Annotated in this window: 54 protein-coding genes and 3 pseudogenes (2 of these 57 only partly in view); 25 read left to right on the forward strand and 32 right to left on the reverse strand. The window is 46.0% G+C overall.

The window, feature by feature from the left end; all coding sequences use genetic code 11:
- The 3 genes in view from ACOGW3_RS15400 to rfaD are tightly spaced (each overlapping or abutting the next) and all read right to left on the reverse strand, a layout consistent with a single transcriptional unit that may run on beyond the window.
- Positions 1-416, reverse strand: partial view of a class I SAM-dependent methyltransferase gene (locus ACOGW3_RS15400; protein WP_419903793.1) — the 5' portion only. The gene continues 685 nt to the left of window position 1, outside the view; 416 of the gene's 1,101 nt are visible here — the first part of the coding sequence; it begins with the start codon at positions 414-416; the stop codon falls past the left edge of the window.
- A complete protein-coding gene (lgt, locus tag ACOGW3_RS15405) occupies positions 413-1,327 on the reverse strand; it encodes a prolipoprotein diacylglyceryl transferase (protein ID WP_419903794.1) in 915 nt (304 codons plus the stop codon). The genes ACOGW3_RS15400 and lgt overlap by 4 nt, the downstream gene beginning before the upstream one ends.
- Positions 1,324-2,307: an ADP-glyceromanno-heptose 6-epimerase gene (rfaD, locus tag ACOGW3_RS15410; protein WP_419903795.1), complete on the reverse strand. Its 984-nt coding sequence runs from the start codon at positions 2,305-2,307 to the stop codon at positions 1,324-1,326. The genes lgt and rfaD overlap by 4 nt, the downstream gene beginning before the upstream one ends.
- Positions 2,308-2,517: 210 nt before the next feature.
- On the opposite strand from rfaD, the gene ACOGW3_RS15415 reads away from it, so the two are divergent.
- From ACOGW3_RS15415 to ACOGW3_RS15435, 5 genes are all read left to right on the forward strand, one after another.
- Entirely contained in the window at positions 2,518-2,829 is a 312-nt protein-coding gene (locus ACOGW3_RS15415) for an accessory factor UbiK family protein (RefSeq protein WP_419903796.1), read from the forward strand.
- 226 nt (positions 2,830-3,055) lie between these two features.
- Positions 3,056-3,556 carry a YbjN domain-containing protein gene (locus ACOGW3_RS15420; RefSeq protein WP_419903797.1) on the forward strand — a complete coding sequence of 167 codons (501 nt, stop codon included), beginning with the start codon at positions 3,056-3,058 and terminating at the stop codon, positions 3,554-3,556.
- 39 nt (positions 3,557-3,595) lie between these two features.
- Positions 3,596-4,417, forward strand: a complete 822-nt coding sequence (gene proC / locus ACOGW3_RS15425; protein WP_419903798.1) for a pyrroline-5-carboxylate reductase — start codon at positions 3,596-3,598, stop codon at positions 4,415-4,417.
- A gap of 137 nt (positions 4,418-4,554) precedes the next feature.
- The gene (locus ACOGW3_RS15430; RefSeq protein ID WP_419903799.1) at positions 4,555-5,157 is read left to right on the forward strand and encodes a hypothetical protein; all 603 of its coding nucleotides are present in this window, start codon (positions 4,555-4,557) and stop codon (positions 5,155-5,157) included.
- Positions 5,158-5,223: 66 nt separating this feature from the next.
- Positions 5,224-5,574 (forward strand): tRNA-binding protein, encoded by a 351-nt coding sequence (locus ACOGW3_RS15435; RefSeq protein ID WP_419903800.1) that lies wholly within the window; start codon positions 5,224-5,226, stop codon positions 5,572-5,574.
- 86 nt (positions 5,575-5,660) lie between these two features.
- Here the strand turns inward: ACOGW3_RS15435 and ACOGW3_RS15440 are convergent, their stop codons facing one another.
- The 3 genes from ACOGW3_RS15440 to ACOGW3_RS15450 form a co-directional block, all read right to left on the reverse strand.
- Complete coding sequence (locus tag ACOGW3_RS15440) at positions 5,661-7,073, reverse strand: ATP-binding protein (RefSeq protein WP_419903801.1); 1,413 nt, start codon at positions 7,071-7,073, stop codon at positions 5,661-5,663.
- 2 nt (positions 7,074-7,075) lie between these two features.
- Positions 7,076-7,771 carry a response regulator gene (locus ACOGW3_RS15445; protein ID WP_419903802.1) on the reverse strand — a complete coding sequence of 232 codons (696 nt, stop codon included), beginning with the start codon at positions 7,769-7,771 and terminating at the stop codon, positions 7,076-7,078.
- Positions 7,772-7,839: 68 nt separating this feature from the next.
- Entirely contained in the window at positions 7,840-8,352 is a 513-nt protein-coding gene (locus ACOGW3_RS15450; protein ID WP_419903803.1) for a MarR family winged helix-turn-helix transcriptional regulator, read from the reverse strand.
- A 182-nt stretch (positions 8,353-8,534) separates the two neighbouring features.
- Here ACOGW3_RS15450 and ACOGW3_RS15455 point away from each other — a divergent pair, with 182 nt between their 5' ends.
- Positions 8,535-9,413, forward strand: coding sequence for a branched-chain amino acid aminotransferase (locus ACOGW3_RS15455; RefSeq protein ID WP_419903804.1), 879 nt, complete (start codon positions 8,535-8,537; stop codon positions 9,411-9,413).
- Positions 9,414-9,485: 72 nt separating this feature from the next.
- Here the strand turns inward: ACOGW3_RS15455 and ACOGW3_RS15460 are convergent, their stop codons facing one another.
- From ACOGW3_RS15460 to msrB, 8 genes are all read right to left on the reverse strand, one after another.
- A complete protein-coding gene (locus ACOGW3_RS15460; protein WP_419903805.1) occupies positions 9,486-9,938 on the reverse strand; it encodes a molybdenum cofactor biosynthesis protein MoaE in 453 nt (150 codons plus the stop codon).
- A gap of 1 nt (position 9,939) precedes the next feature.
- Positions 9,940-10,191, reverse strand: coding sequence for a molybdopterin converting factor subunit 1 (moaD, locus tag ACOGW3_RS15465; RefSeq protein WP_419903806.1), 252 nt, complete (start codon positions 10,189-10,191; stop codon positions 9,940-9,942).
- Positions 10,188-11,447 carry a gephyrin-like molybdotransferase Glp gene (glp, locus tag ACOGW3_RS15470; RefSeq protein ID WP_419903807.1) on the reverse strand — a complete coding sequence of 420 codons (1,260 nt, stop codon included), beginning with the start codon at positions 11,445-11,447 and terminating at the stop codon, positions 10,188-10,190. Before glp ends, moaD begins: the two co-directional genes overlap by 4 nt.
- Positions 11,447-11,968, reverse strand: coding sequence for a molybdopterin-guanine dinucleotide biosynthesis protein B (gene mobB / locus ACOGW3_RS15475; RefSeq protein ID WP_419903808.1), 522 nt, complete (start codon positions 11,966-11,968; stop codon positions 11,447-11,449). The genes glp and mobB overlap by 1 nt, the downstream gene beginning before the upstream one ends.
- Positions 11,969-12,082: 114 nt before the next feature.
- On the reverse strand, positions 12,083-14,119 hold the full coding sequence (gene uvrC, locus ACOGW3_RS15480) for an excinuclease ABC subunit UvrC (RefSeq protein WP_419903809.1): 2,037 nt from the start codon (positions 14,117-14,119) through the stop codon (positions 12,083-12,085).
- A gap of 704 nt (positions 14,120-14,823) precedes the next feature.
- The gene (locus ACOGW3_RS15485) at positions 14,824-15,216 is read right to left on the reverse strand and encodes a dihydroneopterin aldolase (RefSeq protein WP_419903810.1); all 393 of its coding nucleotides are present in this window, start codon (positions 15,214-15,216) and stop codon (positions 14,824-14,826) included.
- Between the two features lie 142 nt (positions 15,217-15,358).
- On the reverse strand, positions 15,359-16,330 hold the full coding sequence (locus ACOGW3_RS15490) for a calcium/sodium antiporter (protein WP_419903811.1): 972 nt from the start codon (positions 16,328-16,330) through the stop codon (positions 15,359-15,361).
- Positions 16,331-16,461: 131 nt separating this feature from the next.
- A complete protein-coding gene (msrB, locus tag ACOGW3_RS15495) occupies positions 16,462-16,869 on the reverse strand; it encodes a peptide-methionine (R)-S-oxide reductase MsrB (protein WP_419903812.1) in 408 nt (135 codons plus the stop codon).
- A gap of 300 nt (positions 16,870-17,169) precedes the next feature.
- Here msrB and tnpA (ACOGW3_RS15500) point away from each other — a divergent pair, with 300 nt between their 5' ends.
- The gene (gene tnpA, locus ACOGW3_RS15500; protein ID WP_419901154.1) at positions 17,170-17,604 is read left to right on the forward strand and encodes an IS200/IS605 family transposase; all 435 of its coding nucleotides are present in this window, start codon (positions 17,170-17,172) and stop codon (positions 17,602-17,604) included.
- Positions 17,605-17,609: 5 nt separating this feature from the next.
- Here tnpA (ACOGW3_RS15500) and ACOGW3_RS15505 read toward each other — a convergent pair whose 3' ends face one another.
- The 4 genes from ACOGW3_RS15505 to ACOGW3_RS15520 all read right to left on the reverse strand — a co-directional run bounded on the left by ACOGW3_RS15505 (position 17,610) and on the right by ACOGW3_RS15520 (position 22,814).
- On the reverse strand, positions 17,610-18,068 hold the full coding sequence (locus ACOGW3_RS15505) for a sensor histidine kinase (RefSeq protein ID WP_419903813.1): 459 nt from the start codon (positions 18,066-18,068) through the stop codon (positions 17,610-17,612).
- Between the two features lie 74 nt (positions 18,069-18,142).
- A complete protein-coding gene (locus tag ACOGW3_RS15510; RefSeq protein ID WP_419903814.1) occupies positions 18,143-19,273 on the reverse strand; it encodes a histidine kinase dimerization/phospho-acceptor domain-containing protein in 1,131 nt (376 codons plus the stop codon).
- A 111-nt stretch (positions 19,274-19,384) separates the two neighbouring features.
- Positions 19,385-21,520, reverse strand: coding sequence for an excinuclease ABC subunit UvrB (gene uvrB, locus ACOGW3_RS15515; protein WP_419903815.1), 2,136 nt, complete (start codon positions 21,518-21,520; stop codon positions 19,385-19,387).
- 40 nt (positions 21,521-21,560) lie between these two features.
- On the reverse strand, positions 21,561-22,814 hold the full coding sequence (locus ACOGW3_RS15520; protein ID WP_419903816.1) for a diaminopropionate ammonia-lyase: 1,254 nt from the start codon (positions 22,812-22,814) through the stop codon (positions 21,561-21,563).
- 267 nt (positions 22,815-23,081) lie between these two features.
- On the opposite strand from ACOGW3_RS15520, the gene ACOGW3_RS15525 reads away from it, so the two are divergent.
- Both ACOGW3_RS15525 and ACOGW3_RS15530 read left to right on the forward strand, forming a co-directional pair.
- Positions 23,082-23,621 carry a peroxiredoxin gene (locus ACOGW3_RS15525; RefSeq protein ID WP_419903817.1) on the forward strand — a complete coding sequence of 180 codons (540 nt, stop codon included), beginning with the start codon at positions 23,082-23,084 and terminating at the stop codon, positions 23,619-23,621.
- A 107-nt stretch (positions 23,622-23,728) separates the two neighbouring features.
- The gene (locus ACOGW3_RS15530; RefSeq protein ID WP_419903818.1) at positions 23,729-24,262 is read left to right on the forward strand and encodes a carboxymuconolactone decarboxylase family protein; all 534 of its coding nucleotides are present in this window, start codon (positions 23,729-23,731) and stop codon (positions 24,260-24,262) included.
- A gap of 67 nt (positions 24,263-24,329) precedes the next feature.
- Here the strand turns inward: ACOGW3_RS15530 and ACOGW3_RS15535 are convergent, their stop codons facing one another.
- Positions 24,330-24,530, reverse strand: a complete 201-nt coding sequence (locus ACOGW3_RS15535) for a hypothetical protein (RefSeq protein WP_419903819.1) — start codon at positions 24,528-24,530, stop codon at positions 24,330-24,332.
- 397 nt (positions 24,531-24,927) lie between these two features.
- Between ACOGW3_RS15535 and ACOGW3_RS15540 the strand changes: the two genes are divergently transcribed.
- Both ACOGW3_RS15540 and msrP read left to right on the forward strand, forming a co-directional pair.
- Positions 24,928-26,133 carry a pyridoxal phosphate-dependent aminotransferase gene (locus ACOGW3_RS15540; RefSeq protein ID WP_419903820.1) on the forward strand — a complete coding sequence of 402 codons (1,206 nt, stop codon included), beginning with the start codon at positions 24,928-24,930 and terminating at the stop codon, positions 26,131-26,133.
- Between the two features lie 223 nt (positions 26,134-26,356).
- Positions 26,357-27,364, forward strand: coding sequence for a protein-methionine-sulfoxide reductase catalytic subunit MsrP (gene msrP / locus ACOGW3_RS15545; protein ID WP_419903821.1), 1,008 nt, complete (start codon positions 26,357-26,359; stop codon positions 27,362-27,364).
- A 175-nt stretch (positions 27,365-27,539) separates the two neighbouring features.
- Here the strand turns inward: msrP and ACOGW3_RS15550 are convergent, their stop codons facing one another.
- Together ACOGW3_RS15550 and ACOGW3_RS15555 are read right to left on the reverse strand one after the other, a co-directional pair.
- On the reverse strand, positions 27,540-28,445 hold the full coding sequence (locus ACOGW3_RS15550; RefSeq protein WP_419903822.1) for a PhzF family isomerase: 906 nt from the start codon (positions 28,443-28,445) through the stop codon (positions 27,540-27,542).
- A gap of 4 nt (positions 28,446-28,449) precedes the next feature.
- A complete protein-coding gene (locus tag ACOGW3_RS15555; RefSeq protein ID WP_419903823.1) occupies positions 28,450-28,851 on the reverse strand; it encodes a Rid family hydrolase in 402 nt (133 codons plus the stop codon).
- A gap of 165 nt (positions 28,852-29,016) precedes the next feature.
- Here ACOGW3_RS15555 and tnpA (ACOGW3_RS15560) point away from each other — a divergent pair, with 165 nt between their 5' ends.
- Together tnpA (ACOGW3_RS15560) and ACOGW3_RS15565 are read left to right on the forward strand one after the other, a co-directional pair.
- Positions 29,017-29,451, forward strand: a complete 435-nt coding sequence (gene tnpA, locus ACOGW3_RS15560) for an IS200/IS605 family transposase (protein WP_419901154.1) — start codon at positions 29,017-29,019, stop codon at positions 29,449-29,451.
- A 174-nt stretch (positions 29,452-29,625) separates the two neighbouring features.
- Positions 29,626-30,540: a LysR family transcriptional regulator gene (locus ACOGW3_RS15565; RefSeq protein WP_419903824.1), complete on the forward strand. Its 915-nt coding sequence runs from the start codon at positions 29,626-29,628 to the stop codon at positions 30,538-30,540.
- Positions 30,541-30,678: 138 nt separating this feature from the next.
- On the opposite strand, the pseudogene ACOGW3_RS15570 reads toward ACOGW3_RS15565, so the two are convergent.
- Positions 30,679-31,119: pseudogene (locus tag ACOGW3_RS15570) on the reverse strand (recombinase family protein); the annotation flags it as partial.
- A 99-nt stretch (positions 31,120-31,218) separates the two neighbouring features.
- On the opposite strand from ACOGW3_RS15570, the gene tnpA (ACOGW3_RS15575) reads away from it, so the two are divergent.
- Positions 31,219-31,653: an IS200/IS605 family transposase gene (gene tnpA, locus ACOGW3_RS15575; RefSeq protein WP_419901154.1), complete on the forward strand. Its 435-nt coding sequence runs from the start codon at positions 31,219-31,221 to the stop codon at positions 31,651-31,653.
- A gap of 74 nt (positions 31,654-31,727) precedes the next feature.
- Here the strand turns inward: tnpA (ACOGW3_RS15575) and ACOGW3_RS15580 are convergent.
- The 4 genes and pseudogenes from ACOGW3_RS15580 to ACOGW3_RS15595 form a co-directional block, all read right to left on the reverse strand.
- A pseudogene (locus ACOGW3_RS15580) lies at positions 31,728-31,862 on the reverse strand (recombinase family protein); the annotation flags it as partial.
- A gap of 151 nt (positions 31,863-32,013) precedes the next feature.
- A complete protein-coding gene (locus ACOGW3_RS15585) occupies positions 32,014-34,290 on the reverse strand; it encodes a YecA family protein (RefSeq protein WP_419903825.1) in 2,277 nt (758 codons plus the stop codon).
- Between the two features lie 72 nt (positions 34,291-34,362).
- The gene (locus tag ACOGW3_RS15590) at positions 34,363-37,287 is read right to left on the reverse strand and encodes a Tn3 family transposase (protein WP_419903826.1); all 2,925 of its coding nucleotides are present in this window, start codon (positions 37,285-37,287) and stop codon (positions 34,363-34,365) included.
- A gap of 340 nt (positions 37,288-37,627) precedes the next feature.
- Positions 37,628-38,524: a LysR substrate-binding domain-containing protein gene (locus ACOGW3_RS15595; RefSeq protein WP_419903827.1), complete on the reverse strand. Its 897-nt coding sequence runs from the start codon at positions 38,522-38,524 to the stop codon at positions 37,628-37,630.
- A gap of 112 nt (positions 38,525-38,636) precedes the next feature.
- On the opposite strand from ACOGW3_RS15595, the gene ACOGW3_RS15600 reads away from it, so the two are divergent.
- Positions 38,637-39,047, forward strand: a complete 411-nt coding sequence (locus ACOGW3_RS15600) for a VOC family protein (RefSeq protein ID WP_419903828.1) — start codon at positions 38,637-38,639, stop codon at positions 39,045-39,047.
- Positions 39,048-39,054: 7 nt separating this feature from the next.
- On the opposite strand, the gene ACOGW3_RS15605 is transcribed toward ACOGW3_RS15600, so the two are convergent.
- Positions 39,055-39,198, reverse strand: coding sequence for a hypothetical protein (locus ACOGW3_RS15605; protein ID WP_419903829.1), 144 nt, complete (start codon positions 39,196-39,198; stop codon positions 39,055-39,057).
- A gap of 241 nt (positions 39,199-39,439) precedes the next feature.
- Here ACOGW3_RS15605 and ACOGW3_RS15610 point away from each other — a divergent pair.
- Both ACOGW3_RS15610 and ACOGW3_RS15615 read left to right on the forward strand, forming a co-directional pair.
- Positions 39,440-40,282: pseudogene (locus ACOGW3_RS15610) on the forward strand (ISL3 family transposase); the annotation flags it as partial.
- A gap of 177 nt (positions 40,283-40,459) precedes the next feature.
- Positions 40,460-42,076 (forward strand): BCCT family transporter, encoded by a 1,617-nt coding sequence (locus tag ACOGW3_RS15615; RefSeq protein WP_419903830.1) that lies wholly within the window; start codon positions 40,460-40,462, stop codon positions 42,074-42,076.
- A 98-nt stretch (positions 42,077-42,174) separates the two neighbouring features.
- On the opposite strand, the gene ACOGW3_RS15620 is transcribed toward ACOGW3_RS15615, so the two are convergent.
- Positions 42,175-43,980, reverse strand: a complete 1,806-nt coding sequence (locus tag ACOGW3_RS15620; protein WP_419903831.1) for an AMP-dependent synthetase/ligase — start codon at positions 43,978-43,980, stop codon at positions 42,175-42,177.
- 159 nt (positions 43,981-44,139) lie between these two features.
- Here ACOGW3_RS15620 and ACOGW3_RS15625 point away from each other — a divergent pair, with 159 nt between their 5' ends.
- A complete protein-coding gene (locus ACOGW3_RS15625; protein ID WP_419904067.1) occupies positions 44,140-45,954 on the forward strand; it encodes a M3 family oligoendopeptidase in 1,815 nt (604 codons plus the stop codon).
- 63 nt (positions 45,955-46,017) lie between these two features.
- On the opposite strand, the gene ACOGW3_RS15630 is transcribed toward ACOGW3_RS15625, so the two are convergent.
- Positions 46,018-47,106, reverse strand: coding sequence for a PLP-dependent cysteine synthase family protein (locus ACOGW3_RS15630; protein ID WP_419903832.1), 1,089 nt, complete (start codon positions 47,104-47,106; stop codon positions 46,018-46,020).
- Between the two features lie 315 nt (positions 47,107-47,421).
- Between ACOGW3_RS15630 and ACOGW3_RS15635 the strand changes: the two genes are divergently transcribed.
- From ACOGW3_RS15635 to ACOGW3_RS15655, 5 genes are all read left to right on the forward strand, one after another.
- Positions 47,422-48,777 (forward strand): ABC1 kinase family protein, encoded by a 1,356-nt coding sequence (locus ACOGW3_RS15635; protein ID WP_419904068.1) that lies wholly within the window; start codon positions 47,422-47,424, stop codon positions 48,775-48,777.
- 250 nt (positions 48,778-49,027) lie between these two features.
- Positions 49,028-50,338, forward strand: a complete 1,311-nt coding sequence (locus ACOGW3_RS15640; RefSeq protein WP_419903833.1) for a Re/Si-specific NAD(P)(+) transhydrogenase subunit alpha — start codon at positions 49,028-49,030, stop codon at positions 50,336-50,338.
- Complete coding sequence (locus ACOGW3_RS15645; protein WP_419903834.1) at positions 50,338-50,748, forward strand: NAD(P) transhydrogenase subunit alpha; 411 nt, start codon at positions 50,338-50,340, stop codon at positions 50,746-50,748. Before ACOGW3_RS15640 ends, ACOGW3_RS15645 begins: the two co-directional genes overlap by 1 nt.
- An 11-nt stretch (positions 50,749-50,759) precedes the next feature.
- Positions 50,760-52,163, forward strand: coding sequence for an NAD(P)(+) transhydrogenase (Re/Si-specific) subunit beta (locus ACOGW3_RS15650; RefSeq protein ID WP_419903835.1), 1,404 nt, complete (start codon positions 50,760-50,762; stop codon positions 52,161-52,163).
- 144 nt (positions 52,164-52,307) lie between these two features.
- Positions 52,308-53,606: an Hsp70 family protein gene (locus ACOGW3_RS15655; protein ID WP_419903836.1), complete on the forward strand. Its 1,299-nt coding sequence runs from the start codon at positions 52,308-52,310 to the stop codon at positions 53,604-53,606.
- 146 nt (positions 53,607-53,752) lie between these two features.
- Here the strand turns inward: ACOGW3_RS15655 and rpsU are convergent, their stop codons facing one another.
- The gene (gene rpsU / locus ACOGW3_RS15660) at positions 53,753-53,956 is read right to left on the reverse strand and encodes a 30S ribosomal protein S21 (protein WP_380247426.1); all 204 of its coding nucleotides are present in this window, start codon (positions 53,954-53,956) and stop codon (positions 53,753-53,755) included.
- 286 nt (positions 53,957-54,242) lie between these two features.
- Here rpsU and ACOGW3_RS15665 point away from each other — a divergent pair, with 286 nt between their 5' ends.
- The gene (locus ACOGW3_RS15665; protein ID WP_419903837.1) at positions 54,243-54,797 is read left to right on the forward strand and encodes a peptide deformylase; all 555 of its coding nucleotides are present in this window, start codon (positions 54,243-54,245) and stop codon (positions 54,795-54,797) included.
- Positions 54,798-54,898: 101 nt separating this feature from the next.
- Complete coding sequence (locus tag ACOGW3_RS15670) at positions 54,899-55,546, forward strand: COQ9 family protein (protein ID WP_419903838.1); 648 nt, start codon at positions 54,899-54,901, stop codon at positions 55,544-55,546.
- Here the strand turns inward: ACOGW3_RS15670 and ACOGW3_RS15675 are convergent.
- Complete coding sequence (locus tag ACOGW3_RS15675) at positions 55,543-56,406, reverse strand: hypothetical protein (protein WP_419903839.1); 864 nt, start codon at positions 56,404-56,406, stop codon at positions 55,543-55,545. The genes ACOGW3_RS15670 and ACOGW3_RS15675 overlap by 4 nt on opposite strands.
- A 36-nt stretch (positions 56,407-56,442) precedes the next feature.
- On the reverse strand, positions 56,443-56,836 hold the 3' end of the coding sequence (locus ACOGW3_RS15680; protein ID WP_419903840.1) for a hypothetical protein. 434 nt of this gene lie beyond the right edge of the window; only the last 394 of its 828 coding nucleotides appear in the window; its start codon lies off the right edge, out of view; the stop codon is at positions 56,443-56,445.

A 56,836-nucleotide genomic window follows, 5' to 3' on the forward strand; every position in this document is an offset into this window, starting at 1 on the left:
ACATTGAAACCGGATAGAGCTTCTTTTTGTTTTTTCTTTAGGTTGGGGCTTACTTCGATGAGGTGAACTTGTAATGTTTGGAGGAAACCTGGGACCATTCCCGCGGCACGGAGCATATCGGACATAAGTGTTCCACGACCCGGCCCCAATTCCACTAAGTTAAGCGTGGTGGGCCCCCCCATGTTATACCAGGTATCCGCACACCAAATACCAATGAGCTCGCCAAACATTTGGCTGACTTCTGGCGCTGTGATGAAATCCCCTGCGGCACCAAAGGGTTCGCCTGACATGTAGTAACCATGTTTGGGGGTAATTAGGACATCGGCCATAAAGTCCGCAATTGTAATCGCGCCCTCTAACCGAATTCGTTTGGCTAGCCGATCAAATACATTGGAATCACCCCGGTCAGCCGTCATTTTCCTTTTGATCCGCTATTTTTGGGTTTGGAATTCTTTTTCGAGGCCTTTTCTGCTTCTTTAGGAGAAATATCTTCCGGCTTATGTTCTGGCCCAATGATCTGTAGCGGCTGTTTGTAAGCGAGGAAGACCAGGCTCAAGCCTATGAGCAACATGGGGGATGATAGCAACTGTCCTATTGTCACTTCCCCAAACAAAAAACCAATGTGGGCGTCTGGCTCACGGAAGAGTTCAACGATGGTTCTTGAAAGTCCGTAGCCAATAAGAAACAGTCCCGCAGCAAGACCACGTCTCCTCAAGCCTCCGGTACGAATAACTAAATAGAGAATGAGGAAAAGCGTAATGCCTTCAAGTCCAGCTTCGTATAATTGACTGGGGTGCCTTGGAAGAGGTCCTCCATTAGGAAAGACCATCCCGATTTCGGCGGTGGTGACTCGTCCAAACAATTCGCCATTGATAAAGTTTGCCAAGCGGCCAAAAAACAAGCCTATGGGCGTAGCGCAAGCAACAATATCTGCAAGTGTGAGGAAGTGAACTTTCTCTTTTCGTGCAAAAAGAACCATCGCGGTAATGACGCCGATAAGTCCTCCATGGAAACTCATTCCTCCTTGCCAAACTGCAAATATTTCCACCGGGTTGTATAGGAAATAAGTGAAGTTATAGAAAAGCACGTAACCAAGACGCCCACCGAGGATTATCCCTAGAGTTGCCCAGACAATAAAATCGTCCATGGCAATAGGGCGCAACTGGCGGGGAGCCTGAAAGCAAAGCCAACGGCTGTAACGCCATCCGGCAAGAATGCCAAAGATATAAGCCAGGGAATACCAGCGAATGGCGATAGGACCCAGACTAATAGCGATCGGATCAACTTCCGGGTACGCCAGTGCGGCAAAAACCAATTCTTGTGTCATCGATAAGAATCTTCCTTGGCAAGGAACTCTTTGACGTAACGTGCAACGCCTTCTTCGAGAGAAGTAAAGGGGCGATCATAACCTGCAGATCTAAGTTTATTCATGTTTGCTTCGGTAAAGTATTGGTATTTATCTCGGATACTTTCCGGTGTTGGGACGTATTTGATATTTTCATTTTTGTCCATGGCATCAAATACGGCTCTGGCAAGATCTGAGAACGATCTAGCCTGGCCTGTTCCGACATTAAACAAACCATTTACTTTTGGATTATCTTTCAGCCACATCATTACATTTACACAATCATCAACAGCGATGAAGTCACGCAGTTGGCCACCATCAGAATAATCCGGGTGATGAGATTGGAATAGACGTGCTGGTTCACCTGATGTCACCTGATTGAAGAGATGGAAGGGGACACTTGCCTGTCCACCCTTGTGATACTCGTTGGGGCCATAAACATTAAAGAATTTCATGCCGGCCCATTGCGGTGGCTGAGGGGCTTTGTTTGCGATGCGGCGTACCACCCAACGATCAAAAAGCTGTTTGCTCCAGCCATATCCGTTCAAAGGGAGAAGGTTGGAGAGGTGGTCGATACTATCTCCGTCATCAAATCCATGCTCACCGCCGCCGTATGTCGCGGCAGATGATGCGTATATGAAGGGTATGCCGTGATCAGAACAAACATGCCAAAGCGATTTGCTGAGGCGGAAATTGTTATCCATCAAAGCATCGCCGTCAGTTTCTGTCGTCGCGGAAATTGCCCCCATATGGAAAACCCCTTTTAGGTGTTGGGCATTTTCTTCTAGAAATTGAGGTAGATTTTCCGGTGCAACGATGTCTTCAAGCTCATGTTTGGCAAGGTTGCGCCACTTGTCGCCCTCACCAAGCCAGTCACTAACAACAACTGCTTCGCCTTGTCCGACAAGGGACGCGACAAGATTCGAACCTATAAAACCAGCACCGCCAGTGACGAGATACATACCCAAAGCCTTCCATTACGTTCTTTCGCTTCTCTATATATGCTGTCAGTGATGCATAGAGAAGCGTCTGTTGTTATATTTTTTGAAAACTTTGTCCAATCTATGACGAACTTTGGTTGAAGCATATGGATCAACACGCCATATTAGGCGTAGAGAATAGATTCGCTGGGTCTTGTTTTTGATGTATCCAGCATCCTGAAAGGCAAAGTCATGCAAACTCAAAATCGTATCCTTGATGATCTGGCAAAGGTTGCCAGTAGTGCCATGGGTGCCGCAGCAGGAATGCGCGGCGAAGTCGAAGCGCGGATTCGTGAGCAATTCGAACGTATTCTTACTCAGATGGACATTGTTCCTCGGGAAGAATTCGATGCAATGAAAGCTGTGGCGGTTAAAGCGCGGGAAGAAGGTGAAGATCTTGCGCAAAAGGTAACATCACTGGAAGCGCGTCTTGCTGATCTGGAAGCCAACCTTAAACCTAAAGCCTCTCCATCAAAAAAAACAACGGCAAAGAAGGCTGATTAAACAGACTTCTAATCCTATAGTTGTAGGCCAAAAGCGTATTTTTTGAGCTCGAAGTTAAAAGCCTGGGTCTTTATCCCAGGCTTTTTCTTTTGTCGTTTTTACTTGAATCATAGATTCGATATGTGCCACACTACATTTGGTAGTGTGTTGCATGTTCAATTCAATATATTGAATGTTGTGATGCCAATTGTGTCTTGCTCGACTATTCTAGTGAGGGGTCAGTGCAATGAATTCAAATACGACAAATGAGCTGCTACCTTTTAATCCTATTGATACAATCGAAGAATGGGTCCTGGACTATGACTGGGACTTTGAACGTGAGGGTGATTTCGAGTTGCTGGCCGTAATCGAAGGCCACTGGAGCCCACTTCATCTCCATTTTCAGTGGCAAAGTGAATTACAAGCAATGTTTTTTGCCTGTCACGGGGAAATCGAAATTCCGCAAACTGCTTTTAGTAAGATTTGCGAGCTTTTGATTTCAGTGAACAACCAGTTATGGCTTGGTCACTTTGATTTTATTCCTGAAACCGGGGGGCCAGCCTATCGCCATACCGTTCCGTTGCGTGGTCAAGATGGTTTCAGTGAAGAACAAACGGAAGATCTGGTCGCAACAGCTATTGCAGAGTGGGACCGACTACTTCCTGCCATAAAACTGATTTCTTCAGGAGGGGATTCCGAACTAAATGCCATCGATCTTGCCTTGATGGATACGGCGGGAGAAGCGTAGAGTTCCGTTCCAGTTAAATTTAGGAATAGGACAGGCTACATGCTTAATGGTGGAACTTTGCTGCTTATTGGATGCGGCAAAATGGGTGGCGCTATGTTGCAGGGCTGGTTGGATCGTGGTTTATCCGGCTCTCAAGTAACGATTGTCGACCCATCGGCAAAGGCGAGCTATTTGGACCCCTTTAAGAAACAAGGGGTTGTTGCCGTTGAAAACTTAAACGATATTAGCGATAGCTTGTCTCCAGCTCTTGTCATGTTCGCAATCAAACCTCAGATGATGGATGACGCGATTGGTGATTATCGCCGTTTTGTAAAACCTGATACGGTGTTCTTATCTGTAGTGGCGGGTAAGAAAATTTCTTTCTACGAAGATAATCTAGGGTCGCAGGCCGCAATTGTTCGAACAATGCCAAATACGCCTGCTGCTGTTTCCCGCGGTATGACTGTTCTCTATGCCAATCCTAATGTCAGCGAAGAACAAAAGGCCGTTTGCCAAGAGTTTATGGCTGCAGTGGGGGAGACAGCATGGCTGGACAGTGAAGGGCAGATAGATGCTGTTACTGGTGTATCCGGCAGTGGCCCTGCCTACATTTTCCTGATGGCGGAATGTTTAGCACAAGCCGGTGTCGATGCGGGATTGCCGGAAGATTTAGCTCGTAAGCTCGCCCATACAACTGTTTCCGGTGCTGGGGAACTTATCCACCAATCAGATGATAGCCCCACCCAATTACGTATTAATGTGACCAGTCCGAACGGTACCACTCAAGCCGCGTTGGAAGTTCTAATGGCTGATGATGGGTTGCAACCCATTATGACCAAGGCCGTTGCTGCGGCAACGAACCGAAGTAAAGCTCTTTCCTAAAATTTCGAGGATATTAACAATAATGAGATGAAGTGTTCCTGCGGCTTCGTGAACAGTTAATCCCAATCCCGCAGGGCACTTTTTCAACTTATATGTTAATATATGGGACTTCGTTATTACAGGTGTGGAGTCAAAAGATGAAAAAGGCAGAAATACCTCAACATATCGTAAATACAGCAATGTCTTTAGCAACGGAGAAGGGGTGGCGTGACCTTTCTCTTGCGGAGATCTCTGCTTCTTCAAAAGTACCGTTATCACAGTTATACACGATATTTCCCTCCAAACTGTCAATCGTTCGCTATATTTCGGATGGTGCGGATAGCCAAACTGTCGACGATGAAGATGGTGATCGTTTGGAGCAGCCAGCAAAAGATCGATTGTTTGATCTGCTTATGAGCAGGTTTGATGCTCTCCAGCCGTATAAGCAGGGATTAACTGCGATTGCTCACGACTGTAGCCGCGACCCCCTGACTGGGATTGCCCATTTATGCAACTTACGTCGATCTATGACGCTTATACTCGAAGCTGCCGGTTTATCCACCTCAGGACTAAGAGGGGGACTGCGCATTAAGGTGCTTTCAGTGCTTTATTTAAATGTGTTTCGGACCTGGCTTGGGGATGAGAGTGAAGATCTGACAAAAACCATGTCTGCTCTGGATAAAGGGCTTGAGCGAATTGATATCTGGGCACGTCGGTGTTCAAACTCTTGTGCACCTAAAAAAACGGAACAAACGATTTAGCGCCCCTTGTGCAATCCAAATTCCCAAGACACAATCTTTTGAATTTTATGTTATTTGGATTTGGGTATGAGTGACGAAACAACCGACATTACGTTCGATGAATTTTTGAAAGTTGATATAAGAGTTGGCACCGTGATCGATGCACAGCCTTACCCCGAGGCTCGTAGACCCGCAATCAAACTTTGGGTCGATTTTGGCAAAGAGATCGGTGTCAAAAAATCTTCTGCACAGATCACACTCCACTACAATCCAGAAGAATTAATTGGTCGGCAGGTCATGGCAGTGGTCAATTTTCCTCCCCGGCAAATAGGCAAGTTTATGTCTGAAATATTGGTGCTTGGAGCTTCAGATCCAGAGGGTGGTATCGTGTTGATTGCGCCCGATAAAGAAGTTCCCTTGGGGAGCCGTATGCATTAGTGCCAAGTGCCAAGTGCCAAGTGCCAAGTGCCAAGTGCCAAGTGTTGAGTGTTGACCTATTGAGAATTGACGCCAACAAATAAAATCTAAAAAGGGAGTGTAACTCTAGCGCGAAGCCCGCCGCCAGGTGCCTCTTCTAAAGAGAGGTCGCCACCGTGATTACTGATAACATCGTTGGCGATTGAGAGACCTAAACCGATACCACCAGTGGCTTGGTTTCTCGATTGTTCCAAGCGAAAAAATGGCTTCAGCACATCGATTCGACTTTCTTCGGGGATTCCGGGACCATCGTCATCGACGGTAATTTCTAAAAGTCTTCCAAGTTGAGCCGATCTAATCTTGGCACAAATCATAACGTGATCACCATAACGTTGGGCATTAGTAACCAGATTTGTGATTGCGCGTTTAAAATTTTCTTTCCGAAGCGAGATTTCGATATTTTCCTCGATATGCAGATCTATCGGATTATTGTTTATGCCTAACTGGTGAACCAAATCTCCCAAAAGAGAAGAGATGTCGCAGCTGGCAGTTTCTTCCCGGCCCTCGCCTCTGGCAAAAGCGAGGTAACCCTCCACCATTTTTTCCATGTCAGATACATCAGCCTGTAGGTTCTTGGTGTCTTCATCATCTCCTGACATGGCGAGCTGAAGTTTCATGCGGGTAAGTGGCGTGCGTAAATCGTGGCTCACACCTGCCAGCATTGCTGTGCGATGTTCAACCTGCCGTTTAATGCGCGAACGCATCCGGATAAAAGCGCCAGATGCCTGTCTTACCTCTGTAGCACCTTCGGGTTTGAACCCCTTAACATCTCGCCCTTTCCCAAAGCTTTCAGCAGCTCTGGCGAGACGTTGAATGGGCCTGACTTGGTTTCTCATAAATATGAAAGCTACGCCAAAAGTGATGACAGAAGACCCCACCATCCACAAAATTACAAGATAGGTTGTCGAGGAGAACAAGCGCTTGCTTGGTACAAGAACAAGCAGAACACCCTCTTCTATTTGAACTTGTATCTTTACCTGATCAATCAAACTGACAGTATCAATGGTGTAGCGATATTCCTTTCTCAAATTTTTTACAATTTGATCATGAATAGCTTGGTTTAATCGTCGTTCGAGCACTGACCAGCCTGGAGACCAGTTGGTTGGAGGGAGTTCTATTCCATGATGCAAAGTTAGAGAAAGATCTGCAGTTTTTTGCATAAGCTGGAATATGTGGGCTTTTTCGTAAGGGGATTCTGCGTCCTGTAAAAGCAAAATAGAGGCTGCGATATCACCAGCCAAACCTTGAGCCAAGCGTTTGGTGACTGTTTCATAATGCCGATCATAGAACACCCATACAGAAATTGCCTGAACAAGGAGCAATGGGGTTATAATGATCAGCAGGGAGCGTCCCAAGAGAGATTTCGGGAGATACCTTTTTAAGAAAAAGGGACGCTTGCGAGGGGGCTTTTCTTCAGCATTTGAGACTGTATGAGTTTCTTGTATCGGTTCAGAAGTCATGCTTAATCCGTTTTGAGGACATAGCCGACACCACGAATGGTTTGTAAATACCTAGGGTATTTAGGGTCCTGCTCAATTTTTCGGCGCAATCTGGTAACTTGCACATCGACACTGCGGGTGTTGGATAGATCTGAACCTTCTTCAACGAGCTCGTCCCTTCTGACGGCCGATCCAGACTGTTCAGCCAGGGTCTTAAGTAAGGCGGCTTCTACATCAGTCAGGTGGATAAAGTCGTCATTGTTCCAAAGCTGTGATTTTCTGACATCAAATCTAAAGTTGCCAAAAACGACGTTCTCAGTGGGTAACTCTTTTTCAACAGGTTTGCTTTGAATTCGTTTCAATATAGCATTGATACGTAATACCAGTTCACGTGGTTCAAAGGGTTTTGAGAGGTAATCATCCGCGCCTGATTCTAAGCCACTTATTCGATCACCAGTTTCTCCCATAGCGGTGAGTAGCAGAATTGGGACATCGTTTTTTTTCCGCAATGACTGAGTGAGCTCTAAGCCCGTTTCCCCGGGCATCATAATGTCGAGTATAAGGAGATCGAATGTCAGGGATGCCAAGTGTGATCTGGCTTCCGCTGCGCTAGCAGCAGTGGTTACAACAAAACCTTGATCGCTCAGAAATTTCTGAAGAAGATTCCTTAGCCTTGTGTCGTCATCAACAACCAAAAGATGCGGATTCATATCGTGCATGTTGCCAGTATAACGCCTCGTTATGTCTTTCCCAGAGCTAATTCTGTAACCATGATGGTAGAGGGAAGCTAACTTCGTCTATCAGAAAAAAGCTTCTTTTGTTTTTTGTGAAATCTCGGGCGGTCATCTTCTTCCATCATGTTCATAAGAACTGATCTGAATCCAGCTACGGCTTCTGCACCGGATTCTTTATAGGCTCGAACAATGCGTTGGCGTTGGACATTAAATAGTTTCTCATCCAGTTCCAACCCTTTGTCTGTTAGCTCTAAAAGGCGTTGGCGACGGTCTTCGGCGCCTGGAGTTTGCTTGATGAAACCTTCTCTGACCAATTGGCTCAGGACTCGAGAAAGACTCTGTTTGGTGATTTGTAGAATCGATAACAGTTCACTAACGGTGATGCCGGGATTGCGACCAACGAAATGGATCACACGGTGGTGGGCACGGCCAAACCCATATTCAGCTAGGAGTTCATCGGGTTCTCCGGTGAAATCTCTATAGGCAAAAAAGAGTAATTCAATCGCCTGCATAATCTCCTCAGTTCGTAAGAAAAGAGGATTTGTTCCTGATTTTATGTCAGTCATGTTGACTTATCTATCGAAGCACTGTTACATAATGGCAGGTTGTTTTGATACAAATCATCAAAATTACCTGTAAACGGAAAACATATTTACCTTTTGCTGCTGATTTATTCGATCGGACGATTGAATAGACGAAAACGGTTAAAGGTGATTTGAGAGACTATACCACCTTGAACGGGAAAGCCATGACTATGCTTCCATTTGACGATCGCGACGGTTTTATCTGGTACAACGGAGAGATAATCCCTTGGAGAGATGCTAAACTTCATATTCTCAGCCATGGCTTACATTATGGAAGCAGTGTGTTTGAGGGGGAACGTGCCTACAACGGGCGCATCTTCAAGATGCAAGAACACCATGAACGACTTATCCGTTCAGGTGAATTACTTGGGTTTAAAAATCCATATTCTGTCGCTGAGATCGACCGGGCCTGTAAAGAGGTTATGGAAGCCAATAATATTGTCGACGGTTATCTACGGCCTGTGGCTTGGCGCGGTAGCGAGATGATGGCGGTATCAGCTCAACCCTCCCAAATTCATGTTGCCATTGCGGCGTGGGAATGGCCCTCCTATTTCTCTCCTGAGGCGCGTTTGGAAGGGATCCGGTTGGATTTTGCCGAATGGCGACGTCCTGACCCCGCAACAGCACCGGTCAATTCCAAAGCTGCGGGACTTTATATGATTGCGACCCTTTCAAAACATGCGGCAGAGGCGAAGGGTTACAATGATGCTTTAATGTTGGATTACCGGGGACAAATCGCCGAAGCGACTGGTGCGAATGTGTTCCTAATTCAAGAAGGCAAAATACATACACCGACGCCTGATTGTTTCTTGGACGGTATTACCCGTCGAACTGTTATTACCATGGCAAAAGAAAAGGGATATGAGGTAATCGAGCGTTCAATCATGCCTGAAGAACTAGCCCATACACAGGAAGTGTTCCTAACTGGAACAGCTGTGGAGGTAACACCTGTTCGAGAAATTGGGGAGTACAAGTTCACTCCGGGCGAGATCACAAAAGATCTCCTCCTCGGTTATGATGAGCTGGTTCGGAAACCAAGCTGATAACGAGTTGAATTTGATAAATTAAACGGGTGGCTTCAAGCTACCCGTTTTTTTGTATCAAAAATTGAAGGGTTATTTCTCAAGCCATCTGGAGGCCGCATCATCATCTGAGTCTCTAGCGTCAACCCACTTGCCACCTTCGGGTGTTTCTTCCAGTTTCCAGAATGGAGCTTTGGTTTTAAGGTAATCCATTAAAAACTCACAGCTCTCAAAAGCATCTTTGCGATGCTTGCTACAGGTGACGACCAAAACGATCTGCTCACCCGGCTCCATGCGGCCGTAACGATGAATGATTAAGCTGGCATCGAGTTCCCACCGCTGGTGGGCTTCGGCCTCAATTTCACCAAGGAGCTTCTCTGTCATGCCTGGATAGTGTTCCAGGGTCATCGCCGAGATGTTCTCATCGCTCGCAATGTCTCGTACGAGCCCAAGAAACGAGGCAACGCCGCCAATGGAGTGATTGTTCTCTGTGAGCTTTTTAAGCTCTCGTCCGACATCAAAGTCTTCTTGTTGAACTCTAATCATCTTACCCGCCTGTCACGGGTGGGAAGAGAGCAATTTCATCCCCGGTTTTAATCTCTTGATCGAGGTCTGCGTATTCCTGATTAACAGCGATACGGAGAAGATCCCGTTTCTCTAAAGCACTGGTATAATTTTCTCCAAGAGAAGGAAGCCAGTTGAGAAGATCATCAATGGTTTTGACCTCCGCGGGTGGAGCGATCTCTTCTGAAGACTTTCCAATTGAAGTACGGAGCCACGCGAAGTAGAGGATTTTCATAAGGCAATCTCGTTAAAGGGCAGGTAGGTGATGATCTGACCGGGTTCTATGGTTACCAGATCTTCTGGAAGTTCTGCAAAACCATCTGATTCACAAACTGAAGAAAGTACACCAGCACCATCTCGTGGAAACTTGTGCGCTTCCCACGCTCCATGCTCATTTTTCTTAAGGTGAACTCTAAGCCATTCACGGCGATCAATTTTTTTCTTGTGATTAAAGGCCGCGATAACGGGAAAAGAGAACGGTTCTCGATAGGTTGAACCAGATAGGATCTGGATTAGAGGGCGGACAAAATTTGCAAAGGTCACGATCACGGCAACGGGATTACCTGGGAGACCGACAAAGGCGGTTTGCCCAAGTTGGCCTAGCGCGATTGGTCGACCCGGCTTAATTGCAAGGCGCCAAGCGTGAAGACTGCCCTGTGACTCTACCGCTTGTTTGACGTGGTCTTCTTCGCCGACAGATACACCACCAGACGTGATAATGAGATCAAACTCTCCAGTCGCTTTTGAAAGAGCCTCGCTTATGGTTGGGAGATCATCGGCAAGGATACCAAGGTCAGTGACCATGCAACCTAATTTTTGCAGTAAACCTGTAATGGCGTAACGATTAGAATCATATACCTCGCCACTAACGAGGGTTTCACCAGGATTCTTCAGTTCATCTCCCGTGGAGAAAAGCGCAACGTTCAATGGCTTTTTAACTGATATCCTGGAAACACCCACGGCGGATATCAAGCCGAGATCCTGAGGTTTAAGAACATGTCCTGTTTTAAAAATGATGCTATCAGCGCTAACATCTTCACCAGAAAACCGTCTATTAGAGCCACGTTTGATGCCATGGGGAATTAAGATATTGCTCTTGTTATCTAGTTCACAATCTTCCTGCATGAGGACAGTATCCGCCCCTAAAGGCATAGGGGCGCCAGTAAATATCCGAGCTGAGGTCCCTTGTGCTAGATGGCCCTTGATCCGACTTCCGGCAGCTATTCGATCACTGATGGGGAGGAGGGTGTTCTCATTGTCATTGAGATCATCAAAATAAACGGCGTAACCATCAACTGCGGAATTGTCATGTGGCGGGACATCGCAGGCAGAGATAATATCCTGAGCCAGTACTCTCCCCAAACAGAGGGCAACCGGAAGTACTTCCTCTTCGGTTATACAATGTAGTTTCTCTTGCAGGAGGACGAGTGCTTGCGCCGTAGTCATCAGTTTGCCGCCATGGGCAAAGCAATCGTCAGTTAACTGAGCCATTAATCAGCAGCCTTTCGGATCCTGTCATTAAAATCACAAGTATTGCAGATAAAATCTGCAATCGATTCAATATCGTTGAGATCAATGACAGGCAACGGGGAATCTAAAAATTCTTCATCTGTTGCCACCCCAATTATATTGGGATCGTCCTTGTGCAGCATCCGCTTGCCCAGAGAAGGGCGGTATATTTCTAATTTTAGGTGATCTTCTTTTTTAAATCCTTCGATGAGAAGAAGGTCAACTGGAGTCATGTGCGGAATTAACTCCTGGAGTGTTGGCTCTTTCTCATCACGCAACTCGTGCATCAGGGCCCAGCGGTTTCCTGAAGCGATCATAACTTCGGAAGCGCCAGCCTCTCGGTGTTCGTAGGAATCTTTACCCGGTTTATCGACATCGAATTTATGGTGGGCGTGCTTTAGCGTAGAAACCTTTATGCCGCGATCAACTAAAACCGGAATGAGTTGTTTGAGTAAAGTTGTCTTTCCACTTCCACTCCAACCCGCTAAGCCGAATACCTTCATAACGTACCTTCTGGCGTAAAAAATTACTTAGATAGTATCTGTATAGCCATCCGTTTGATCTCTCTCCATGTTATAGATCAAATCAGTCGATGGCGACTGCCGATTAAACCAAAACTACTCAGTATTAAAGTGGTCATAGATTGATTGAGCTACAACCCGGCTAACGCCTTCAACAGCTTCTAAATCTTCTATACCTGCACGAGCAACGGCATCTGCAGAGCCAAATTTGAATAACAATGCCTTTTTACGTTTTGCGCCGATACCCGGAATACCGTCGAGAACCGACTTTAGCCGTGCATTTGACCTACCCTTGCGGTGAGTTTCAATGGCATAGCGGTGTGCTTCATCTCTTAGTCGCTGGATAAAGTAGAGCACGGGATCCTTGGGGTCGACCAGAAAAGAGGGACGGTTCGGGAGAAAGATACGCTCCCGTCCAGCATTTCTATCCTGTCCTTTGGCAATGGCAACGATGGGGATGTCACTCAACCCAAGCTCTTCCAGAACCTCGATCCCAACTGTTAACTGGCCTTGTCCGCCATCCAATACCAGAAGACCCGGCCATTGATCCGTTTGACGGTCGGGATCTTCTTTCAGACTACGTGATAGGCGACGGGTAAGGACTTCGCGCATCATCGCGTAATCATCACCACCGGTAAAGGCTGCTTCTGATTGTATTTCCAGGTGTGGTTCTGAGGGCTTATCGCTCTCAGGGGCTTTGTCTCCCCGGATCTTGAACTTTCGATAAGCTTTTTTTGTGAAGCCCTCTAATCCAGCGACAATCATGCCACCATAGGCCTCTGACCCTTGAGTGTGACTGTTATCGTAAACTTCTACGCGCTCGGGTGTTGAATCCAAAGACAGCATATCCGCGAGGCCTTCTAATAATCGTCTCTGGCTTGCGCTTTCCGCCATTCTTCGGGCAAGCGCTTCCCGGGCATTAACCGTTGCGTTTTCAATTAGTTTTCTTTTTGCGCCGCGCTGAGGTTGATTTATTTCGACCCGATATCCGGCCTTACTTGATAGAGCTTCAGATAATATCAGTTGTTCTGGTAATTTGTGACTAACCATGACCAGTTTTGGGACGGGTTTGTTGGTATAGAACTGGGCGATAAAGGACGTAAGGACTGTTTCAGGATCAATGGTTTTATCGTGGCTAGGAAAGTAGGAGCGGTTTCCGTAATTCCGGCCAGCTCTGAAAAAGAACACCTGGATGCAGGACTGGCCGGCTTTTTCAAATAACGAAAAGACGTCGGCGTCATCTATTTCAGCAACGTTAATTTCCTGTTTGGACTGGATGCTGGTAAGGGCCCGGATACGGTCTCTATAAACTGCTGCTTGTTCATAGTCCTGCTCACCAGCTGCTTCTTGCATCTTGAGAGCCATTTTCTTTTGGAACTCCATCGATGATCCGCTCAGGTAGCTTTCAGCTTCCTTTACATGAGAGGCATAGTTGTTGAGAGATACTCGCCCCACACAGGGGGCAGAACAGCGCTTGATTTGGTACATTAAGCATGGTCGCGTTCGGTTGGTGTAGACGCCATCGCTGCAGGATCTCAATAGAAAAGCCTTTTCGAGAGCGGTGATGGTTTGATTTACAGACTTCACGTCTGCAAAAGGCCCAAAATAACGGCCATCTCTTTTTTGCACACCACGATGTTTTGTAATCTGAGGAGCTTCGTGGTCCCCCGTAATCAATATATAGGGAAATGATTTGTCATCTCGTAGAAGGACGTTGAAGCGCGGCCCCAGGCGTTTGATCAGGTTGCTTTCCAGGAGCAAGGCTTCAGCTTCGGTATTTGTTTGGACAATCTCCATCGATCTGGTCTCGGATACCATCCGTTTTAGCCGATAGGGGAGTTGATCAACCCGAGTGTAGGATACGACCCGCTTTTTTAAATTTTTGGCCTTACCGACATAAAGCGCGTCGCCCTCTTTGTTGAGCATTCGGTATACGCCCGGAGAACCGGGAAGGGTTTTGACAACATTTTGTATTGCAAGGGTGCCAATTTCGATATTGCTGGATGAGCCAGCTTCACTATCGGGTGCTTTGTTGGATGGATCCCATGTAATCGCGGCTTCTGATAACCCTGAAAGCTGATCAGTATTCTCTTCTTCAGAAGTGTTGATTTTATCAATTTCGTGTATTGCCATGGCTGACCGCTTTCCACCCTGAGATAGATCTTTTTTACGCGGTTTATGAGGTGGTGTTTTTGTCATGGCTCAAATTTAAATTGGTCCTGGGAGAGACACATTCCTCTATTAATAAATCGAGATACGGTAACAGTAGCCGTAATTCCATAACGAAGCACGCCTACAGGTAATAAATGGACATTCACAGGGAACAGGTCAAGAACACTTTATTAACGCAAAAAGGTGACTCTGGAGAACATCAAGGATTCGTGAGGAGACTGGTTGAACCAGTGATTTTCATCAGAAATTATATCCACGATTCCTGTGGATAACTTTGTGGCTATCTTGTGTGCGTTTGTCTATACCCCTTGAAAACACTAGTGTTACATTAAGGTGATTAAAAAATAGGCATATTTTTTAAGTTATTGAATTTGTTGTGTTATTCAAAGTCAACGCTCCTATATGGAAAAAAAATTGTTTTTTTTGGTCTTGACCATTACAGAAAGATTTCTCCTGTGCACAAGTGGATCGAATTTCAGAGCAATCTTGTTGATTTGTCTAGATTCTCTTTATGGCAATAGCCAATTCCCGAACGAATCTGAGGTAAAAATCGTACTAATATTGTACAAACGAAAACGGTTAATAATTGAATTGCAAACGATGGAATCAAAACAGGGCCAGAAATGTTATTTCTGACCCTGTTGTTATAGCAAACAAGATTTTTCTTAAGAGCGTGTTCTTGTGATCTCAATCCCAACGCCAGCGACATCAGGATAGCGATCCAACTTCTCAATGCGCATGTGTACGATTTTTATCCGGTCATCAAAAAAGCAGGTTTCAGATATGTCGTTTGCCAGGGTTTCTAGAAGTTTGACCTTAGTTTCCAGACACACATTACGAACCTTCTTAACCAGTACGCCGTAATTGATCGTTTCGTCAATTTCATCGTTAATAACAGGAACCGGGTTAAGGGTAAGTTCGAGAGTTAGTTTTAATCTCTGAGGGCGGAGACGTTCTTCTTCTGTTAGGCCAATATGGCAGCTAAGAGAAAGATCCCGTACGACCAGTTTTTGCTCTGTAAGGTTGCTGTCAGTAGTCGTTTTGTTTTCGGATGCCATCTTCGACATTCCTTCTCTTTTATCTAAGGAGAAAATAACCGTAGTGAAGCGGTGTTAATTAGGCGCCAATTTACGCTCTGTGATAACAGAGGTCAAAAGGCAATTGTATTGGGCATAGTGGCCACCGTTTATTCTCGTGGGACTAGGCTACAAAGAGCTTATCTTTGAATTGATACAGAATGTAAGCTGCGTAAAGTGCAATAAAGATAACGCCTTTTAGACGGCATATTTTCCCTGAATGACACATCGCAGGAATTACCAGCAGGCTAACACCAGCCATTACCCACATATCAAATTGCAAGATAGCTGGAGACACGGTGAAAGGAGATACAATTGCAAGGACGCCAAGAATCAACAGTAGGTTAAAAATGTTTGATCCCAATGCATTCCCAAGAGCAACTTCCGTATGACCACGAATGCCTGCGACAACGGCAGTTGCCAATTCTGGGAGAGAGGTTCCAAGAGCAACCAGTGTAACCCCAATAACGGTTTCTGATACTCCAGCGGCCCGAGCGATTGTCTCTGCACCATCTACAAGTAATTCAGAGCCGATAATTAATCCTCCAACACCAAGCAATAGCAGGAACACGGCTAAGGGGATGGATCCTGGAGCTGCTTCTAACTCTTCCGCGAGTTCTGGGTCGGCTTCCTCTTTTGGATTACACTTTTTCTCACGGTAATAACTACGCCAAATATAAAACGTCAGCAAAGCGAGCATAAATATCCCATGCCAAATGGTGAAAACACCAATGAGCGCAAAGATGATGAAAAGAGCCGTCGCAATTAGCATTGCTATTGCATCACGCATCACATCACAGGGCTTTGTGACCAAGGGAGAGATTAGAGCGCCAACCCCAAGGATCAATAGAATATTCGCGATATTTGAGCCAATGACGTTCCCCACACCAATATCGGTGGCACCTTCTAATCCCGCGGTTAGTGTCACCATTAACTCTGGCATAGACGTGGCGCAGGCAACGATAGTTAAGCCGATGAGCATGGGGGAAATTTCAAGTTTACGAGCAATTCCTATTGCACCACGGAGAAGAATCTCACCTCCTACTGCTAGGAGAACGAGGCCACCGCCTGCTGCTAGAAATGCCGTTGCTGTCATGGTTGTTTTGCTCTTCAGTTGTGCACACTTGATGGCTCACACTTAATGAAGTGAGAGAATCACAGGCCTTTAGATGCCCCTAAGGGGAGGAATTTTCAATAGGAGAAGTTCAAATATGTCAAAATTTGGGCTTATTTCTCCGAATCAGACTCTTCTACTAGGTTGAGAGAGGCAGAATTAATACAATAGCGAAGGCCTGTAGGCTTTGGCCCATCTGGGAAAACGTGGCCAAGATGTGCATCGCAGTTTGCACATAGAACCTCTACCCGGTGCATGCCGTGTGAGTGGTCTTCTTTGGCGCTGACATAACCGTCGCCAACAGGTTCGTAAAAAGAGGGCCATCCACTGCCCGAATCATACTTTGTGTTAGAATGAAATAAAGGCTCTTCACAGCAAATACAGTTATATGTACCTGGTGTTTTACAATCGTAATATTTATTGGCAAAGGCGCGTTCTGTTCCACCTTCCCTGGCAATTCGATAGGTTTCAGAATCTAACTTTTCTGTCCAATTTGTATCGCTGTTTATTTTCTTGGTCATCGATTTCTTCTCTTAAGCTCTAAATCGTTTTCTTTAACTTGTGTCGCTTGAGAGGTGATTTCAATTCCCTAAACATCAATTTGGGAATATGGATTAATGTACAACACTTTCATCGATGGTATCTAAGACTCTTGTTTTGGGAAGAAGAACAGAAACCGTTGTCCCCTTGTTTAACGTACTTTCTATTTTTAATTTAATCCGGTAAACCCCCGGCTATGCCGGGGGACTCTCAATGGTTTGACCGTTCCCACGGTCTTACATTTCTTTGTTTATTGACCAAAATAACAAAGGAATTAGCCGATGAGAGATTACAAAAGCCTTGCACATACGAGATGGGATTGTAAATACCACGTGGTTTTCATCCCTAAACGCAGGCAAAAAGTTATCTATGGCAACCTACGTCAGTATCTTGGTGAAATTTTCCATGAACTGGCCGGGCATCGCGAAAGTAAGATTGAGGAGGGCCATTTGATGCCGGATCACATTCACATGTGTATCAGCATACCGCCCAAACATGCTGTTTCAAAAGTCGTTGGATACCTAAAAGGAAAAAGCGCGATTGCCATAGCTCGAAAATTCAAAAATAAAGCACGGAATTTCAAGGGTGAAAATTTTTGGGCCCGTGGATATTTCGTCTCAACTGTAGGGCTCGATGAACAGATGGTGAGGGAGTATATCAGAACGCAAGAAGAGCGTGATAAGTACTTTGACCAAATGGATATATTCAATCCATAACCGCTTTAGCGGTTCCCAATTTGCCCCTTTAAGGGGCTCACCCGCTTAAGCCCCCGGCTTTGCCGGGGGTCATTTAACTCGCCGTCATGAGCCGCGACTAATCTAGATGCAATATATAATCCTAATCCCACACCTTTTCCTGACGCCCATGAAGAGCTAGCGGCCTGTGTGAAAGCCTTACACACATCCTCAAGCCGATTGTCGGGAATTCCAATGCCAGTATCTTTTACTGAAAAAATGATGTTGTGAGCTTTGTCAAAATCTATGGATAAGGAAATAGAACCGCCATTTGGAGTGTACTTTATGGCGTTACTTATGAGGTTGATCAGGATCTGTCGGAAGCGCCGAGAATCTCCCCTCAAGGATATGCCAGTCACGTTATTTTGAACAGTGAAGGTCTGGTCTTTTTTCATTGTTTCGAGTTCAAATGTAGCTTGGCAATATTCGACAATGTGATCGTGCAAAAAATAACCCTCAAAAAGGTTTAGTTCACCGCTATCAATCGTGTGATCGTGCAATAAATGTTGTAGAAGCATCGTTATTTTGAACAGTGAAGGTCTGGTCTTTTTTCACAATATTCGACAATGTGATCGTGCAAAAAATAACCCTCAAAAAGGTTTAGTTCACCGCTATCAATCGTAGAAGCATCCAGTAACTCGTTTATGAGCTCTAATAAATGTTGTGCACTACAATGAATATCTTTGAGAGCAGAAGCCTGTTTGTCGTTTATTACCCCATATATTTGATGAACAAGCATATCTGAAAAGCCGATAATTGCATTTAAAGGGGTGCGAAGCTCATGGCTCATGGTGGCCAGGAAATTCCCTTTTGATTTATTCGCGTTTTCAGCTTCTTGCCGAGCAAGGGTGAGCTTGTGTGTTCTTTCGCATACACGTTGTTCTAAATCTAAATTTAGTCGGCGGAGTTCTTCTTGTGCTTTCACTCTTTCGGTAATGTCTTCCTCGGTGGCGACGATGACTTTTTCGCCTGAAACCGGGTCCAGACCAAATTCTGCCGTTAGGGTATGCCAACGATAGCCAAAGGCTGTTAAGATTTTAATGTCCCGACAAAAGCGTTTCTCGGTTTCTTGCCTATTTAGAATATTCTCTATGATATTGGGGTCATTGTAACGTTCTTCGAGAGTGGTAGTGGGTTTGCCTTTAATGTCATAAACCCTTGCGGCTGAAGGGTTTTGAGCAAGTAGTTTACCGTCACTGCCAAATGTGCTGATCATCAATGGCGTATGCCTGACAGCTTCAAGAATTCGTTTCGCCCTATGATCCAATTCTTCTCTTATTTGTGGACTTGCCTCAATTAATACCGCTCTTTTCCCATTTTCAATGAGAATGGGTGTGAAAGTAACAATAACCATCTTAGGATGGCCTTTGGGATAGAGGGTCCAATTTTCTTCAACCCGCTCTCCTTGTGACGTATTTGAGAATATTTCCTCTAACCTACGCCGTACAGAATTCGAATCACTTGAAAAGTCACGTGCGATCAGAACAGTGAGTGATTCTGCTTCCCAGAATTTGAGCGCTGATTCATTGCCCCACCAAATTTTATGGTCATCAATGTCGAAGACCCAAATGGCAGTGCTGAGCCTGTTAAAGGCAGATAAATCCTGCCAATAATGAAATTCAGGCAGGTGTTCTGTGACAGTGAGCGTCATATGTTTATCCAAGTATTTGGCTCAGAATATCATTGTATATGAAAAAAAGGAAGTACAACCACGGAGTTGGCTTGATGCTGAAGCTGTTACTTGTAGGTGTGTTGGATGAGGTCAGGACTTCCCTTTTCGGCCTCTTTTGTACTTTTTGCTTTTAGATTTTGCCTCAGCCATGGCCATTTGATCCGATAGGTTCGAATTCGGAGAATTCGCTATTCCGAGCTCATCGTCTTGAAGTTTTTTGATTTCATCCCGCATTCTGGCTGCTTCTTCAAACTCCAGGTCAGCAGCTGCTTCGTGCATACGTTTTGTCAAATCATCGATATAAGACTTCAAGTTATGGCCCACCATATGGGGGGCACTTGAGTCTTTAAGGTCTACAGTAACGTGATCGCTTTCATAGACAGACCCGAGAATGTCATCAATTTTTTTGCGAACAGATGCCGGCGTAATACCATGCATTTCGTTGTAGGACTGTTGTTTTTCTCTACGTCGATTTGTTTCTTCCAGCGCCCGGGTTAGAGAGCGTGTCATTTTATCGGCATAAAGAATTACTTTGCCATCCACGTTACGCGCGGCACGGCCAATTGTTTGGACAAGAGCGGTCTCAGAACGAAGGAAGCCTTCTTTATCCGCATCAAGAATACATACCAGACCGCATTCAGGTATATCCAGGCCCTCGCGGAGCAGGTTGATGCCAACCAGAACATCAAAGATGCCTTTTCTAAGGTCGCGGATGATGTCTATGCGCTCAAGGGTATCGATATCCGAGTGGATATAACGGACCTTTAAATTTGCCTCGTGGAGGTATTCTGTAAGATCTTCAGCCATGCGTTTAGTCAGAGTGGTGACCAGTATACGCATGTTGCGACTGACAACGTCCTGACACTCTTTAATAAGGTCATCAACCTGAGTTTCGATTGGTCGTATTTCACAAACGGGGTCAAGCAAGCCCGTAGGTCGGATAATCTGTTCCGCAAAAACACCGTCGGTTTCGTTTAATTCCCAGGGACCAGGTGTCGCGGATACAAATACGGTTTGGGGACGCATAGCCTCCCATTCCTGAAATTTGAGCGGACGGTTATCAATACACGAAGGTAGGCGGAAACCAAATTCGGATAGATTGGATTTACGGGCAAAGTCACCATTGTACATGCCGTTTAGCTGACCAATTGTGACGTGACTTTCATCAACAAAAAGAAGGGCATTATCCGGCAGGTATTCAAATAGGGTCGGTGGTGGCTCGCCAGGAGCGCGACCAGTGAGATATCGCGAGTAATTTTCAATACCTGCGCAGGCGCCAGTGGCCTCTATCATTTCAAGGTCAAAAATCGTTCGTTGCTCAAGCCGTTGAGCCTCTAGGAGTTTGTTTTCTTCATTGAATTTTGCGAGTTGGACTTTCAGGTCGGCCTTGATGCCCTTGGCCGCTTGGAGCAGGGTTGGGCGTGGTGTTACGTAGTGGCTGTTGGCATAAACTCTAATACCTTCAAGCTCTGCCGTTTTTTCGCCGGTAAGGGGATCAAATTCCTGTACCGTTTCAATTTCATCGCCGAACATAGAAACCCGCCAAGCACGACTTTCATAGTGTGCAGGGAATATCTCAAGTGTATCGCCGCGGACTCTAAAAGTGCCGCGGCCAAAAGCGATGTCGTTACGCGCGTATTGTAACTCGACCAATGATTTTAAGATGTCGCGCATATCGACTTCTTGACCGACCTTGAGGCCTAAAGTCATCTGAGCGTAAGTTTCGGGTGAGCCAATACCGTAGATGCACGATACTGATGCCACGATGATAACGTCATCCCGTTCAAATAAAGCTCGGGTGGCCGAATGGCGCATCCGATCGATTTGCTCGTTTATAGAGCTATCTTTTTCGATGTAGGTGTCCGTTCGGGCAACGTAGGCCTCTGGCTGATAGTAATCGTAGTAAGAGACGAAGTACTCAACCGCGTTGTCCGGAAAGAAACCCTTCATTTCGGTGTAAAGCTGAGCGGCGAGGGTTTTGTTATGGGCGAGAACCAAAGCAGGTCTTTGTAGCTTCTGGATTGTCTGCGCCATGGTAAAGGTTTTGCCCGAACCAGTTACACCTAGAAGGACCTGACTTCTTTCGCCTTCGTCTAGGCCGCCGCAGAGTTCCTTGATCGCTTGAGGTTGATCCCCCGATGGCGAATATTCTGATTCAAGACGGAAAGGCTTTGAATCATCTTTAAAGAAACTGTCTGTTGCGCGTTCAATCAGCGAAGAAGTCATTTGTGTTCTCGGTATCGGCTTGGAAACTGTTGATGTAGAATTAGCCGCTCAGCTCTTCAACGACAAGTTTATGGTAAAGGGCTTTATCCATTGCGCCCTCACTATTAACTAAGAGAATACGTGAATCAGGAGACAAGCCAAGGGTTTGCCGACTTTCCTCGTGACTGGCTGTCATAATCAGTGCTGCCAGTCCTGCCACACTGGATTCCCCAGCTGTGATTGTTGGGTCACCAAAGGGGGAATTTGCAAGAAGCTGCATGGAAGGAGCTGTAATGTCATCTGGTACAGTCATGAAAAAATCTGCCCCTTTAGACAAAATATCCCATGCGATAGGAGAGGCCTCACCACAATCAAGCCCGGCCATTATAGTGTGTATTTCTCCTGTATCTTTATCTCCAGAAGCCTTGGTAAGAGTACCCTCTGCAGCAGAAGCAAAAAGACAGGCGGCATTTTCCGGCTCAACTATGACGATGACGGGTCGTTTGTAGTCCAAAAGATCCCATAGATAACCCGTAATCGCTGCAGCTAATCCACCAACACCGGCTTGGATGAAAATATGGCTGGGGGGGACCGCCTCACGAAAACTGCGGGTGAAATATTCGATAATGGCCTCTTCGGCAATCAGGCTATATCCCTGCATAACTTGAGAGGGGATTTTTGTATAATCTGCCCAAGAGGTATCAGAAATAACCTGATGTCCCTCTTTGTGCCCGGTTTCAGCGCAAAGACGAACGGTATCATCGTAATTCAAATTACTTTGGATCACCTGAGCGCCAAATTCTCTGATCGCCTCTATGCGCTCTTTACTGCAACTGGAAGGTACGTAAATAACTGCGGAGCAACCAAATAGCTGGGCACCCCACGCGACGGATCTGCCGTGGTTACCGTCTGTAGCCGTTGTTACTGTTATCTGTGAAGTAATCTCTTTGTATTTCTCTGATCGCAAAATATCAGAATCAATTTGCAAACCAGTTCTTTTTTCAACGATGCTCTGGATATGTTTGAACACAGCATAGGCACCGCCAAGAGACTTAAAACTTCCAAGGCCAAATCTTTTGCTTTCATCCTTGAAACTGATGTCCACGAGATTAAGTATGTTGGCAAGGTGAGGTAGAGAAATTAATTCGCTAACTTCATATCCCGGCCAGCTTTGGATTTCTTGATGAGCTTCTTGGCAGTTTTCCTTGGAAATGATGTCACGGAGTTTTTCGCTATATACGAGGCTTCGTTCTGCATCCGGATTGGGTAAAAGGTTAAATTGGGATCTTTTCCAAGGAGAGAGTGAGTTGTCCATGTACTGTGTCTTGTCTTTCTTAATATGTCACTGTTTTCAACAGTTAGCCCTTTTCCCTGTAAAGCAAAAAGTATAGAGAAATTAGTCTAATAGTGGGGCTAGTTGTAAAATAGAATTATTCTAAAAAGATCTTGACTTTTCAATCAGCGGCCTATTAAGTTCGCATCATGAAAATACCCTTAGCGCGGGGCAATGCGCAATCACATATTTACACATTGTATCCGGCGCTCACAACGTGAGCATGACTATAAGGACTAGTACGAACTAATGCTTACGATTGGTGATAAATTTCCAGAGTTCGCTCTGACAGGTGTTGTATCTAATAGCCCAGTAAACGGGTTTGTTGAAATCTCAGACAAAAGCTACGAAGGCAAATGGAAAGTTGTTTTCTTCTGGCCAAAAGATTTCACATTCATCTGCCCAACTGAGATTGCTGCTTTTGGCGCTCTGAACGAAGAGTTCGAAGACCGTGACGCGCAGATCCTGGGTGTTTCCACTGACAGTGACTTCGTTCACATGGCTTGGCGTAAAGATCACGAAGATCTCAACGATCTTCCATTCCCAATGGTTTCAGACATCAAGCGTGAGCTTTGTGAAGGCCTTGGTATTTTGGATGCCGACGCTGGTGTTGCTCTTCGTGCAACTTTCGTTGTTGATCCAGACGGTATCATTCAGCACGTTGGTGTTAATGGTCTAAACGTTGGTCGTAACCCACAAGAAACTCTTCGTATCCTGGATGCATTGCAGACTGACGAACTCTGCCCGTGCAACTGGAACAAAGGTGACGAAGTTCTTAAAGTCGCTTAAGAAATTTTGCTCAATAAAAAGGCGGGTACGGGAAACCGAGCCCGCCTTTTTTGTTGAAAGATTCAATATAAATTCCGTCCAACATACCTTGGTAAAAGGATAATCTCATGTCTATTAATGATCTGAAATCCGCAGTTCCGGATTATGCAAAGGATCTGAAGCTGAACATTACCAATGTTTTGACTTCGACTACTCTCAACGAGCAACAGATCTGGGGCACAGCTCTTGCTTCTGCTTTGGCAAGTCGAAATGCCTTTGTAATCAAAGCGATTGATGCGGAAGCAAAAGAGAAACTATCTCCAGAGGCTTATGGGGCTGCAAAGTCGGCAGCGTCAATAATGGGTATGAATAATATTTATTATCGTTTTGCCCATCTCAGCGGCAACGAAGATTATCTCAAGCTTCCTGCGCGCCTGCGCATGAACGTTATCGGTCGTCCTGGTGTTGATAAGATTGATTTCGAGCTTTGGTCACTGGCGGTGTCTTCAATTAATGGCTGCGGTATGTGTATCGAATCCCATGAAAAACAAGTCGCGGGTGGTGGTATATCGAAAGAAGGTATTCAGGATGCCATTCGTATAGCTGCGGTAATGCACGCACTTGCTGCCACATTCGATGGTGAAGACGCTCTGGCAGGTTAAGCAAAATATCTCACCAGAGCTCGGCATTAATAAAGGGGCAGTTTTGCCCCTTTATTTGTTTGTAAAATTAGGGGGTTTTGTTCGGCCCATTATTATCAGAATCGATCATTCGCTCCGCGAGAAATTTCTCAGGCGAAAGGATTGCAGCAAGTGAAACCGAAACGGTAGAGATGGAAAGAAGGGCAACCAGTAGTATTGTCAGACTCAAAAGGCCGGTTCTTCGGTCATTACCTTTGTATGTATCGCGGACATATCCAGTTCTGTGCATCCCGCGCACTCCTTATAAAATCGTCTCGGGGCTGTAATTAAATTCTGTTGAGATTCTTAATCTGGGAAAATTCAGTCAAACAAACTCTGCTAGGCTACCTAAGTAGAGATCAACTGTGACAGTTGTTTAGAGGAAATAAGGCAATTTGGTGTTTTTTCTGACCTCTAACTGACTGTGTTAGTGTTGCAATTAGGCACTTAGCTAACCTTGGAATTACATCTGTAGGTTACTACTCGCGGGTTATAGATCGTATAAAGTACCGCCAAATGCAGATTCACAGTTGCGATCACTGTGTCGGTTATATTACGGTGCCGCTGTGCATAACCCCGTCTTGAAACTCGTAAGCCCGATCTAGTTATCCTTTCTAGAGTCGGCGAAACAACAGGAGCATAAGGTCATGCCGCAACTTGCGGATCGCCTCTCGCGAATCAAACCCTCTCCAACTATTGCTGTAACCACAAAAGCCCGTGAGCTCAAAGCTGCAGGCCGTGACGTAATTGGCCTTGGCGCTGGTGAACCGGATTTTGAAACCCCGGACAACATTAAAGCTGCCGCTATTACTGCCATTAAGGGTGGTGACACCCGTTACACCGCAGTTGATGGTACGCCAAAACTCAAGGCTGCCATCTGTGAAAAGTTCAAGCGGGATAATGGTCTCGACTATAAGCCTGAGCAGATTTCAGTTGCAACTGGTGGCAAGCAGATCCTTTACAATGCTTTCATGGCAACCCTAAACCCCGGCGATGAAGTTATCATTCCTGCGCCGTTCTGGGTATCTTATCCTGACATGGTATTGCTTGCCGATGGTGAGCCGGTTGCGGTTCCCTGCATGCAGAGCAACGGTTTCAAGCTACAGGCTGATGACCTTGAAGAAGCGATTACTGACAAGACCAAGTGGGTCCTTCTGAACAGCCCGTCAAATCCTACAGGGGCGGCCTATTCTTATGATGAAATGAAGGCGCTTACGGACGTTCTCAAACGTCATGAACACGTAATGATCCTGACTGACGATATGTATGAAAAGCTGGTTTACGATGATTTTGAATTCGTAACTCCAGCACAGGTTGAACCGTCTCTTTATGATCGCACTCTGACCATGAACGGTGTTTCTAAAGCCTATTGTATGACAGGCTGGCGTATTGGTTATTGTGGCGGGCCAACTGCCCTGATCAAAGCGATGGCTAAAATTCAGTCACAAAGCACGTCGAACCCTTGCTCTGTCAGTCAGGCTGCTGCGGTTGAAGCGATACGTGGTGATCAGGGCTTTATTGCCAAGCACAACGATGTATTTAAAGCACGTCGTGACATGGTTGTTGATCTACTCAACGATTGCCCTGGCATTAATTGCTCCAAGCCAGAGGGAGCATTTTATGTCTATCCTTCTTGTGAAGGTACAATCGGTAAGACAACACCCGATGGAAAACAAATCTCCTCTGATGGTGATTTTGTAACATATTTGCTTGAAAGTGCAGATGTTGCGGCGGTTCAGGGACAAGCCTTTGGCCTTTCCCCTTATTTCCGTATTTCTTACGCAACATCGACAGAAGCTTTGAAAGAAGCTTGCGAGCGCATCAAACGTGCGTGTGAAGCATTGAACGGTTAAACCGACGTGTTCGTGAGACCTTGTGAATAGTTAAAATCAACTCTTCACATCCTTGCGAGCTAATCTGGTCTTTATAATAGAAAGGGCGCATCATCTGATGTGCCCTTTTTTGTGTATATCTCTTAGTTCAAGGCAAAAACACAGGTATCTCGCGAAGGGGTGATTTGTTCGTGAGAACCTGAGGGGTTATCTCTGTAGGTGGAACTAGACAGAGGGATAGATAATGTTAATCAAGTTACGCAAACGTTGGGAACTGAAAGAAAATCAGGCCACATCCGAAAGCGTTTATTTGAATCGCCGCCGTTTTATCAAGAACGCGGCACTGGGCTCAGTGGCTCTTTCCGCAGGAATGCTTGCTGGGTGTGAAGAGCAAAGTGCAGAGGCTACTGCAGCAGCACCTGATAAGACGTTGAAAAGTAGCCTGGATCCGAGTGCTAAATACTATCCGGCTTCTCGTAACGATACCTACAAGTTGGATCGTGAACTCAGCCTGGAAGAGTTGGCGACGACTTATAACAATTATTATGAATTCGGTTCTTCAAAGAACATACATGAAAAAGCACAATCCTTGCAGATCCGCCCTTGGTCTATTGCCATAGATGGGATGGTCGAAAAGGAAATGAATCTCGATATTGACGATCTCTTTTCCAAGATCGAATTTGAAGAACGCCTTTATCGGCATCGCTGTGTAGAAGCTTGGTCTATGGCTGTTCCCTGGACGGGCTTTCCTTTGCGTAAACTTGTTGAACTCGCGCAACCTCTATCCAGTGCGAAATATCTTCGCATGGAGACTTTTAACCTCCCGGATGTGGCAACGGGCCAGAAAGCTCATTGGTATCCATGGCCTTATATTGAAGGCCTGACGATCGAAGAAGCCACTCACGATCTCGCCTTTATAGCTACGGGAATTTACGGCAAACCATTACCAAAACAGAACGGAGCGCCTCTTCGTTTGGTGACGCCGTGGAAGTATGGCTTTAAATCAACAAAGGCTATTATCAAATTTACTTTCACGGATAAAAGGCCTGTTTCCTTCTGGGAAGAAATTCAGGGATCTGAATATGGGTTCTGGGCAAATGTTAACCCGGAAGTCCCTCACGCTAGGTGGAGCCAAGCAACCGAACAACCTTTAGGTAAAAGTGAACGTGTACCGACGTTGCCATTTAATGGTTACGCCGAAGACATTGCCTATCTCTACCAAAACATCAAAGGCGAGCGCCTTTATACCTGAATAAGATTTGCAGGGTATACATGGAAAGCGGGGTATGGATCAGTCCATGCTCCGCTTCGTCTTTATATCGGGGCCTTATTTGTTCATGCGTATTCAATTTCCCTACAAGTCGATGTGTGAAGAAGGAAAAAATTGCTTGAGGGAGGTTGAGAAAAGCTCTCTGTCATAGATTTATTCATAATACGGCTTTGAATACATTTACGGCGCTGCCGCTGATGCGGACGGATTGTGGTCGGTAATCTTTGATTTCGACAAAGACTTCCACGTCCCCTGGACGCCCCATGGCCTCTCCCTGTCTCGCGTGAAAATGAAAGGTACCGTTTTCTATATCTGGGAACCTTTCTTCGACAAGGTAAGCTCCGACCGGACCATTCGCGTTCCCTGTAACGGGGTCTTCATCAATGCCAATCGCTGGGGCGAACATTCGCCCGTGGATAAGAGGCCTCTTATTTTGGTCCGAGAGCGTAAAGGTGAAATAGCCGTTACAGCCAATTTCTTTGCTAAGGTTTGATAACGCAGCGTGGTCAGGTCGAAGGCTCTGTAAACATGACTTGGAATTTAGGGCAATCATGACTTTGGAATGTCCGGTTGAAACAATACGGACGGGCAGTTTTTGATATCGATCTGTGCTCTTTATGCCAAGTGCGTCTTCGATCCGGGTAATAACTTTGTCTGACATTGTTGGTGAGAACTCTGGCTTTCCCTGGGTCATGGTAACCCTGATTTCATTATCGTTGCGTTCAATGTCGATGGGCAAAATGCCCGTCCCGATTTTTTGCATGACACGGCCTGATGTTATGCCCAGCTCTTGCGCGCGGACAAAGTGAGCGGCGATGGTGGCGTGACCGCAAGAGGGAACCTCTGTCGTGGGCGTGAAATAACGTAACCGGAGATCGTGATCATCACCATCCGGCTTGAGGATAAAAACCGTTTCCGAATTGTTGAGTTCCCGGGCAATGGATTGCATCTGTTGATTTGTTAAGCGGTCAGCATCAGGGACAACACCAGCGGGATTTCCAGAAAATTTAGCATGGGTAAAAGCATCCACCTGATAAATGATCAAGCCTTCTAGGTTACTCATGATTTTATGCCCCAACCGATCTCTGCAAGGCAGTGACTTCAAGGCCTACGTCATAGCCCCGGTGTAATTTTGAGCAAGGGATTACGCTACGCGCAGGGGTGTGATTACCCAATCTTTGACGGTATACCTTATCGACGATTTCCCAGTGTTTGATGTCCGAGAGGTAGATGTTGACCTTGATGGTTTGTGAAAGATCACTGTTTCCAGCAAGGAGAATCTCAGAAACATTATCGAGGACCTGGGTGGTTTGTCTGGAGATATCCCCGGGTGGAAGATCTGGATTTTCGGGTGTAATACCGAGCTGGAGTGATAAATACAGGATATCGTGGCACAAAATAGCTTGGGCATAATGCCCGAGGGGAGCAGCTGCTTTGTTCGTTGTAATTTTGGTAAGTTGAGTACTCATCTTTGAGCTTGCTCCATGATTTGTTGTTATCAATCCATGTGCAAGTATGGTTGTTAATTTAATCCGGTAAACCCCCGGCTATGCCGGGGGACTCTCAATGGTTTGACCGTTCCCACGGTCTTACATTTCTTTGTTTATTGACCAAAATAACAAAGGAATTAGCCGATGAGAGATTACAAAAGCCTTGCACATACGAGATGGGATTGTAAATACCACGTGGTTTTCATCCCTAAACGCAGGCAAAAAGTTATCTATGGCAACCTACGTCAGTATCTTGGTGAAATTTTCCATGAACTGGCCGGGCATCGCGAAAGTAAGATTGAGGAGGGCCATTTGATGCCGGATCACATTCACATGTGTATCAGCATACCGCCCAAACATGCTGTTTCAAAAGTCGTTGGATACCTAAAAGGAAAAAGCGCGATTGCCATAGCTCGAAAATTCAAAAATAAAGCACGGAATTTCAAGGGTGAAAATTTTTGGGCCCGTGGATATTTCGTCTCAACTGTAGGGCTCGATGAACAGATGGTGAGGGAGTATATCAGAACGCAAGAAGAGCGTGATAAGTACTTTGACCAAATGGATATATTCAATCCATAACCGCTTTAGCGGTTCCCAATTTGCCCCTTTAAGGGGCTCACCCGCTTAAGCCCCCGGCTTTGCCGGGGGTCATTTAACTGAAGTTCATCAATGAAGGTTATTGTAATTACCTGTACAAAAATATACAGCGAGTGAGTTGTCTTTATAGTAAAGTCGCTCAAGAGGAGGTGTCTTGTGAATTGGGATGACGCCAAAATATTCTTGGCAGTGGCGGCAGCGGGCTCATATGCAAGTGCTGCGCGGGAACTTGGATTGACACATCCAACAATTGGTCGTCGTATCCAAGGCTTGGAGAGTACGCTTGGAGGGCGTCTGTTCGATAAGAGTGCGCAGGGTGTCGTTCTTACCCCGCGAGGTGAAGAGCTTGTCGAACATGCCGAAGCAATGGAGCGTGCAGCAGGACGTTTCAAATCAACAGCCAGAGAGTCTACCGGTCTTCGTGGTGTCGTTAGGATTAGTTGCGGAAGCCCGATGCACTCTTTCATCGTGGCGCATTTACCTGATCTCTACCTACGTTACCCCGAACTTAGGATCGAACTCGATGATTCTTCGGATTATGTAAATCTTTCGCGCGGGGAAGCAGACATCGCCATCCGTAGCAGATTGCCTGAAACCGGTGCGCTAAAGGTGAAGAAGCTGGTCCATGCTGACATGGCAATCTTTGCAGGGCATGGATACCTTGCGAGACACCCCTTTCATGTAACTCGGGATTTATCAGATTTTGACTGGGAGAATTATAATTGGGCTAATTATGATTGGGTGGTTCACGATGAACGAATGTCCCATTATCCCTATATGCAATGGTTGATGCCTCTATTGGCAAAAAGGCCACCTCGGTTAAGAGTTATGCGGCGCTACTCCCAATTGGAAGCAATGATCAATGGGATCGGTCTTGGTGTGTTACCTGTTATAGAAGGGGGGCGTTTTACGGAACTCGGTCAAATAACACCTGCTTTGCCACAACTGCGTTTTCCACAATATATTATAGCGCACGAGACCAACCTGAGATCGAGTAGAGTTAGGCTCTTTTGGGACTGGTTAACTGATACTGTAAAACAACACCGGAATGATTTTGGAAAATCCGAATAACTCGAAGAATCGATAAAGCAAAAAAAAACCTCCAAGCACAAAGGCTTGGAGGCAAGTCAAACAGGCCTAATGACATCATAGCTGCCCAAAAACGACATCTCAACGAACATATAGAGAACAAAGATTCAGCACTGCTGCTTATCCGTCTTCCAACCGAAGGTATTGATACAAAGTTTCTCGACTGATACAAAAGTCTCGTGCAACCTGTGATTTTGTTACGCCAGATGCCACTCGTTTTTTCAGATCGCAGACCTGATCCGATGAGAGTGCCTTCTTTCTTCCTCGATACGCGCCTCGTTTTTTAGCCAACTCAATGCCTTCACGTTGCCGTTCATGGATCAAAGAGCGTTCAAACTCTGCAAATGCTCCCATAACCGATAACATCAAAGTCGCCATTGGTGAGTCCTCGCCCGTGAAGGTCAAACCTTCCTTGATAAACTCTATACGAACTTCACGGCTTGTCAGAGATTGTACAATCCGACGCAGGTCATCAAGATTTCGAGCCAAGCGATCCATACTGTGAACAACGACTGTGTCACCGATCCTGACAAATTTTAAGAGTTCATCTAATTTAATCCGGTAAACCCCCGGCTATGCCGGGGGACTCTCAATGGTTTGACCGTTCCCACGGTCTTACATTTCTTTGTTTATTGACCAAAATAACAAAGGAATTAGCCGATGAGAGATTACAAAAGCCTTGCACATACGAGATGGGATTGTAAATACCACGTGGTTTTCATCCCTAAACGCAGGCAAAAAGTTATCTATGGCAACCTACGTCAGTATCTTGGTGAAATTTTCCATGAACTGGCCGGGCATCGCGAAAGTAAGATTGAGGAGGGCCATTTGATGCCGGATCACATTCACATGTGTATCAGCATACCGCCCAAACATGCTGTTTCAAAAGTCGTTGGATACCTAAAAGGAAAAAGCGCGATTGCCATAGCTCGAAAATTCAAAAATAAAGCACGGAATTTCAAGGGTGAAAATTTTTGGGCCCGTGGATATTTCGTCTCAACTGTAGGGCTCGATGAACAGATGGTGAGGGAGTATATCAGAACGCAAGAAGAGCGTGATAAGTACTTTGACCAAATGGATATATTCAATCCATAACCGCTTTAGCGGTTCCCAATTTGCCCCTTTAAGGGGCTCACCCGCTTAAGCCCCCGGCTTTGCCGGGGGTCATTTAACTGGGGGCGATTAACATCCTTGCCAGATGCACTATCTGTAAAAACACGGTCAAGTTTGAGGTTTTCCAGTTGTCGTTCCGGGTTCTGTTCATAGGTGCTTACCCGAATGTAGCCGATGCGCTGACCAATCATAGATTCTTTCCTCAAAACTGTCAGGAAAGAATCTATGACCCTGAGCACCTTGTGTCAACAAATAGAACAATTGATCCTATACTGACAAGTATCAGATTATGCACCTGACGTCAGGCTGGAGTATACCCAAAACCCACACTTCTAAATCTGCTCAGTTCAAACAGCATTTTTTGTATTTCTTGCCACTACCGCATGGGCAAGGGTCATTGCGTCCAACTTTAGGACTTGTTCTCTCAAGCGGGATGGTGTCTTCAGCGAAAAGGTCAGGATCATGAGGGATCATATTTGTAAGGTGTTCAAGTAAATCACCTTCGGTTAGCTCACCATCTGGGGAATTTCCAAACACCATGGATTTCGCCATTCCCCAGTTTCCAGGATCTTCAGATTTCTTAATCATTTTTGGAGAAATTTTTGCAATATGTTTTTGCAAAGCTTTTGTCTTTGATAAAAAACCTTGCTGTTCGCTCCATGTAAAAAACCGAGTTATCGTCGGAGCGAAAGTTGCAAACATTTCAGCACTCGCCGATACTTTCCGCGGCATGATATCCAAACACACGTCATCTATTATATATTCATCGATATCTGCAGGTCCTGCCAAATGGTAACCATAACAAAAATCGTAGAAACAGCTGATCATGAAATATCCATTTTGTTTCTCACAGTCATTAAGCTCCTCAAATAACAGGTCTTTTTCGAACTCGTCAAACGCGACATCAAACCAGTCTGAAATTGTGGAAGCATCTTGGTCGGAATATTCACCATCTGTAATAAAGGATAAATTATTCACTAAAGCATCCCCTAAGGGGCTATACAGTTCTGGACTATCGTCATCGTGATACAACAATGTTGATCTCGGTTGCTGAAGCAATTTTTCTTCTGCAGCATCAATTGTTGTGTAGAGGATCTCTCGCATTACAGGAATTTTACGGAGAGCCTTCTGATTGATGAGTTGGAATGCAGCGGCAGCCAAACATTTCCAGTCAGGATTTTGTTGATCGTCTTTCAGCATTGCTGCGGTTTGTAACATTCGTTGCGCCCAGATTTCCCGGCGTGTTTCCAGATATTTCCAGAGTTTGGTTTCAATTGTGCGCTCTGAACCGGTTGATGAGACAATAGCTCTGGTGGTTTCATTGTCTTCAAACCAGCAATCAGTCAAAGGAAAGAGTCTGTGCCAGGTGTCTTCGCCATTAACCAGGCGACCCCGTTTTTGCGGAGACGCGTCACTTATTTCACCTTGTGGGTCTACATATTCCATCCATGCCTGTACTGATGTGGCTTGAGGTTTTAAAGAGAAAAGTCCGCACTGTTCCACAACGTCCAATAAGCCAGGTGCTGGTAGGGCCTTATGTTCAAGCCCATCTGCCAATGCTGACTGTAAAATTAATTCAAGTGTTTGTTGGTCTATTAGAAAGCCTGGAGAGTGCGAACTTACTTTCTCCAAAATTCCATGAGCTTCTTTGAGACTGTCGCAGGGAATGACAAATGCATCTTTAATTCCATGCCCCATTTTTGTAAGTAACATGGAAACTGTCACGTTTTGTCCGTTCTGTGCCAGAATAGAAAGGCTTTGCGATCCTACCCCGTCAACGACACTGGCCCTCCTCTCATGGATTTGTATAGCAACCTGATTTTCAATAGCCCCTGAAATTTCTTTGCGCCGTGCATTTTTTAATGCGTTATCTATTATATTCCGCGCCCGGCCAGAACCCATCCAACTGCGTAGCATAGGCATATATTGAAGAGTTTCGGGATGAAGTTTGGCTAATGCCGCGTTGTCAGCCAACCCCATAGCCGCAGATTCACGTATTAAAGGTGTTCGGTCCAGCAACCAATACAATGCTAGTCGTTCAAATGCAGGATTTTCCATTGTTGAAACATAACGGGCAAACCCAGCTTGTGCATCGCTCGGGAAAGCCGAGGAGGCATTATTCAAAGCAAGATAGAAATCATACGATGTCCCACCCTCTTCCTGGAGAGAGGTCAACATCTGTTCCAGGTCGGCGGGCAATGGAGTTGGAAATTCAGGTGTATCAAAGTCCGAATTTAAATCAAAAATCAGGACTTCAGGTACTTTTAGGCTTGCCCTTCCATAACATTCGACCAAGTTCATATGAGTGTGATACTCAAAGCTCTTTTTTGCCTGCAGGGACTTAAGAGCGACCTCAGAGCTTTCCAGGAAAGTTTTACCGTAAAGACCATCATTCTCAACGTCCATCCGGGCTTCATCTAGAAGGCGGGTGAATAAATCACTGAACCTCGTTTCTTCGGATTTTCCCTCTTTAGATATGCCTAGAATCAAAGTTTTTGCTATCTTGTCATCACTTAACAGGTCCGATTTTACGGATAAAAAATATTCATAAAATACACTCGAATCAAAACCATACGTTTGAATAAAGTCGAGACAGGTATTTAACAGTTTTTTGGACACAAGATCTTCCTTTGTTCCTGGATCAGCCCGCTTGTTACTCAAAATCGATTAGAGAAATTTAGCCCCCTGATTTTAGGCAGCCAATCTCTGATAATCAATTCGTTTCAGCAGATTGACATCAAAGAAGCCATACGGGTTGATATGGCCGTAAATAGCAGGATTAAGACCCCGAAAATCTTCCAGTGTCATCCGCGCGGCCCATGCCTGTTCTGATAATACAGTTTGTAACATCCTGGTATTTACGTAAACAAGACAGCTCTGCAGAAGATGTAGCGCCAAAACGGATATCTCCTGATCATCGATACGGTTTGTCGCAATCTCACCGCCATTACCAAAAAATACAAAGCCGTTGGCACTATTCCAGTTTTCCACCACATTCAGGCCCTCATGGATTTCCCGACGCAGGGATTCCAAACGTAGATACTTGCATAGGAAAATGGTTTTGATTGCTCTCCCCAATTCCGCCAATCCCTTGTACGTCGGATGCATAGTTTCTCCACGAGAAAAACGACGTAGAATAGCTTCAGGATCTGCCGTTCGATGTTTCAGCGCTGCAGTATACTTAACCATTTCATCGTATTGTCGTTCAATCAGATCCCAGTCAATGACAGAGCTCAGGATAGGAGTAAGATTTTGCAACCGGCCTTTGAAGTCTGATGACGGTAGACATAGTTTTTGACGTGCAATCGCCTTCAATCTTGGAGCCAGTTCGAAACTGAGCATACGACAAAAGGCAAAAGCCACTTCGCTCTGGCCATGACTATCTACATACTGTCGTTGAATATCCATATCAGTACAATGGCGTAACACTCCCTCAATCATGGAAGCTACTTCAGATGAAGAACATCGTTTCAATTGAGAAAAAATACAGGTAGAACGCTTGGCCACATGCCAGTAAATCATGACGCCACGCCCCTTATACCGGACATGCCATTCCGTCATAAGGTTACGGTCCCAGGCGCCAAATTTCTTGGAATCTGAGGCGCAAGCCGTGCCAACTTCTCCCCAGATAGATGGGTCACGAATAGCAAGCGTCGCATTGACAATTTGCCTGATTGCTTCCTGGAGAGCTCCCCGGTGGATGAATTTACGCCGGACATGAAGAAGTTCTTTATAGGATACACCTGGAGATCCAGCACTTATACGTTTTAGTCCCGCATTCGTCCCCAGACCATAAAGACACAACAGGAGTCTTTGCTGGAGGGTTTCTTCGTCCAGAACTACCCTGTCCCCTGAAGTTTGGAAAGCACTGAGAAACCCAGTATCAAGGGCGCTTTCTTTAAGAAGATCCAATAACCCTGTCATCGGCCATCTGCGTTCGATCTCGGTTTTGACTGATGCCAATCCTGTTGGTTCAGGTAAAGGAATGTAGGGCGAAATGGATATACTATTTTTACCACGCTCCTTGATCCGGACAAGGTTGTTATTCGGGAGTTCATTGTTCAGTAATAGCAATTCGGCTTCAAGTTCAGCCCGTATACCTGCAGTGAAGGTCTTTGCATCCTGGCTAAGGCCAAGATCCTCATAGTAAGTCTTGCGTTTAGTATCAAAATCTTTAGGCAAATCATCGTCCGGATTACGATAACGATCAGAGCCAACAACCCAAATTTCCTTGCAACGTATCCGGTCCCGTAGAGCAAGCAGAACACAAAGTTCGTAATTTATCCTATTTATTCGGAGACAACCCGAACTGTCGGCTTCAACAACGCAATTATACCATTTCGGTGCGATCACCCCGTCGATTGGGATACCATCTTTCAGACGGACAATTCGGCGGGTATCGTTTTTCATACTCTCAATCCAGGCAAGAGCCTTAAGTACTGGGCGATGTATGACGTTGTTAGATTTAAAATCCAGGACCTTGAGAGTATCAGGTAACATTGGACGATAATGATGAGCGTAGGAACTTCTCATGACCTGAAATACAAGCTGGTTCCATGTTCCTCGCGTCTTATGGCCTTTAATTATTGCAGCAAGCTTCTCTTCCCCTGCAACCGGAAAAATAACGTCCCTAATTACTCCGTCCGGGTTTCTAAGGGCAGCAAAGGCCATGTCGACAAGAAGTTTTTCCTTACCATGTATCTTGGAGGCATTCCGGGAAACTTCAGCAATAATTGTGCTTTCAGCCTTTTTTGATATTTTATGAGTCGTTTCCAGCAAGAGATCGGTTAGGCCATCCGCCAGCTCAGCTTCGCGTTCAATCAAGAAAATCACATACATTCCAAGTCGGCGGTTTATTGTGTGCCGGCGCATTTCCCATGCGGCTTCCTGTGCCACCCGACGCCTGTATTTCTCCCGCCAGTAAGGCCCAATTTTGGATATCATTGAGCGTGGCAGGGCAAGTGAGCGTATAAAAGACAATCGTCCAGAGACCTTAAGCACACTCTCGAGCGCTACACGCCCGGGCTCTTCTTTGAAATCCGAAAACCCATAGGAAGGTGGAGTTGGGTCAAGAGAATTTTCAAGGCGGCATATAGTCTCATACCCGAGCCTCATAACAATACGAGCCAAGAGATCATCCTCATATTGTTGCCGTGCCGTTCTAACCAACCGAGTGGCCTCTTTAAGAGCTGGTCCCTGTAGTTGTCGTTCTAGGCACCATAAATACAGGTGATCCAACATCTCTCCTGTTAACGTACAGGTGGAGCAAAGCTCATGGGTCAACCATAGTTGTAAATTCCTACGATCATCAGCTTTCATCTTTCGCACATTGAGGAGAGATAAAATTTCCAAACGATGACGTTGGCTGTTGCGGCTGGAAAATTCATATAAATCAACGTCAGTAACCTCCCGACCAACTTGGTCGGCAAGGAAAGGCAGTGCAAATTCAGGGATTTCTTTCCATGTTTTTGGAAAACGGCCTACAAGACTATAAAACTTTAATTGTGCCGCAAAACCAAGTCTGAAACCTGACGATTTACCCTCGATCCGGGTTAAGTCGTCATATCCTAAGCTCCATTGAGTTCCCACATCTGCTTCGGTCCAGTCGTGTGCCATACCAACATCCCTTGTCTGAAATGAAAAAAGATGAAGTATAATGATCAATGTTTATACCGTATGCAGGCTATTTGTTCTCTTTATGTTCGTTGAGATGTCGTATTTGGGCAGCTATGATGTCATTAGGTCAAACAGGGAGGCTTCACGTCTGGGAGACATAGGGTCCGAGGACCCTCAGGCCGAAGCCTGGAAACGGACCAACCGGAGCAAGCTCAACAGTCAGCCCAAGTAGATATTGCATAACAACATCTGATGACATGAATGTAGCAATTTTTTTCTGAATGTCGATTTACATTATTACAGTGCCGATATGCGTTTACTGCATGATTGGATTTTGATGCTAAGAAGGGATGCTTTTTAGTTTCTCGGTGAAGAATTCAATCCAGGCACGGGCTTTCTTTGTAAGCCCTTTTCTGCTGGGATAGAGGACGTAATAACTAATTATCGTACTCTGCCATTCCGGTAGCACACGGACTAATCTGTCCTTAGCGATTGCGTCATGTATGATATATTCTGGCATGATCGATATGCCGCCATCAACCTCGACCAATGATCTCAGGGCTGAAAAGTCATTGATAGAGCTGTTTGGGCTGACATCGATAGACTTAAGCTCTCCCCGATTGTTTTCGAGGACCCATTGTTTAACATTGTTACTGTTACTCATCGTTAATAGCTTGTGGTGAGGTAACTGTTCTACCGATGTTATAGGGCCGTGTTGTTTTATATAATTTGGCGAGGCGCATAGATGAGCTCTCGCCTGTCCTATCACTTTGCTCATCAGGCTTGAATCCTGCTGATCACCGACTCGAATGACGAGATCATAGCCTTCAGCAATCAGATCTACGCGACGGTTGTTGAGATCCATGTTTATTTCGATATCGGGATAGAGCTTTAAAAACTCACCAAGATAGGGCGCGATGAGATATTGCCCCATGGCAAAGGAAACACTTATCCTGAGCAGGCCGCGGGGTGTTTCCATCATCCGATGTACTGATTCGACGGCGCTTTCTGACTCTTCGACGATACGTTTGCAATGTTGAACAAAGATCTCCCCCATCTCTGTCAGTTGAACGGAACGGGTTGTTCTCTCTAACAGCCTGACACCCAGAGCCTCTTCCAACGCAGCCACTCTTCTGCTGATCCGGGATTTGGGAATCCCTAGGGCTGTAGCTGCTGGCGATATGCCTTGGAGATCGGCAACTTTGGCGAACAGCACCATATCGTTCAGGTTAATCATAAGGCTCTATGAACAATTGTTCTAAATATGGAACAGTATTGTCTAATTATGGGCCTGTTAAAAGAAAATAGAACGATTATGTTTGGGGAATAGTGAAACAAGGAGCAGTACGATGAAAGAAATTACCAAGGTTAATCATGTCGGTTTAAGAGTGAGTGATTTGACGGTGTCGCGTTCTTTTTATGAAAAACTTGGTTTTGAGTTCATCGCGGGACCAATGGGACCAGAACCTGTAGCCATTGTTGAACATCCGGCGGGAGTTAATATCAATTTCATATTGAACGCAAACCAGGCCGATAAAGATAATATTCTGATGCGTTCAGAAGAAAAGTACACTGGCTATACCCATGTCGCGCTTGAAGTGACAAATGCAGCTGCTGTTATCAAAAAGTTAGAACAGCTTGCTATTCCTCTTAGTGGTGGTCCTCATGCACATGGAACCGGGACATCTTTTTTTATTCGTGATCCAGATGACAATGTCATTGAATTTATCGAATACCTGGGTCTGGGTGGTCTTAAGTAACCCGTAATTACAGTAATGTATTGGAATGTACGATGAAAATCTGGCTCTTCTCCGCTTTGTTGAGTAGAAAAAGATGCCGACCGCCAAGTAACCTGTTGATATGTATGGTTTCTGATAACTTTACATAGAGCAGGTATATGACAATCAACATCTCGCAGCATATTTTAGGCCTCAAAGGGCAACGTGTAAATGAAATTAAACTGGATGACGGCGGTGTTAAGATTGTCATTCACTGCAGCCGAGACGCGCGTAGGAGGGCTATAGACCCTGCTACAGGCCAGAAGGGAAGCATCAACCAGCATGTCCGCCGACAAGTAAACGACATCCCCCTTTTTGGGTATCCTTGTGTGGTCGAGATTGAGCTGGCGCAGGTTTATATTAACAAGGGCGAACGCCGCATTGAGGGGTGTGATTTTGTTGATAAAGGGTGCCGTTTCACTCACCGATTTTGCCGACTGATCAGTGGATTATGTCGGCATATGTCTATTCAAGCGGTTTCCAGACATTTGGATATACGATGGGAAACGGTCAAGAATATCGACAGGGCATACCTTATTGAAACTCTCCCTACTGCCGAGGTTTTTTCAAGGTTTTTGAAACAACTGCAACCAGATACAGCCTGCAAAATAAAGGCCGTAGCGATGGATATGGGGCCTGCCTACCAAAAGGCTGTCAGAGAGTCCTTGCCGTTGGCCGACATAGTATTTGACCGTTTCCACGTCATGAAAAACTACAGCAAAGCTATCCATAATCAGCGTCGACTTGAGTTCAGAAAGGCCGATCCAAGTGGTAAAGAGTTGATGAAAGGGACACATTATCTGTTGCTCAAAAATGCGGATAAGTTGAGTGAAAAACAAAGTGACAAGCTGCAAAGGTTGCTGGAGAGCAATAGCAACCTGAATGCACTTTACGTCTTGAAAGAACAGCTTCAGCTGCTGTGGAGTGCCGCTTCATTTGAGGCGATGGCGGAGCAACTGGAACGTTGGTGCCTGATAGCAGATCAGTCACAGATGCTCTATCTAAAAAAGTTCGCGAAATCCCTACGGAAACATTGTGTGGGCATCTGCAACTACGCCAAACACAAGCTCACAAGCGCCAGGATAGAGGCTGGTAATGTCAGTATAGGAATGATCCGTAAGCGAGCCAGAGGCATCAAGGATACCGAATACTTCAAACTCAAAATTAGACAATCATCCATTCCAGATAATCAATCTATGCTCTATTTGAAATCCTAAATCTACTCAACAAAGCGGAGAAGTGCCAAAAATCATTATTTATTTTTTGAGTGGGGCAAATCGGTGTCTTGTTCTCTAACATATCTTAAAATTAGGTCGCTATTGACCATGAAAGGGATTTGAGTTTTCGGATTATGGCCCCGACCCAATCCGGGTCATTTCAGGGAGGTTATAATCATGAGAGCAGAGTCTGGCTTTCTAAAAGGCTTGAATCCGACCATGGCAATATGGTCGAAGTTTCTCGTCTTCGCTTTAGTAATTATGGCATTTGTTGCCACTGAAGGGGTCGGAGACTTCTTCACTGGGATTAACAATTTCCTCGTTGGTACTATGAAATGGTACTATCTTGGAATCGTTGCGTTTTTCCTCTTTTTTGTAATTTGGCTACTCTTTAGTCGCTATGGTAATCTGCGGTTAGGCAAAGATACCGACCGACCAGAGTTCAGCTATTTTTCCTGGTTCGCCATGTTGTTTGGCGCTGGTATGGGGATCGGCCTGGTATTTTGGTCTATCGCCGAACCAATTTACCACTTTCAGTCCAACCCGTTTATTACAGATGATATGTCGCAATCAGCAGAAGCGGCTCAAGTCGCCATGCGCATCACTCTGTTTCACTGGGGACTGCATCCTTGGGCGATCTACGTAATCGTTGCACTTGCACTTGCATATTTTGCTTATCGTAAGGATTTACCTCTCACAATCCGGTCTTCGCTCTATCCGTTGATCGGTGATCGTATCTATGGACCAATTGGACATATCGCTGATCTTCTAGCTGTTTATGGTACAGTTTTTGGTGTTGCGACATCTCTTGGTCTTGGGGTTCAGCAGATGGCCACCGGCCTGTACGAAATCACTGGTTGGGGTTTCTGGGTTACGCAATCTGTTACCGATGGTGTGACCAAGACCGAACCCGCACTGGCCGCCATGATGGTTTTGATTGCAATCGTTTCTACCCTGGCAACTGTTTCAGTTGTGTCGGGTGTTGGCAAAGGGGTTAAGATCCTTTCCGAAGTAAATCTTTGGCTATCAATTGCGATCCTTGCGTTCTTCATTGCCTTTGGCCCAACCCGTTATCTCTTGGGTGCTTTCCTTCAGAACATTGGCGATTACATGGGCAACGTTATTCCGCTCAGCCTTTGGACGAATGCGAACGATGAAGCCAGCCAATGGCAGGGTTGGTGGACAGCCTTCTATTGGGGATGGTGGATGTCTTGGGCTCCTTTTGTTGGCATGTTCATTGCCCGGATTTCTAAAGGACGCACGATCCGTGAATTCATTCTTGGCGTGTTATTCGTACCAACGCTACTTGGTGCGGTGTGGCTAACGGCATTTGGGGGGACAGCCCTTCATATCGAACTCTTTGGAGACGGCGGTATTGTTGAAGCGGTTCAATCTGATTTGACCTCAGCGCTTTATGTGACGCTCGAAAAAATGAACGCCGGTTTCATTGGAACGCTTGCTTCAATCGTGGCAACGCTTCTTATCGCAACCTATTTCATTACCTCGTCTGATTCTGGGACGCTGGTTGTGAATACTTTGCTTTCCATGGGGGATGAAAATCCACCAACCATGCACCGGGTTATCTGGGGCTTGGGTGAAGGTTTGGTTGCGGCAGCCTTGTTGATTGCTGGCGGATTGAAAGCCTTACAAGCTGCCGCAATTGCAGCTGCCCTTCCTTTCTCAATAATTATGATTTTCATGATGATTGGTTTGGTGAAAGCACTTCGCGAAGAAGACCTGGGGCAGTCATATTCCTCGGGTGGGCAACGCGCTAGTGGCGGCTTGAACGGCTAATCGTTTCAAATGCTGAAATGAAAATGGCCCCTGAAATTCAGATGAATTTCAGGGGCCATTTTTTTGTCCCGTTTTTATCCGGTTGATATTGGGGAAGATTACTTTTTTGATTTGGGGTAAAGCGCATCTATCTGATCTTGATAGACTTCGATTACTTTATGGCGCCTTACTTTTAAGGTCGGCGTCATCATTTCGTTATCTATGCTAAAAGATTCCTTTGCGACGACGAATTTACGCACTTTCTCTAGCGGAGAAAGCTGCTTGTTGATTTGATCTATGACCTTTGCCATCGAGATCTTTAGGGAGGGATTGTCGTAAACGGATGCCAGTACTCCAGGTATTCCACTTGCCTCGCCCCATTGTTCGAGAAAGTCTTCATCAGGTACGATAACGGCGACTAAGTGGGGGCGTTTGTTGCCATAGACCATGGCCTGATGAATGAAAGAATGGTGGACAATTTCTCCCTCAACTCTTGCAGGGGAAACGTTGTCCCCACCAGAAAGGACAATAATGTCTTTCTTTCTGTCGGTAATCTTCAGGCGCCCTTTAGCATCGAGCTCCCCGATGTCTCCTGTGTAGAGCCAACCATCTTTGATGGTCTCGTTAGTGTATTTCTGGTCATTCCAATAGCCGCTCATCAGCAACTCGCCCTTGGCCAGGATTTCTCCGTCCTCAGCGATCTTGATCTCGACCCCCCTGAGTTCGGGGCCGACCGTGCTCATGTCGATAATGCCAGGTCGGTTAACCGCGATAACAGGGGCGGCTTCGGTTTGGCCATACCCCTGTAAAATTGGAAGACCTAAAGAGTGAAAGAAAAGCCCGATATCCTCGTTTAGCGCAGCGCCGCCCGAGACCATGGCTTTTAACCGGCCACCAAACCGGAGTCTGAGTTTATCGCGAACAAGTTTCTCGAGAACCCGGTCCTGAACCCTTTCCATCAGGTTCAAGCTGTCGGGGGCTGTATATTTTTTCCGGCCTAAAGCTTCGGCCTTATAAAACAAGGATCTTTTGAGCGGTTTTTCTTTTTCGAGGCCCTTGGTGATCCGGTTATACATTGATTCGTATAGACGAGGGACGGCTGTCATAATTGTTGGTTTTGCTTCGGCCATATTCCGTAACAAGTGCTCGGCACCCTCGCCATAATAGATTTGTGCACCAAGCAGGAGAGGGAAAAATTGTCCGGCTGTATGCTCATAAGCATGGGAAAGGGGAAGGAAGGAGAGGAAAGTCTCTTCTCCCAGGCCTAAGTGATAAAGTACGTCCCAGGCGCCTTCGCAGTTACAGAGTATGGCACCGTGGCTCAGCATAACTCCCTTGGGCAGCCCGCCTGTTCCTGAAGTGTATATTAAACAAGCGATATCGCTCCGGGTAAGTTCCTGTGCGGCTGCTTCAATATCCCCTTCAAGTTTGTCTCCTTCGGCGAGCAAGTGCTCCCAGTTATGGATTGCCAGATCACCATTTTGCTCAACCTCATCAATCGTTATTACCCATTTACATTCTGAGGCTTTCTCGGCGGCGGGAAGGCCTCTTTTACAAAGTGCCTCGGTAGAAATAATAATCCCTTTGGCACCGGAATGATCCAGGACGTGTTGGTGGTTATCAATCGTATTGGTGGTATAGGCTGGCACAGTAATGCCGCCTGCTGCCATAATCGCGAGATCAGCAATAAACCATTCAGGTCTGTTTTCAGCGACCAGGACCACTCTGTCTCCTTTTTCCAAGCCAAGAGATTTCAGGCTTCTGGCCATGGCTGTAATTCGGCGAGAGGTTTCTGACCAACTGATCGGCCAGTAAGCTTTGTTGTCTTTGAACCAGAGGAAGGGCTGTTCATCCCGTTCTCGGGCGTGTTCATAGAACAGGCTGACAAGGTTTTTATAGTGCGGTGGTGAGATACTCTGTTCCATAATCCTCGTTTGGCCTTTACCTGTTCTTGTGTTTTCTTATCATTAATAACGTATTATTTGGCGATTCTCGCCTTGTTTTCAAATTCTTAATTCTAAGTTTATAGAGATATAGTTCGCATTTGTAGACCGCGTTTAGCGGAATGAGAGGATTTTTCCATGATGGAAGCTGGGACCGAAGCTGCTCACCCCAAAGATGTTATCGACGAAAAGCTTGGTACTTTACCTGCCTGGGATCTAACAGATCTCTACCCTTCGCCTGATTCGCCAGAGCTTGAAGACGACTTGGTAAAGGTTGAAAAAGCAGCCATTTCCTTTAAGGATAAATATGCTGGTAAGCTTGCAGATTTAAGTGGGGAAGATCTTAACAGTGCCATTGTTGCCTTTGAACAAGCCCAGGAAATCATGGGCAAGGTGATGAGTTACGCTTATCTGGTCTATGCCGGCAATATGAGTGATCCCGAGGTTGGTAAATTCTTCCAATCCATGCAAGAGCGCAGCACGAGTATTTCCACTCATGTTCTATTCTTCACATTGGAGCTGAACAAACTGGATGAAGCCGATCTCCAAGAAAAGATTGAAAAAAGCTCTCTGTCTAAATATGCACCGTGGTTGAGAGAACTTCGTGCCCAGAAAGATCATCAACTTTCTGATGAACTCGAGGGCTTGTTGCATGAAAAGAGTGTATCGGGGCGATCCGCTTGGGTCCGCCTGTTTGATGAAACAATGGCGAGTTTGCGGTTCCCATTTAAAGATGAAGAGCTTAGCTCAGCACAAATCCTGAATAAATTAAGCAATCGGGATCCGGAAGTTCGAAAAGAAGCCGCGCAATCCCTGGGGAAAGTGTTGGGTGAAAACCAACGGCTCTTTGCGCACATCACTAATACGCTGGCCAAAGACAAAGAAACTGAAGACCAATGGCGTGGTTTTGAGCGTCCGGTTTCTTCGCGCAACCTTGCCAATGTTGTCGAAGATGAAGTTGTTGATGCGTTGGTTAGCTCGGTCTCAGGTTCTTACGAAGATCTGGCGCACCGTTATTATAAATTAAAAGCTAAGTGGTTTGGTGTCGAGCAACTCCCTTATTGGGATCGTAATGCGCCGCTGCCAGATGACGATGACGATGTTATTAACTGGGATACGGCTCGGGAAACTGTCCTCTCAGCTTATGCCGGATTTTCACCGGCTCTCGCGGAAGTCGGTCAGAGGTTTTTTGATAATCCTTGGATCGATGCGCCGGTAAGACCGGGGAAAGCTCCCGGAGCTTTTGCTCACCCTACCGTGCCTTGTGCTCATCCCTATCTTTTGGTGAATTATCAAGGACGCACCCGGGATGTTATGACCTTGGCGCACGAACTCGGTCATGGTGTTCATCAGGTGTTGGCCGGCGTTCAGGGGCCTTTAATGGCTGATACGCCTTTGACCTTGGCAGAAACGGCATCCGTATTTGGGGAAATGCTCACCTTCCAATCGGTCTTGAAAAAGAAAGACGATAAAAAAGCAAAGCGTATCATGCTCGCTTCTAAGGCTGAGGATATGCTCAATACTGTGGTTCGACAGGTTGCTATGCACCAGTTTGAAACCCGGGTCCATGACGAGCGCCGCAATGGAGAACTTCTCCCTGAGCAATTGGGTGAAATCTGGATGGACACCCAGCGTGCCAGCCTTGGACCTTCGATCCGGTTTGAAGATGAATACGCTTCCTACTGGTCTTATGTTCCACACTTCATTCACGCCCCGTTTTATGTCTATGCCTACGCATTTGGGGATTGTTTGGTTAACTCTCTCTATGCCGTTTATCAGCAGAGTGAAGAAGGCTTTGCCGAGAAGTATCTTGAAATGCTCTCCGCGGGAGGATCAAAACGCCATAAGGAATTACTGGCTCCCTTTGGGTTGGATGCAAGTGATCCCGATTTCTGGAGCCAGGGTTTAAAAGTGGTGTCTGGATTTATTGATCAGCTTGAAGCAATGGAAGACTAACTCTGTAATCAGAGCTGTATGTTAAAAAGCACTTCTCGAATTGGGAGGTGCTTTTTCTTGTTCTCAACCCTGGATGTTGAATGTACCACTGACAAGAAATTGTCTGAGTTTTTCAAGGTGAGGAGCGGTATCCAGTTCTTTTTCTCCCAGCCACTTTTCGTTGTAATAAGTATCAAGGTAGCGATCACCTGAATCGCATATCAAAGTGACGATGCTTCCCTTTAGCCCACGCTCTTTCATTTCGGACATGAGTTGGAAGGCACCGCAAAGGTTGGTGCCGGTAGATGCACCACATTTTCGACCGAGGAGTTCTTCCAATAGATGAACGGCTGCAATCGAAGCTGCATCTGGTATCTGGATCATGCGATCGACAACGGATGGGATAAATGAGGGTTCAACCCGGGGGCGCCCAATTCCCTCTATTCGTGACCCCTTGGCGCTGGTCAGGTTTTTATCTCCCGTGTTGTAATAGTCAAAGAAAACAGAATTTTCAGGATCAACGATACAGAGTTTGGTCGTAGAACAGCATGATTTTTCGTAGCGAATAAATCGGCCAATGGTCGCCGATGTCCCCCCGGTACCGGCGCTGGCAACCACCCATTCTGGATCGGGGTGAGGTTCGAGGGCCATTTGGTCGAAAATGGATTGGGCAATGTTGTTGTTACCACGCCAGTCTGTCGCGCGTTCGGCAAAGGTGAATTGGTCCATGTAGTGGCCGTTCAATTCACGGGCCAGACGTTCTGATTCGTAATAGATATCTTTGGGCTCAACCAAGTGGCATTGCCCGCCATAAAACTCTATCTGAGCCAGTTTTTGCCGTGCGGTCGTCTTGGGGACAACGGCGATAAATTTGAGACCGAGTAATCTTGCAAAGTAAGCTTCGGATATTGCGGTACTACCCGATGATGATTCAATGATGGTTGTGTCTTGAGAAATCCAACCGTTACAAAGGCCATATAAGAACAGGGATCTGGCGAGACGATGTTTTAAACTACCAGTTGGATGGGTGGTTTCATCTTTAAAGTAGAGATCAACCCCATGGCAACTTGGGAGCTCCAGTTTGATCAGATGCGTATCAGAGGAACGGTTGAAATCAGCGTCTATCTTTTTGATCGCTTGATGTGTCCACTCACGTTTGTAGGTTGCTGTCATTGTTTCGTTCTCATTTTTCACGCCTTGGATGTTAACATCATAGCACTTGTCAGAAGATTTACCTGAAAGTTGATAGCTTTGGGATTATGTCAAAGTAGTGTGAAGAAAGTTTCTCAAATAGCTTAGCAAAATTTAAAATTCTTGAGATATTTTTACAATTTATCCTTAGTGTGTGGTGTAATATGTTCGTAATCTCTCTGGAAGTGATTGGCGACTTGCTCATATACTGGGTGATAATGACGACAAAGTTAATCGTCTGGACTTAAGAAAGTTCGTTAAATCCGAGAGGGCTGGTTTGTGCCGAATGATAAAAAAATGGATGACTTTGCTGATGAGGAATCTCGCCTAGGCGGGCGCCTTAAGCGATATGCACAGGTTGGTACTTCTGTTGGAGGGTTGGCGGCGCAGGTCGTTAGTAACCTAGTGTTTGGAACAGGGTTGGACCGAGGCAAACATTCCTCAGATCTCAAAAATGCTTTGGGCGGGCTTAAGGGCCCCTTGATGAAAGCTGCCCAAATCCTGGCGACAATCCCTGATGCTCTGCCAAAAGAATACGCTGAGGAGTTACGGCAACTTCAATCCAATGCCCCGTCTATGGGGTGGTTGTTTGTGAAACGCAGAATGAAAAGTGAACTTGGCGCTGGCTGGCTGAAGAAATTTGATACCTTTGTACATGAAGCGACTGCCGCAGCTTCTCTTGGCCAGGTTCACAATGCCCGGGGACATGATGGAACAGAGCTTGCCTGTAAACTGCAATACCCAGATATGATTTCCGCAGTTGAGGCTGATCTCAAGCAACTTAGCATTCTTTTTGGAATCTATCGTCGTTACGACAAGGCAATTGACCCCAGTAACATTCATAAAGAGCTGTCGGACCGGCTGCGGGAGGAGCTGGACTATTTTCGCGAAGCTCAGAATATGAAGTTGTATCAATACATGCTTCGCGATGAGGCTCAGGTTTTTGTTCCAGAGTGTGTTGATAATTTGTCGACCCGGCGTCTTCTTACCATGACGTGGCTCGATGGCAGCCCGTTACTGGATTATATCAAAGATCACGAAGACAATATTGAGGCACGCAATCAAGTCGCGATGAATATGTTCCGTGCCTGGTATGTCCCTTTTTATAAGTACGGGGTCATCCATGGCGATCCTCATTTGGGTAACTACTCTATACGTCAGAATGGCGATGTGAATTTACTGGATTTTGGCTGTATCAGGGTTTTTGAGCCTTCGTTCGTAAAGGGCGTTATCGATCTGTATTTTGGTCTTGAGCAAAATGATGAAGCCCTCGCAGTACGGGCCTATGAAAGCTGGGGCTTTAAGATCAAGAACAGGGAAATGCTCGATACCCTTAATATCTGGGCCCACTTTCTATATGGCCCTCTATTGCAGGATCGAAAACGAACGATCGTTGATGATCATAAAGGCGGCCCTTACGGAGCTAAAATTGCCAATAAGGTTCATGGCGAACTACGACGGCTTGGCGGAGTGAAACCTCCCCGGGAATTCGTGCTTATGGACCGGGCTGCCGTGGGACTTGGTTCCGTATTCATGCACTTAAAAGCCGAGATCAACTGGCATCAGCTTTTCCATGATCTTATCGGAGATTTCAATCATGTGGAATTGTCAAAACAACAGTCCTCAGCGCTTGAAAAGTGTGACTTGAATTAATCTGAAAACGGTCAATTCTGACCTGTGTATACATGAGAATCGGTCTGATTTTGTCTTCAAAATATGCGAATAAAGTTTCTGATCGGAGATATTTTCCTTAGTGGAACATATCTTAATCCACAAAAAATGACTGAATTCGTCTGTTATTGTGCACTGCACACTTGCGGCATATAGTAGAAAAAAGCTTTAATAAAAACGATAAGTAGTCGGCCTAAAAGGGTCGGCTGGGGAATTCTTGTGGGGAGATAATATGAAAATTGCTATTCCCAAGGAGTGTCGTCCGAATGAAACACGGGTGGCAGCTTCACCTGAGACGGTCAAAAAACTGATCGCTCTGGGATGTGATGTCGTAGTCGAAAAAGGCGCGGGTTCTTCCGCGAGTTTTACCGATGATGCCTTTAAGGCAGCTGGTGCTACAATTGGAAAAGATGCTGCGACGACGTACAAAGACGCGGCGGTCATCTTAAAAGTTCAAAAGCCGATTGCTGGTGGTAAAGATAATGAGGTCAAGGGGCTTGCAAAAGGTACCGTGGTGATCTCAATCACAGACCCTTATCGATCAACCAAAGAGCTGGATGCCTTTGCCAAATCGGAACTGACAACCTTTGCCATGGATTTCGTGCCACGTATTACACGTGCGCAGTCTATGGATGTTCTCTCTAGCCAATCAAATCTTGCAGGTTATAAATCTGTTCTTGATGGCGCGGCTGTTTTTAATCGGGCTTTCCCGATGATGATGACGGCTGCTGGAACGATTGCCCCAGCCAAAGTTTTTGTCATGGGGGCTGGTGTTGCTGGTCTTCAAGCTATTGCGACGGCACGTCGCCTAGGCGCTGTGGTTTCTGCGACTGACGTTCGACCTGCTTCTAAAGAACAGGTTGAAAGTTTGGGCGCAACGTTTGTTGCTGTTGAAGACGACGAGTTCAAACAGGCTGAGACTGCTGGCGGTTACGCCAAAGAGATGTCTGATGCCTATAAGGCCAAACAAGCTGCCTTGATTGCCGAGACGATCGCCAAGGTTGATATGGTGATTACCACAGCCTTGATCCCTGGTCGGCCTGCGCCGGTATTGGTGACTGCTGATATGGTGAAATCCATGAAGCCGGGATCTGTTATTGTTGACCTTGCTGTTGAAAATGGCGGCAATTGTGAACTTTCACAGGCTGGTAAGGTTGTGAGCAAGCACGATGTATCCGTTGTTGGGTACAACAACGTTCCTGGCCGACTTGCAACCGACGCTTCATCTCTCTATGCGCGCAATGTCTATAATTTCTTTGAGCTTCTTTATGATAAAGAGGCCAAAGGGCTGAAGATCGATTGGAATGATGAGATCGTCAAGGGCACCTGTGTGACCCATGAAGGCAGTATTGTTCACCCAGCTCTGGCGCATGCTGAAAAAGAAAAACCGGCCGCTGTGAAAAAAACAGCAACTGCAATTGATGCACCTGAGAAGGCTGCAAAGAAAGCAAAAGCAGCTCCTAAAGCGAAGATATCATCTGCTAAGGCTGCCAAGCCGGCTCCAACAAAGCCTGAAGCTAAGAAAGATGGAGGGTCTGCCTGATGTCGAGTGAAGAGTTTATCAACAAGGCTACCGAGGCTGCCAATGCAGCCCGTGCTTTATCAGACGAAGTCGCATCCCTTGCTTCAGAAGCAAGTCGCTTAGCTGTTGATGCCTCAGGGCAAGCGAGCGGTTCCCCTTTTATCATGGGGCTAACTGTTCTGATCCTCGCTGTTTTCGTTGGGTATTATGTTGTCTGGAATGTTACTCCAGCACTCCATTCGCCCCTGATGGCCGTTACCAATGCGATTTCATCCGTGATTATTGTGGGCGCGTTAATCGCTGCGGGCCCTGCAGATGTTGGTTTCAGTGAGATCATGGGCTTCATTGCTATCGTACTTGCCGCGGTTAATATCTTCGGTGGTTTTATTGTCGCGCAGCGCATGCTGCAGATGTTTAAGAAAAAACAATAGGGGGGCTTATTATGTCATCAGATCTATCTGCACTGTTATATCTCGCTGCCTCTGTCTGTTTTATTATGGCATTGCGCGGTCTTTCTCACCCAACAACCAGCCGCCAGGGAAATATCTTTGGTATGGTCGGGATGACCCTTGCAATTGGGACAACCTTGGCTGCACCAGGTGTCGTCAGTTTTGGCACTATTTTGTTGGGTCTTATCATCGGTGGAGCAATAGGTACCGTTATTGCCCTTCGTATTCAGATGACGGCCTTGCCACAGCTGGTTGCGGCGTTCCACAGTCTCGTGGGCTTGGCTGCCGTCTGTGTGGCTTTGGCGACATTCTATAAGCCGGAAGCTTATGGTATCGGTATCGTTGGTGATATCCAAGTATCAAGCCTTGTTGAACTTGCTATCGGTACTGCTGTTGGCGCGATCACCTTTACAGGGTCAGTCGTAGCCTTTGCAAAACTTCAGGGATTGGTTTCTGGCCGTCCGTTGGTGTTTAAGTTCCAGCACACCCTCAACGCCGCTCTTGGAGCATCCGTTGTTGTCCTGTTAGTCCTGCTTTGCACCACACAAGATCCTATCTATCTCTGGGTTCTGATTGTTGTCACTCTGTTGCTCGGCTTCTTGCTTATCCTGCCAATCGGTGGCGCTGACATGCCGGTTGTTGTGTCCATGCTGAACTCCTATTCCGGTTGGGCAGCCTGTGGCATTGGTTTTACGCTTCAGAACAACCTTTTGATCATCACGGGTGCCTTGGTTGGATCTTCCGGTGCGATCCTGAGTTACATTATGTGTAAGGCGATGAACCGCTCATTCATCAGTGTTATCTTGGGTGGTTTTGGTGCTGAAGGCGAAGCAGGTCCAGCTGGTGGCGACGGCGATGATGATCGTATGGTGAAATCGGGCTCTGGTGATGATGCAGCTTTCTTGATGAAGAATGCGGGTTCTGTGATCATTGTGCCAGGGTACGGTATGGCAGTTGCACAGGCTCAACACACCCTGCGTGAAATGGTCGATCTTCTGAAGTCCGATGGCGTGAATGTGCGTTATGCGATCCACCCGGTTGCGGGACGGATGCCAGGTCATATGAACGTGCTTTTGGCTGAGGCTTCTGTGCCTTATGACGAAGTACTGGAGATGGATGAAATCAACCGCGACTTCAAGTCAACGGATGTGGTTTTTGTAATTGGTGCCAATGACATCACCAATCCTGCCGCGAAGACAGATCCGAAATCACCGATTTATGGCATGCCAATTCTAGAGGTCGATGGGGCTCAGACTGTCTTGTTCCTCAAACGTGGTATGTCTGCGGGTTATGCCGGGGTTCAAAATGAGCTCTTCTTCAGAGATAACACCATGATGCTCTTTGGTGATGCCAAGCAAATGTGTGAGAAAATCGTCAAGGCTCTTGAGCAGCTCTGATAGCCACTCTGCACAAGTAAATATAGAAGAGGGCTCCTATTTAGGGGCCCTTTTTCGTTGTCTAAAATCAGGGCTTGAAAAGTTGGCGAAAAAAGATCATTTATCGCCTCCCCATTCCAAAATATTATCTTGTAGGATAGTGCCATGAGTGATTTCTCTATTGGTATCGATTTCGGTACGACCAACACTGTGATTGCTCTGGCGGAACGCGGGCAGCCCGTTCGCTCTGTGAAGTTTAAGCACAGCGATATCCTTCACGATGTCTATCGCAGTCTTCTTTGTTATGAAAAAACCATGCAAAGCCAGCACTCTCTTGTCGATGTTACAGGGGGACCCTGGGCGCTTGATCAATACCTGACTGCGCGGGGGGAGGTTCGTTTTCTCCAGTCGTTCAAAAGTCACATTGCGAGTAGCTTGTTCAAGGAGACACAAATATTTTCGAAGCGCCATACTCTGCAAGACATCATGTCAGATTTCTTTCAGCAGTTTATGAAAGATTCAGGTGAACAGTTACCTCTTGGCGAGACGACAGTAATTGCCGGTCGCCCAATCGTGTATGCAGGCTATTCTCCAGATGAAGATCTCGCCAGAGATAGATATAACGCGGCTTATGGCAGTATCGGTTTCTCAGATGTGAACTATGTTTATGAGCCGGTTGGTGCGGCTTATTATTATGCGAATAAAATCGAGCGTGAAGCGACTATTCTCGTTGCGGATTTTGGCGGCGGAACCAGCGATTTTTCCATCATTCATTTTGAGAGATCTGGGGTTGAACTGAAATCTACCCCCCTTGGATATGCCGGAGTTGGTATTGCGGGTGATAGCTTTGACAGTCGTTTGATTGATCATATCGTTTCCCCATTTCTTGGTAAGGGCAGTGGTTATTATTCACTGGATCGACAGATCTTGGATATGCCGAGCAATTATTATAATCGCTTTTCGAAATGGCATGAGCTCGGGATTTTGAAAAGCCCGACGACCTTAAGAGAGCTACGTGAACTCAAAGCTGTTGCAGTAAATCCTGAAATGATTGAAACGTTTATCGATGTTGTCGATAACGATTGGTCTATGGATATTTATGATGCCATTTCTAAAACGAAGATGGATTTGACCAATAAAGAAGAGACAAACTTTTCTGTCCATTTCAGTGATAAATCTATTGAAACCAAGGTTACGCGTTCGGACTTCGAAAGCTGGATCGCAAAAGACTTGTCTGTCATGGAGAAGAAAGTCGAAGACTTACTGGCTGATAGCGGGATGGCAGTCTCTGATATCGATAAGGTGTTTTTGACCGGAGGGACATCTTATGTGCCTGCTGTGCAGGGTCTGTTTGCTAAGCACTTTGGCAAAGAAAAACTTGCAAGTGGCAAGCAGCTGGAATCAGTAGCTTATGGTCTCGCTTTGGTCGGTTTGGATCCGAATGCCGCTAATTGGACGGTTTAGGGCTAGATACGAAACGTTCAATCGAAATGGCCGTATACAATATGGCAGACGCAAAATGGGCCGCCATCTGGTTTAGATAGCAGCCCATTCCTCTTCCATAGGAAGATATCTCGCCTTAAGCGACGTTCAACGAACGTCGACCAGACTTAATAGCCTTCACGTTCCATACGCTTGCGAAGAAGTTTGCGATAGCGACGAACTGCTTCAGCCGCTTCACGCTTCCTGCGCTCACATGGTTTTTCGAAGTGGCGACGCAACTTCATTTCACGGAAGACACCTTCGCGTTGCAGCTTTTTCTTAAGCGCGCGAAGAGCCTGATCAACATTGTTATCACGAACGTGTACTTGCACGGGCGATCAGCTCCTTTCTAACGTCAGATCCAAATGATCTGACTGAGTTTTCTCGGTTGCCCGAGTTGAACACATAAAGAACCTCCGCTGAGCCATAAGCACAGCAGGTCCGAGGCTGTAGTTATCACAGCCTGTGGTTAATGTGAAGGAAAGAATCTGCGACTCCTGAGATTCTTTTGTTCAGGGTTTTCCTAGTTTTTTGTGAAATAGAATGATGTCTGGGCTCGTCTTTAAGGTAAAGGTAAATTGTTTTGACCGATGAAGCCTTGAGTTACATAGTATAATCATGACGTTACTTAAAATTTCAAAAATGGGACATCCGGTTCTTTGGCGCAAAGCTGATCCTGTGGATAACCCTTCTGACCCAGATATTCGTGCCTTGGTCGAAAATATGATTGAGACGATGAATGATGCGGGTGGCACCGGGATTGCCGCGCCTCAGATTTACGAGTCCCTTAGGGTTTTCATCTTCTTTGTTTCCCCAGTACGGGCTCAGTCAGAGGCTGAACGCCTTGGTTTTGAATTAGAGGGGGATGGGGCGGTGCCCTTGACCATTTTGATCAACCCGGAGCTCGACTTTATCGGCGATGAAATAGATGAAAGCTGGGAGGGATGTCTTTCCATTCCAAACCTCATGGGAAAAGTGCCTCGCCATCGGTCAATTCGCTATCGAGGATACGGACTTGATGGTAAACTTATAGAGCGTGAAGCCACTGGTTTCCACGCACGTGTAGTGCAACATGAATACGATCATTTAGATGGCGTACTTTATCCTGAGAGAATGACAAATATGCGTCAGTTAATTTTCTCGTCTGAAGTTGCGCATCAAAGGCCTGATTAAGATCCAGATTAAGACCCAGACTAAGGCCCAGATTATGATAGGGCCAAACATCATCGTGATTAAATCAGGCGTCGTTTGTTATAGGGAAAGAAGCCAAGAAAATGAGTGATAAGCAAAAAGATAAGCTATTGGACGCGCTCCTCCCCGTTGTGCCTTTTGAAGGCTGGTCTGAGTCTACGCTCACTGAGGTTTGCGCAAGCTGTGGCATGACCCCTCAAGAAGTGGCAATACTCTTTCCCCGTGGAATGACAGATATCGTGCGCTATTTTAATCAGCGTTTGGATAACCAAATGATGTTCAAGCTAGAAGAGCTTGGAATGGACGAATTAAAAGTTCGTGAGCGCATCACTTTGGCTGTAAGAACAAAATTAGAGCTTATGGAGCCGCACCGTGAAGCCGTTAGAAAGGGGCTTAGCTTCTTTGCAATGCCTCTGAAAGCATCGGAGGGCATGCATAACCTATATGATACTGTTGATGCCATGTGGCTTGCTGCGGGAGACACATCCACAGACTATAACTTCTACAGTAAACGTTTGCTTCTCTCCGGGGTATACAGTTCAACGATGTTGTTCTGGCTGGAGGATAGTTCTGATGAGTATGAAAAAACCTGGGCCTTTCTCGATCGTCGGATTGCCGAAGTTTTAAAAATTGGTGGTGCTTTGGGGAAATCCATTGGGCGTGCATCGGGCATTGCCGACAGACTCCGTTCTTTATCTCCCTTCTCAAAAGAGTGGCGTAATCACTGTTAAGTTTCGGCTGTGAAGTTTTGATCCTGGAAAATTTTTTGTAGCCATTTATTGGCCTGACGGGTTCGCCCTTTCGTATCGATGACAAACTCTTGTCCTTTGGGGGCTGATTTCAACCTCCAGCCTGTTCCCGATTTTGTCCATTTATTGGTGTTCAGGTGGTAAGACAGAGCTGGGAATGGATGGGCAAACCACTTGGGGAGTTGCCAAACTGAGCGTGTCGTGTCCTGAGCTGTTAAAACCCGATCTGATCGCAAGCTATTAAAAATGCCCCCACCGGGGATCTCAGTTTCATGGCTTTGAAGTTTAAATTTTTCTCGAGCTAAATAAAGCGTGTTATTGGACCCGAAAGCAGCCTTGAGATGTGGGTGGTCGTTAAAAGCGGGATTGGCGGTGCCAGACTTCTCTATTTCCTGTCCGATTGAAATGACCTGGTCGACCTGAAGCCATCCAAAAATAATATGCAAGTCGGGCTGTTTGGGGAGAGGTCTAAAGTTTTCATCGACACGTCGAAACCACCCGAAAAACAAAAACAGATCACCGGGCCCAACACCTTGATTGCTGAGATGTTGTTGAGCGGCACCGTATTGGCCAAAACACGGTCGCCAATCTTTATGCCTTAGCAAGCTGGAAGGGTGAAGGTCTGGGTCGAGATGGACATTGTCATCAGGTTTCGCAAATTTGGGCTTTAGCTGTGTCAGGAGGCTTCCCAAATTCCCAAGAGGGGAATTTAGCTCTCGAAAACTGTAGGGCCCTTCAGGATGAGGAATGGGAAGTGAATAGATTTTACCATCAGGGAGTATTGGGCTCGGGCCGCCACCATATTGGGAGTCAAAGCCCTTCCGACTGAGAATTATGCGCATTGTGGTGGTACTGGCCTAGCGAGTTATCATTGACAGTTAGTTGAGAGTTAACTCTGCAGTAGTAAGTTGCTCATCACAATAATTGTCTTCGTTCCGATCTCCCAGCGGGGCGATACGGGTTCCATATTTGGCTAAAGTTTTCGTCCAGGTAGGATGGTTTTTCAGGCTATTTAGTTCAGGTAGCAGGTGCTTTTGGGATGTTCCTGTAATCATGATTTTACGTGCAAAACTATGGTGTTGGGAGATTTTTAATTTACCAGCCAGTTTATGGGTGCGAATCAAATTACATGCGCCTGCTTCAGGAATAATACCGACATCAACTCTTTCGGATAAAACCATCTGTAATAGCTGCCATTCACTGCTTGTATCTGTCCGTTTGACTTTATTGCTTTTAACAAGGGGATCGACGCCGACATATTTGTAGCCTCTT

The organism is Kiloniella sp., from assembly GCF_965205715.1.
In the GTDB taxonomy this organism is placed as follows: domain Bacteria; phylum Pseudomonadota; class Alphaproteobacteria; order Kiloniellales; family Kiloniellaceae; genus Kiloniella.

Bases quoted from the DNA above. Each gene is read 5' to 3' on its own strand.
- lgt (WP_419903794.1), bottom strand. From the start codon at position 1,327: ATGACACAAGAATTGGTTTTTGCCGCACTGGCGTACCCGGAAGTTGAT.
- rfaD (WP_419903795.1), bottom strand. From the start codon at position 2,307: ATGTATCTCGTCACTGGCGGTGCTGGTTTTATAGGTTCGAATCTTGTC.
- ACOGW3_RS15415 (WP_419903796.1), top strand. From the start codon at position 2,518: ATGCAAACTCAAAATCGTATCCTTGATGATCTGGCAAAGGTTGCCAGT.
- ACOGW3_RS15420 (WP_419903797.1), top strand. From the start codon at position 3,056: ATGAATTCAAATACGACAAATGAGCTGCTACCTTTTAATCCTATTGAT.
- proC (WP_419903798.1), top strand. From the start codon at position 3,596: ATGCTTAATGGTGGAACTTTGCTGCTTATTGGATGCGGCAAAATGGGT.
- ACOGW3_RS15430 (WP_419903799.1), top strand. From the start codon at position 4,555: ATGAAAAAGGCAGAAATACCTCAACATATCGTAAATACAGCAATGTCT.
- ACOGW3_RS15435 (WP_419903800.1), top strand. From the start codon at position 5,224: ATGAGTGACGAAACAACCGACATTACGTTCGATGAATTTTTGAAAGTT.
- ACOGW3_RS15440 (WP_419903801.1), bottom strand. From the start codon at position 7,073: ATGACTTCTGAACCGATACAAGAAACTCATACAGTCTCAAATGCTGAA.
- ACOGW3_RS15445 (WP_419903802.1), bottom strand. From the start codon at position 7,771: ATGCACGATATGAATCCGCATCTTTTGGTTGTTGATGACGACACAAGG.
- ACOGW3_RS15450 (WP_419903803.1), bottom strand. From the start codon at position 8,352: ATGACTGACATAAAATCAGGAACAAATCCTCTTTTCTTACGAACTGAG.
- ACOGW3_RS15455 (WP_419903804.1), top strand. From the start codon at position 8,535: ATGACTATGCTTCCATTTGACGATCGCGACGGTTTTATCTGGTACAAC.
- ACOGW3_RS15460 (WP_419903805.1), bottom strand. From the start codon at position 9,938: ATGATTAGAGTTCAACAAGAAGACTTTGATGTCGGACGAGAGCTTAAA.
- moaD (WP_419903806.1), bottom strand. From the start codon at position 10,191: ATGAAAATCCTCTACTTCGCGTGGCTCCGTACTTCAATTGGAAAGTCT.
- glp (WP_419903807.1), bottom strand. From the start codon at position 11,447: ATGGCTCAGTTAACTGACGATTGCTTTGCCCATGGCGGCAAACTGATG.
- mobB (WP_419903808.1), bottom strand. From the start codon at position 11,968: ATGAAGGTATTCGGCTTAGCGGGTTGGAGTGGAAGTGGAAAGACAACT.
- uvrC (WP_419903809.1), bottom strand. From the start codon at position 14,119: ATGGCAATACACGAAATTGATAAAATCAACACTTCTGAAGAAGAGAAT.
- ACOGW3_RS15485 (WP_419903810.1), bottom strand. From the start codon at position 15,216: ATGGCATCCGAAAACAAAACGACTACTGACAGCAACCTTACAGAGCAA.
- ACOGW3_RS15490 (WP_419903811.1), bottom strand. From the start codon at position 16,330: ATGACAGCAACGGCATTTCTAGCAGCAGGCGGTGGCCTCGTTCTCCTA.
- msrB (WP_419903812.1), bottom strand. From the start codon at position 16,869: ATGACCAAGAAAATAAACAGCGATACAAATTGGACAGAAAAGTTAGAT.
- tnpA (WP_419901154.1), top strand. From the start codon at position 17,170: ATGAGAGATTACAAAAGCCTTGCACATACGAGATGGGATTGTAAATAC.
- ACOGW3_RS15510 (WP_419903814.1), bottom strand. From the start codon at position 19,273: ATGACGCTCACTGTCACAGAACACCTGCCTGAATTTCATTATTGGCAG.
- uvrB (WP_419903815.1), bottom strand. From the start codon at position 21,520: ATGACTTCTTCGCTGATTGAACGCGCAACAGACAGTTTCTTTAAAGAT.
- ACOGW3_RS15520 (WP_419903816.1), bottom strand. From the start codon at position 22,814: ATGGACAACTCACTCTCTCCTTGGAAAAGATCCCAATTTAACCTTTTA.
- ACOGW3_RS15525 (WP_419903817.1), top strand. From the start codon at position 23,082: ATGCTTACGATTGGTGATAAATTTCCAGAGTTCGCTCTGACAGGTGTT.
- ACOGW3_RS15530 (WP_419903818.1), top strand. From the start codon at position 23,729: ATGTCTATTAATGATCTGAAATCCGCAGTTCCGGATTATGCAAAGGAT.
- ACOGW3_RS15535 (WP_419903819.1), bottom strand. From the start codon at position 24,530: ATGCACAGAACTGGATATGTCCGCGATACATACAAAGGTAATGACCGA.
- ACOGW3_RS15540 (WP_419903820.1), top strand. From the start codon at position 24,928: ATGCCGCAACTTGCGGATCGCCTCTCGCGAATCAAACCCTCTCCAACT.
- msrP (WP_419903821.1), top strand. From the start codon at position 26,357: ATGTTAATCAAGTTACGCAAACGTTGGGAACTGAAAGAAAATCAGGCC.
- ACOGW3_RS15550 (WP_419903822.1), bottom strand. From the start codon at position 28,445: ATGAGTAACCTAGAAGGCTTGATCATTTATCAGGTGGATGCTTTTACC.
- ACOGW3_RS15555 (WP_419903823.1), bottom strand. From the start codon at position 28,851: ATGAGTACTCAACTTACCAAAATTACAACGAACAAAGCAGCTGCTCCC.
- tnpA (WP_419901154.1), top strand. From the start codon at position 29,017: ATGAGAGATTACAAAAGCCTTGCACATACGAGATGGGATTGTAAATAC.
- tnpA (WP_419901154.1), top strand. From the start codon at position 31,219: ATGAGAGATTACAAAAGCCTTGCACATACGAGATGGGATTGTAAATAC.
- ACOGW3_RS15590 (WP_419903826.1), bottom strand. From the start codon at position 37,287: ATGGCACACGACTGGACCGAAGCAGATGTGGGAACTCAATGGAGCTTA.
- ACOGW3_RS15595 (WP_419903827.1), bottom strand. From the start codon at position 38,524: ATGATTAACCTGAACGATATGGTGCTGTTCGCCAAAGTTGCCGATCTC.
- ACOGW3_RS15600 (WP_419903828.1), top strand. From the start codon at position 38,637: ATGAAAGAAATTACCAAGGTTAATCATGTCGGTTTAAGAGTGAGTGAT.
- ACOGW3_RS15605 (WP_419903829.1), bottom strand. From the start codon at position 39,198: ATGTTGATTGTCATATACCTGCTCTATGTAAAGTTATCAGAAACCATA.
- ACOGW3_RS15615 (WP_419903830.1), top strand. From the start codon at position 40,460: ATGAGAGCAGAGTCTGGCTTTCTAAAAGGCTTGAATCCGACCATGGCA.
- ACOGW3_RS15620 (WP_419903831.1), bottom strand. From the start codon at position 43,980: ATGGAACAGAGTATCTCACCACCGCACTATAAAAACCTTGTCAGCCTG.
- ACOGW3_RS15625 (WP_419904067.1), top strand. From the start codon at position 44,140: ATGGAAGCTGGGACCGAAGCTGCTCACCCCAAAGATGTTATCGACGAA.
- ACOGW3_RS15630 (WP_419903832.1), bottom strand. From the start codon at position 47,106: ATGACAGCAACCTACAAACGTGAGTGGACACATCAAGCGATCAAAAAG.
- ACOGW3_RS15635 (WP_419904068.1), top strand. From the start codon at position 47,422: ATGGATGACTTTGCTGATGAGGAATCTCGCCTAGGCGGGCGCCTTAAG.
- ACOGW3_RS15640 (WP_419903833.1), top strand. From the start codon at position 49,028: ATGAAAATTGCTATTCCCAAGGAGTGTCGTCCGAATGAAACACGGGTG.
- ACOGW3_RS15645 (WP_419903834.1), top strand. From the start codon at position 50,338: ATGTCGAGTGAAGAGTTTATCAACAAGGCTACCGAGGCTGCCAATGCA.
- ACOGW3_RS15650 (WP_419903835.1), top strand. From the start codon at position 50,760: ATGTCATCAGATCTATCTGCACTGTTATATCTCGCTGCCTCTGTCTGT.
- ACOGW3_RS15655 (WP_419903836.1), top strand. From the start codon at position 52,308: ATGAGTGATTTCTCTATTGGTATCGATTTCGGTACGACCAACACTGTG.
- ACOGW3_RS15665 (WP_419903837.1), top strand. From the start codon at position 54,243: ATGACGTTACTTAAAATTTCAAAAATGGGACATCCGGTTCTTTGGCGC.
- ACOGW3_RS15670 (WP_419903838.1), top strand. From the start codon at position 54,899: ATGAGTGATAAGCAAAAAGATAAGCTATTGGACGCGCTCCTCCCCGTT.
- ACOGW3_RS15675 (WP_419903839.1), bottom strand. From the start codon at position 56,406: ATGCGCATAATTCTCAGTCGGAAGGGCTTTGACTCCCAATATGGTGGC.